Below are 57,671 nucleotides of genomic sequence, written 5' to 3' on the forward strand. Positions count from 1 at the left end.
GCATCGGCTCAAGCGGTTGGCAGGGGATCTGCTGGTGCTCGCGCACCAGCACCGCCGCGCCGCGTTGGTGCAGTTCCCAGATCCAGGCGGCGACACAGAAGTTGCGATCGGCGATCCACAGATCCCCCGCCTCGATCGCGCCCTCAAGACGCGCGAGCATGGCGCGCTCCTGGGTGTAGGCGTCGACCTCGGGGATCATCCAGGTGATCACCTCCAGCGCCGGCTCGAACACCACCAACGCCTTGCCCGGCAAGGGCGCGGCGCTCTGCCCGCGGGTCCCGGCGAGGCGATGCTCGCGTCCGCCCAGCGCATTGCCATCGAGGATCTTGACGCGATAATCGCGCAGCAACGGCGTGCGGGTGGCCGCGAGCGAGGTGATCACCCGACCCGCCTGCTCGGCGCTATAGCCCACCAGCGCGGCCGAGATCTCCGGCTCCAGTCCATTGAGCTTGTCGTACACCGCTTTGCGCGTGACGGGGATGTCCTCGCGCGCCCCTTGATAGGCCGCATGGATCGACGGTTGCTGGCGGGTGACCACCTGCATCATCAGATCGAACAGCGTCGAGAACAACAGCTGACGGGTGTACTGGCTTTGCGCCGTCTGCTCAAACCAGGCGTTGAGCTGGGCCGGATGGAAGCTGCGCTCCAACACCGCGCGCGCCATGGTGGGGATCGGAAAATGCTCGGCAAAGCGCTCAAGCAGTGGGTTCAGCAACATCATCAACCGCCAGCTGGTTACAAAAGGGCGCGATTGTACCGAAGACGCGCGACTCGCGCTGCTCGGGCGATTCAGCTGCGTCGAGGGCGTGGCGACCGGCAGGAGTCGTTGCGTTCACTTTTTGTGACCTTCACAGCCCTGGAGTCGAAGACTACTGGGAAACGCCAGGCGAATTTTTTGCGAAAGCGGGAGACTGTGAGGACTACGCCATCGTGAAATTCATGAGCCTACGCGCACTCGGGTTCGGAAACGACGACCTGCTGCTGGTAGCGGTCAAAGATCAGAATCTGGATATCGGCCACGCCATTACCTTGGTCTCCTTCGCGGGCCGAGCCCTGGTGCTGGACAATCAGGTCAAGGACGTGATCCCCGCGGAGCGCGTGAGACACTATCAGCCGGTCTTCTCGGCGAACGAGGTGTCTTGGTGGCTGTATCGGCCACGCTAACCCGGGCAGGCTGCCGCGATGGGGCCGAGCCCGTCCGCGTTCGCATTGGCGCCCGCAGGCGTCGGTTCCGCGCCTGCGACGAACTCCGAGGCTGTGAATAAATCGATTTGCCGCCCAGCCTCACGCTGGCTCTTCCAGGTGTCATGCGGTGGTCGCTTCGAGGCTTGGCTTGCGAGCTGCCCACCGGTGCTCACCAGCCCCAATGCCCCAAGCACGCGCGACGTGCTGAGCACGGCGATGCTGGCGATCCTCTGCCCTGAACCGGTTCTCGGATTACAACATCGAACGTGCCCGCTGATTCGCCAGCCAGTAGAAGTGGAACGGCGGGATGATGACCCGGTTGTTGAACACGGCCGGCGAGTCGCCGGTAATGACGTCCTGCAGCAGGCCGTAGCGGAAGACGCCCCGGTTGCTCAGCTGCTCCAGATCCAGGTATTGGGGCGTCGCATCGAAGTTGGCGACCACGAGCACGGAGCTGGTCAGCATCGTCGGATGGGTGCGCAGGAAGGCGAAGAGGTGCGGATTGCTCACGTCCACCAGCTCGCGGTTGTTGAAGTCCGCGAAGGCCGGCGTGCGCTTGCGCGCCTCGATCATGCGCTTGAGCCCATCGAAGAGGCGCTGCTCCACGCTGCCCTGCTCATGGCGGCGCTCGGCGCGGTGCCAGTCGATGCGCGGGCGATGGATCCAGCGCGCGTCGCCGGCCTTGTTGACGTCGTCCAGGAAGGAGCTGTCGTTCAGGGTGCCGATCTCATCGCCGTACCAGATGAGCGGGATGCCGCCGAAGGACATGATCATGCCGTGCAGGGTCAGGATCAGATTCACCGCATGGTCGATCGCTTCCTGATCCTGCGTCTCCAGCGCGCTCTCGAGCCCGGCGAGTGAGGCCAGGGCGCCCGCGATGCGCGCATCGCCCGTCTTGTGGTTGACGCCGAAGGGCCGGCCGCGGGCCGGCGAGCCCTCGAAGGCGCCGGTGAACCACTTGATCAGGAAGTGGCGGTGGGCATAGGGGTCATAGTCGCAGGCGTGGATGTCGGCGTCGTCGAAGCCCAGGCCGATGTCGTCGTGGCAGCGGATGTAGTTCAGCCAGGTGGCGCGGTCGAGCTTGAGCGGCAGGCTCTTGATGCCCTGATTGAGGAGCTTGGCGTTCTTGGTCGCCACCGCGTCCCAGAGCAGCGCCATGAAGGTGGCGTTGTAGGCGATCTCGCACTCCTTGGCGATGACCGCGTCCTCGCCGAAGTACTTGATGATCTCGGATGGCGCGACGATGGCCTCGGCGATGAAGAGCACGCCGGGCGCGACGACCTGACAGCAGTCCTTCATGAGCTGCAGGATGAGGTGCGCCTCGCGCTCGTTCTGCGAGGTGGTCCCGATCTTCTTCCAGAGGAAGGCGACCGCGTCCAATCGCACGATGTCCGCGCCCTGATTGGCCCAGAAGAGGATGATGTCCACCATCTCGATGAAGACCGAGGGGTTGGAGTAATTCAGGTCCCATTGATAGGTGTTGAAGACGGTCATGACCCACCGCTCCATCTGGTCGTTCCAGGTGAAGTTGCCGGGGGCGGTCTCCGGGAAGATCTCCGGGAGGGTCTCCTCGAACATGTCCGGCACGTCGCGGTTGGGAAAGACGTAGTAGAAGTCCTGGTAGGTCTTGTCGCCGGCGCAGGCCTGCTGCGCCCAGGCGTGCTCGTTGGAGGTGTGATTCACCACCACGTCCAGCGTCAGCAGCATGCCGCGCTTGTGCATGGCCTCGGTCAGCTCCGAGATGTCGTCCACCGAGCCCGCGCGCGAATCGATGTTGCGGAAGTCGCTCACCGCGTAGCCGCCGTCGCTGGCACCCTGAGGGCAGCGCAGGATCGGCATGACGTGCACCATGTTGACGCCCAGCTCCTGCAGATAGGACAGGCGTTTGGTCAGACCCTGCAGATTGCCGGCGAAGCCGTCGAGGTAGAGCGCCATGCCGGTCCACTCCTGGCTGAGGAACCAGTTGTGGTTCTCCTCGCGCTCCATGTCGATCTGCCTGAGGCTCTCGGGGCGGTCGATGTAGGCGCGGGCCAAGCGCTCGGTGAGCCGGGTGATCTGCTCCTTGAAGTCCTCCCGATGGCCGTAGAGGTGCTCGAAGAGCGAGTGGATGGCATAGAAATTGGCGCCTAGGCGGGTGTAGAAGTGGCGCAGGTCCTCGCGAACGACCTGGTGACTGAGGTCATCGAGGATGTCGTTCAGTAGGGCATGCGAAACCTGTTCGTACATGGAGACTCCAGTTCACCGGAAGGTCGCGGACGCTGGCGGCGCTCACGCGGGTCGAGGCATGGTCGACGGATGCGGGGGTGACTCGGCGCCATGCGTCAACCGCTGGGCATGCGTCCCGAGCCGTCCGCGCGGCGGATGCCGGCGCCTTGCTTGGCAGGGGCGGTGCAGCCTAGTCGATAAGTCCCCATTGGTCGACGAGGGGGGCATAGAGCTTGGGGTTGGCCTCGGTCGCGCCGCGCTGTCCGACGATGCTGGATGCGAAGGATTGCGCGCGCTCCAGCGTTTTGTCCAGCGACCAACCGTTGACGATGCCGAGAATGGTGACGGCGGCGAAGGCATCGCCCGCGCCGACCGTGTCCACGACCTGGAGCGCTGGCGGTGGGGCGATGTGAACCGGCTCACTGCCCTTCATCAGGCCGAGCGCGCCCTTGCTCCCCAAGGTGACGATGAGGCCGAGCAGATCGTGGTGTTCCAGGAAGTCCCGCGCCAGCTCTGGGATGGGCTTGGCCGTGGCGGCATCGGCGCCCGATAGCAGTGAGAGCTCGTGCGCGTTGAGCTTCACCCAGTCGGCATCCGTGACCAGGGCGACCGTCTTGTCCCGGCTCCACCAGGGCGCGCGCAGGTTGACATCGAGGAACACCAGGTCGGGCTCCGATGCCTTGATCCCGGCGAGGGTGGCCGCCGAGACGGGCTGCCGCAAGGCGAGGGTGCCGTGATAGACGAGGGCGTAGGTGGTGTCGGCCTCGTCGGGGGTCCGGATGAAGTCATAGGCGCTGTCGGCGACGATATCGTAGCTCGGCTCGCCGTCCTCCAGGTGGACCTGCACCTTGCCGGTTGGGTGGTTCGGGTCGGTTTGCAGATGGCTCGTCAACATGCCCCAGTCGGCCATGCCCGCGCGGATGTGCTCCCCGTCCGCGTCATCGCCGACGGCGCTGACGAGCCTGGGGGCCGCACCGAACGCCTGCAGATGCCAGGCGACGTTGAAGGGCGCGCCCCCCAGCACCTTGCGCCCGTCTGGGAAGCAATCGTAGAGGACCTCGCCGAAGATGCAGAGTGAGGGTTTATCCACGATTCGTTGCCTCGCTGTTTCGATGTGGCTGCTCTGGGACTGTCGGTTGGGTGTGTTTCGGGTCGCGGACAGCCCCTTCTATTCCTGGCTGGCGCGGGGCTGCTCGCCGACCGGCGCCACTACAGGGACTTGGCAGGAGCGGAAGAAGTCGTAGTGCTCCACCGCCTCCAGGATACCCTTGGCATGGGCCTGCTGGGCAAAGTAGATGTTGTCGATCTCGGCGAGCTGCGAGAGCTCCTCGTGGTGGCGGTTGGCGACCACGACGGCCAGGGTGTTGCCGCGCATCATGTCCTCGTCCGCGCCCGAGCCTCCGACCACCAGCACATGCTCCAGCGGGATGCCGAAGCGGTGCGCGACATAACGCACCGCCAGTCCCTTGCTCGCGCGCACCGGCACGATGTCGAGGAACTGCCCGAAGGCATGGATGACGTTCACCGATAGGTCGCGCGTGCGCAGCAGGGTGGCGATCTCCTCGACCGAGGGCGCGATCGCGGGGTCGTAATGATAGGAGATCTTGAAGCGGCTCTGCTCGATCTTGGTTTGTGGCACGAGCCCCGGGACGTCCGCCAGCGCGCGGCGCACGGACCTGGGCTTCCAGAGGTGGTCGACGTGCTCGTTCCAATAGTCGTCCGGGACCAGACGGCCGGTGTAGTGGATCTCCGTGCCCAGGCTGGTGATGAGCACGTCCGGGACCGGAATGCCGTGGCGTTTCAGCTCGATCAGGAGTGAGTCCAGGCGCCGCCCGGTGGCGATGCCGAAGTTCGAGCAGCGCCGGCTCCCGCGCATCATGGCGACGAACTGCTCGACGCCCTCCGGGTCTCCGAGCAGGCTCTGGTCCAGATCGGTGAAGAGAGCACGATCGCGATAGACCATGCTGCGACGCATGGGCGGCGTATCCGGGATGGGCTCGCTCTGTTGTGTCAGGGGTGCGATCTGCTCGCGATAGCTCGCCGCATGGGCCTGCCAGGAATAGTGCTTGCGCACGCCCGCCAGTCCGCGCTCGGAGAAGGTCTGCCAGGTCTGTGCGTCGCCCAGAATCTTGAGCAGGGCGTCGGCGATCTGGCGGCGGTCCAGTGGGTCGACCAGCAGGCCGTTGCCGCAGTTGCCGATGATGTCGACCGGGCCGCCGTTCTCGGTCGCAACCAGTGGGATGCCCGTGGCCGCGGCCTCCAGCAGCGTCAGTCCGAAGGGCTCGGTGAGCGCCGGGTTGACGAAGACGCCATGGGAGCGGGCGGTCAGGCGGTAGATCTCGGGCACCTCGTCGGCGCTGTGGTGCTTGGGGATGGCGACCCGGCCGTAGAGATCGTAGGCATCGACGGTGATGAGGATGTCGGTCAGCACCGATCGGGCGCCTTCGTCGAGGTCGCGGATGTCGTCCCGATTGCCGGCGACGATGAGTAGATTCGCCAGCTCCCGCAGGGGAGCGCACTCGCCGTAGGCCTCGACCAGGGCGACGATGTTCTTGCGATCGTCGGCCCGCGAGAGGGCCAGGATCAGCGGTTTGTCCGGCGCGTCGAGGAAGCGCTCGACCTCTTCCGCGAAGGCGATGGCCTCATCCCCGCTCGGCGGATGGAACTGCTTGAGGTCGGTGCCCGGCGGGATGACCCGCATGCGCTCCGGCATGTAATAGTCGTAGAGGCCGTACTGTTCCTCGATCTCGTTGTGGGTACTGGTGATGATCAGATCCGCGCTCGCGAGGACCGCCTCTTCCGCGTCGATCCGGCGCAGCATGTTGTAGCGGGCATCGATCTGATCGCTGTCCAGCCCGGCGGCCAGCAGCCGTTGGCGCTTGTCGCGGCCGAGGGAGTGTCCGGTATGGACCAGGGGCGCGGCGATCAGGTTGGAGAGCCGCACGCCGACATAGCCGGCGTCCGCATAATGGCTGTGGACGATGTCGGGCCAACGCCCCACCTCATGCAGGAGTGCGGCGAGGTTGTCCACGAAGCTGTCGAGATGGTCCCAGAGCTGCTCCTTGGGCAGATATTCCTCGGGGCCGGCGTCGATGCGCAGGATGCGCGCCTTGTCGCTCAGGGCCTCGATGCGTTCGGCGTAGTCCGGGCTCACGGCCGGGTCAATGACGCGCCGTGTGACCAGATCCACCTGAGAGACGTCGTCGCGCTCGCCGAGGGCCCGCGCGAGATCGACGACATATTTGGTTTGACCTCCGGTGTCGGCGTCGCGCCCGAGCTCCAAGTCGTGACCTCGGATGAGGCCGTGAATGCTCAACAACAGGATGTACATCGTCTGGGCCTCTCGTTCCGGCGAGTCCGCGAGCCGCGTGATTGCGCTGATACGTCCGCCCTCTAAGGTATAGGAGTCCGCGGCCGATTCCAAATTGAGGCGCAGCGCCGGATCGGCAATGACGCCCCTTGATCTCCGGGCAGCGGCCGCGAGATCGCTCGACCTCTGTGGCGCCTCTCCGGCAGCGCGTCCTCACGCGCCCTGGCCCTGGCGCTGGCGCGCGTTCGGGATTGGGTCAAGCTCAGGCGACCTGACCCGCTCGCCGCGCGCGCGGCGGTTTACACGGGATGCCAGGCTGGCATAGGCTCGCGCCACTGCGGCTCAGCGCGGGATCGCCGGCTGAGGCGCGCGAGAGCGGATGGCAGACCTTCAATCGACCCGAATCGAGGTTCTTGGACATGACCCTGAGATCACACTGCTTGACGGCACTTGCGCTGGCCGGCCTTGTGCTGGCCGGTCCGGTGCCGGCGCAAGAGGACGCGGCTGTCACGGCCCCGCCGGAGGCGGCCGTGGAGGTGGCGGTGGAGCCCGCGGCGCTCGACGCGCTCCATCGCATGGGCGCCTATCTGCGGGGCCTGGGTTCGTTCACGCTGAAGGCCGAGGACCGCATCGACGAGGTGCTCGAGAATGGACAGAAGATCCAGCTCAACAAGACGATCGACATCAAGGTCCGCAAGCCCGACCACTTGCGCGCCGACATCGTGACCGATCGCAAGGCCCGCGTGATCTATTACGACGGCAAGCAGTTCACCCTCTATGCGCCGGAAGGGCGTTACTACGCGACCGTCGACGCGCCCCCGACCATCCGTGAACTCCTGACGCTGCTCACCGAGAAATACGGGATCGAGTTTCCCCTCCAGGATCTCTTCTACTGGGGTACCGACGCGGCGGCCGACGCTGACATCCAGCAGGCGATGTGGGTTGGAGCGAGCAGGATCGGCAAGCAGCTGACCGACCACTATGCCTTCCGGCAGGCGGACGTGGACTGGCAGATCTGGATCGCGCAGGGGGATGAGCCGCTGCCGCTGCGGTACGTGATTACCACCAAGGACGAGCCGGGCGAGCCTCAGTTCATGGCTGACATGGCGTGGAATGTCAAGGCGACGCCGAACGACGGAGTCTTTACCTTCAGTCCGGCCAAGGAGGATGAACCCATCGAGATCCTCTCTCAGGAACCGAGTCAGGCGACACCCTAGGGGCACCAACCATGAAACTCTTCACGCAGCAAAGCCTCGTGCTCGTCTTGACGGGTCTCTTCATGCTGGGCTCGAGCCTGGCCTTCTTCGAGACCGCAGATGCGCGCGGGATGCGCGGTGGCGGCGGACATGCCCGATCCTCGGTGCATGGCGGCCGCCCGCCCGGCGGTGGTGGTCACGCCAGACCCAGAGGTCCGGGCGGCGCGGGGCATCCTCCGGCGGGGCATCTCCCGGCTGGTGGGGCGCGGCCTCCAGGCGGTGGTGGGCCGCGGCCTCCGGCTGGCGGTCAACGGCCGCCGCCTCCGGGCGGGGGGTATCGTCCGCCTCCGCCGCCGCCGCGCATTGGCGATCCGCGCTGGAACAACCCGGTCGGAACAGCCATGGCGGTTGCTGCCACGGCGGCGGTCATCGGCTCCATCGTCTACTCGCTGCCGCCGTCCTGCAGCAGCGTGGTCGTCGATGGCCTGACCTACCAACGGTGCGGTTCGACCTGGTACAAGCCGCGCTATTACGGCTCCAGCGTTGAGTACATCGTCGTCACTTCGCCCTACTGACGTTCTGGAAAGCGGGTCGTCGAAGCGTCGATGACCCGCTGAACGGTTAGGATCCCCACACCCGCCCCGCCTCGACGAGGTGCCGCCTCGCCGGGCGGAGCCAAGTCTCTTCCCCAACCTCCGCGCGCAGTTCGCGCCGAGGCACGCTGTAAGGAGCCCCACTTGAACCCCGCACTCGTTCGCTCGGCGTTGCTGTTGGTCTGTCTCCAGTTCTGGCTGGGGCTGGGGGCGGTTGCGGCTGGATCAGACGGCGCAACCTTCGTCGGCAGCCAGCGCTGTGCCGAATGCCATGAGGTCGAGCTCGAGCGCTGGCGCGGGTCCTATCACGATCTGGCGATGACCGAGGCAACGGCGGAGACCGTTCTCGGCGATTTCAATGACGCCGAATTCACGGCCCAGGGCGTGACCTCGCGGTTCTTCAGGCGTGACGGTGCCTTCATGGTCCGCACCCAGGGTCCCGACGGCGAGCCGCATGAGTATCCGATTGGCTACACCTTCGGCTGGTGGCCCCTTCAGCAATACCTCGTTCCCTTTCCGGGCGGGCGCCTGCAGAGCCTCGGCATCGCCTGGGACAGCCGGACCGCGGAGGAGGGTGGGCAACGCTGGTTCCATCTCTACCCGGATGCGTCCATCGATCACAACAGCCCGCTGCATTGGACCGGCCGGGATCAGAACTGGAACTACCAGTGCGCCGAGTGCCATTCCACCAATCTGAAAAAGGGCTACGACCTCGCGACCGACAGCTTCCACACCACTTGGTCGGAGATCGACGTCGCCTGCGAGGCCTGTCATGGTCCGGCTTCACGCCACCTCGAGCAGGCGAGGCCGGCGGCACCGGGCGGGGCGCCGCAGTGGGACGCGACCAAGGGCCTGGTCGTGGATCTGGCCGACCGCGACGGCGGCCACTGGCTGATCGACCCGGAGAGCCAGCTGCCGCGCCGCTCGGTCCCGCGCAAGCAGCACACCCAGATCCAGGTCTGCGCCCGCTGCCATTCGCGGCGCGGGCAGATCAGCGATCACTATGTCTACGGTCAGCCATTGGGGGACAGCCACCGGCTGGCGCTGCTCGATGAAGGGCTCTACTTCGCCGATGGTCAGATCCGGGACGAGGTCTATGTCTACGGGTCCTTCCTGCAGAGCCGCATGTTCGCCCACGGCGTCACCTGCACCGACTGCCACGACCCGCACAGTCTCAAGCTCAAGGCATCGCGCGACCAGGTCTGCGCGCAATGCCACCTGCCGTCCAGATACGCGACCCAGGCTCACCACCACCATGAGAGCGACTCGGCGGGCGCCTCCTGCACCGCCTGCCACATGCCGCAGCGGCACTACATGGTGATCGACGAGCGCGCCGATCACAGTCTGCGTATCCCCAGGCCGGACCTGAGCATCGCAACCGACAGTCCCAATGCCTGCAACGACTGTCATGCCGACAAGTCGAGCGAATGGGCGCTGGAAGCCTTCCAGTCCTGGTACGGGGAGGCGGCGACGCAGCGTCCGCGGTTCGGCGAGGCCCTGCATGCGGGGCGCACAGGTCAGCGCCAGGCGCCTCACAAGCTCATCGCCCTGGCCGCCGACGAGGCCCAACCTGGCATTGCGCGCGCAACCGCGCTCGATCTTCTTCACCGTTACCCGGATCCGACGCACATGCTGACCCTGCGTCGGCTGCTGCAGGACCGCGATTCCCTCGTCCGAGCGGCCGCCGTGCGCTATCTGGATACCACGGATGCCAAGACGCTGATGGAGCTGGGTTTCCCCTTGCTCGCCGACCCCATCCTCGCCGTGCGCACCGAGGCGGCGCGCACCCTGGCCCCGCTCGCCGCCATGCCCCTGCCGGACGGCGACCAGGCGCGTCTTCAGCGCGCCTTGACGGCCTACCGCGAGTCCCAGTTGGTGAACGCCGAGCGCCCCGAGTCGCACCTCAACATCGGCCTGGTCGAGACGGCCGCCCATCGCCCCGAGGCGGCCGAGCGGGCCTACCGCACCGCGCTTCGGCTCGACCCCAGGTTCGCGCCCGCCTATGTGAACCTGGCGGACCTCTACCGTGCGCTCGGACGCGACGCGGACGGCGAGACCGTCCTCAAGCAGGGCCTGGAAGCGGTCCCGGAGAATGCGAGCCTGCACTATGCACTCGGCCTGCTACAGATCCGCGCCAAGGCGCTACCGAAGGCGGTGATCTCCTTCGCCCGCGCCGCCGAGCTGGACCCGGCCAATGCCCGCTACCCCTATGTGCAGGCGCTGGCGGTTCAGGGCAGTGGAGATCTGGCCAAGGCCCTAGCCATCCTCGAGCAGGCCCTGGAGCGCCATCCGGACGACCGCGACATCCTGGTCGCCCTCGTCACCTTCAATCAGCAGGGCGGTCACCAAGACGCGGCGCTGGACTACGCCGCCCGTCTCAAGGCGCTGGAGTAGCCTGGTCTGGTCTCGATCATCGAGTCGGCCAGTCATCACTGATGCTCGCACCCGAGCCCGGGTGGCAGGCGGCTATGTGCTCCGTCAATCGCCTGAGTGCTCGTCGTTCGTCCCCGGGCCGAGCACCAGGGCAAGCCCGAAACGGACTTGACCGGCGGTCTTGTCGCGGATCAGCTCCCAGTCGGGGGGCAAGGGCGGAAACCCCGTCTGAATCGGCGCCTCCAGATAGACGCGGGTCTCTGCCCCGAGCCAGCCATTGGCCGTCAGGCGCTCAATGGCGGGTGCGAGCAGTCCCTCGGCGAAGGGCGGGTCCAGAAAGATCAGGTCGAAGGGCGCCGGCGCGACGCGCGTCAACCACTCCAGGGCGTCGGTCTGGTGGATGGCGATCTCGGCGGCGCCGAGGCTCTGGGCATTCGCCCGCAGCTGACGGACCACGGGTGTGGCACGCTCCAGCATCACGACCTCGGACGCGCCACGCGAAGCCGCCTCGAACCCCAGCGCCCCACTGCCGGCGAAGGCATCCAGACAGCGTGCCCCCGCGATGACGGGCGTGAGCCAGTTGAACAGGGTTTCGCGCACGCGGTCGGCCGTCGGCCTCAGCCCGGGTTGATCCGGGAAGGGCAGGCGCCGGCCGCGGAAACGCCCGCCGACGACCCTGAGCTGGTTCCTAGTCTGCGCCACGGGTCTCGACGACGGGCTCTTGGCTGCGGCCGACGGTCACGATGGCTAAGCGCTCGGGATCGACGCGGCGCGCAAAGGCGTCGCGAATCTGCTCGGCCGTCACCGCGGCGATGCGGTCGGTGAAGCGGTCCAGGTAGTCGAGCGGCAGCTTGTAGAAGCCGATGACCGCCAGGTACTGGATGATGTTGCCGTTGCTGGCGATCTTGAGCGGGAAGCCGCCCGTGATGTTCTTCTGGGCGGCGGTCAGCTCCGCCTGCGTCGGCCCCCGCTCAAGGAAGCGCTCGAGCGTTTCGAGCATCACCTGGCGCGCCTGCTCGGCCTGATCGTTGCGCGTCTTCAGCCCCATGAGGAAGGGGCCTGGCTGCGCCAGCGGCAGGAAGTAGCTGTAGGTGCTGTAGGACAGGCCGCGCTTCTCGCGGATCTCGTCCATGAGGATGGACACCAGCCCGCTACCGCCCAGGATGTGATTGCCGATATAGAGCGGGAAATAGTCCGGATCCCCGCGCTTCATGCCCGGCTGGCCGGCCAGGACCGTGGTCTGACTGGAAGGGAAGTCGATGGCCTGGAGCGACCCGGCGGCGAGCGGCGAGACCTTGGGCAGCGGTGCCGCCGCCTCGCCCTTCGGCAGCCCGGCCGTGATGCGTTCCGCCAGCGCCTGCGCGCCGGCCCGGTCGAGATCCCCGACAATGGCCACCAAGGCGTTGGCCGCGACATAGTAGCGGGCGTGAAAGGCGACCAGCGCGTCGCGCGCGATCGCCGCGATGGAGGCGGACGTCCCCGAGGGATCACCCGCGTAGGGGTGGTTTTGGAAGACCGCCCGATAGAGCGCCTTTTGGGCGACATCACCGGGCGATTCCTCGTCCTGACGCAGCGCGATGAGACGGTTCTGCCGGACCCGCTCCAGCGCCTTGGGCTCGAAGCTCGGCTTGGCCAAGACCGCCGTCAGGGTGTCGATGGCCGTCTCCAGGGCCGGTTGGCGGGTGAGGGAGCGCAGCGACACCGAGGTCATGTCCCGGTCGACGCCCGCGCTCAGCGAGGCGCCGACATTGTCGAGCCGGTCGGCCAGGGCGTCGGCGTCCCAGTCGCCGGCGCCTTCGTCGAGCATGGCGGCCGTCATGGAGGCGAGCCCCGCCTGCTCGCCGTCCCGCGCACTCCCGGCGTCGAAGACCACCTTGACGTCGATCATGGGGATCTCGGGCGCGGCGACGAAGAGCACGCGCGCGCCATTGCTCGTCTCCCAGGTCTGGATCGCCGGCGTCGCCTGGGCAACGGGTGCGCCGACCAGCAGCAGCGCCAGCCAGGGCGCGACTGCGCGAGGGATTCCGCCGCGCGCGGCCGCGGACTTGAGACCGGCGAAGATCAAATCAGCGAACATGGGTCTGTCCTCCTATCCCCAGGCTGGGGCGCACGGGCTGCTTGCCGTCGAGCGGCTGCGGATCGAGCACGGCGACCGTGAGCCGGTCCGGCGTCAGGTACTTCTTGGCGACGGTCTGAACCTGCTCGGGCGTGACGGCGGCGAGGGCATCGACATAGGTCTCCGAGAGCCGCCAGTCCAGGCCGATGCTCTCCAGTTGACCCAGCATCATCGCCTGATAGAAGAGCGAATCCTGCTCGTAGACCTTGGCGGCGACCACCTGATTGCGCACCCGCTCCAGCTCGGCGGCACTGACCGGCTCGCTGCGCACGCGCTCGATCTGCGCGCGCAAGGCCGCCTCCAGGTCCGCGACGCCGTGGCCCTTGGCCGGTACGCCATCGAAGAGGAAGAGGCCGGGCAGACGCTGGAAGACGCTGTAGCTCGCACCGGCGGAGGCGGCGATCTGATCGCCGCGCACCAGTTCGCGGGCGAAGCGTGAGCTGTCGCCCCCATCCAGCACGGAGGAGAGGATCTCCAGGGCATAGGGCTCCCAGTCCTCGGCGGCATCGGCGACGGCCGGCGTCTTGTAGCCCATCAGGAGATAGGACTCCTTCGCCGGGGCCTTCACCTCCAGCCGCTTCTCGCCGTGCTGTGCGGGCTCGCTCCGCGTCTTGGGCGGGCGGATCTCCTCGGCCGCGAGCGGTCCGAAATAGGTCTCGGCAAGGCTGAAGACCTGCTCGGGATCCACATCTCCGGCAACCACCAGCGTGGCATTGTTCGGCGCATACCAGAGCCGATACCAATCGCTCAGGTCCGCGAGTTGCAGCTGCTCCAGATCGCCCGGCCAGCCGATGACCGGATTGCCGTAGGGCGAGGCGTCGAAGGCGACGGCGTTGAAGCGTTCGTAAGTGAGGGATTGCGGGTCATCGTCCGTGCGCATGCGCCGCTCTTCCTTCACGACCTCCAGCTCCTTGGTGAATTCCTTGTCGGCCAGCGCCAGATGGCGCATGCGGTCGGATTCGAGCTTGAAGGAGATCTCCAGCCGATCCTTGGCCAGGTTCTGGTAGTAGGCGGTGAAATCGCGCCCGGTAAAGGCATTCTCCTCGCCACCGTTCTCCGCGACGATGCGGGAGAACTCGCCTGGCGGGTGGCTCTCCGTGCCCTGGAACATCATGTGCTCAAGGACGTGCGAGACCCCCGTGATGCCGCCGTATTCGTAGCTCGAACCGATGCGGTACCACAGCTGCGAGGTCAGGATGGGGGCACGATGGTCTGGCTTGACCAGGACCTTGAGGCCGTTGTCGAGCCTTCGCTCGTAGACCTTGGGCTCGGCCGCCGCAACCAGCGGCAGCAGGCAGATGAGGAAGGCGATGAATCGTCGCTGCATGAAGACTCCATATCGATGACGCGGATCGGACTGGAAACCTATGGGCAAGCCGAACCGGTCGGTAGTTCCCCGGACGCCGCTCGATCTGTCCGCGGATCGAGCACGGGTTGTCGAAGGCGCATGTCCGCGCGCCCGGCGCGGTCAGGCGAGCGAAAGGGCGATCTGGTAGCATGGCGCCATCGTCTGGCTGGCCGATCCAGGCCCGCCCTCACCCTCAAGACCGATCACACAGCGCTATGTTTGGTTTCGGAAAAAAGAACAAGACACCGGGGGATCCGGAGCAGGACGCGCAGGCGTTGGAGGCGGTGGAGCCCGCCCCGCCAGCGAGCGAGCCCGCAGCCGCGCCGGAGCTGCCCTTGTCCGCCGATCGGCCGAAGAAGCCCTGGTTCGGCAAACTCTTTGGGTCCGGCAAGTCCAAGGACTCCGATGCGGAGCCGTTGGACGCGGAGGCCGTGACACCAGCGATCGCGGACGAGCCCCTGACAGTGAGGCAGCCGCCGGCGCCGGTCAAGCCGAGTCCTGCCGTCGAGCCGCGAGAGCCTGTCGTCTCCGCCAAGCCGCCCGCCGCCAAAGCGACCAGACCAGAAACGCCAGCTCCCGCCGCACGGCCGCAAGCTCCGCCACCCAGCCCGGCCCCGGCAGTGACGGCGTCGGCCGCCGTCGACGCGGGCGGCGAGCCGGAGTCCGAGCACAAGCGCGGCGTCCTCAAGCGGCTGCGCACCCGCCTGTCACGCACGCGCAGCAACTTGGGTGATGGGCTCGGCAACCTCTTCCTGGGTCGCAAGCGCATCGACGACGAGCTCATGGAAGAGCTCGAAACCCTGCTCATCACCGCGGACGTTGGCATGGATGCGACCACGCGCATCATCCGCGACCTAGCCGAGCGCGTGAAGCGCAAGTCGCTCGCGGATCCGCAGGCCCTGCTCGGGGCGCTCAAGGGGCAGCTGCGCGACATCCTGATCGCCGCGGACGGCCCGGTGCGCCAGCCCGCCCCCGGTAAGCCGCAGGTCGTCCTCATGGTCGGCATCAATGGCGCGGGCAAGACGACGACCATCGGCAAGCTCGCCAAACGGCTCAAGGAGGAGGGCAACAGCGTCATGCTCGCGGCGGGCGATACCTTTCGCGCCGCCGCCGTCGAGCAGCTCGAGACCTGGGGTGAGCGCAACGCCATTCCGGTGATCGCGCAGCACACGGGGGCGGACTCCGCCTCCGTGGTCTTCGACGCCTTGCAGGCGGCCACCGCGCGGGGCGCGGACGTGCTCATCGCCGACACCGCCGGGCGCCTGCACACCAAGACGAATCTGATGGACGAGCTAGCCAAGGTCGCGCGGGTGCTCAAGAAGATCGACCCCGAGGCGCCGCACGAGGTCATGCTGGTCGTGGATGCCACCACGGGCCAGAACGCGCTCAATCAGGCCGAGCACTTCCACCGTGCCGTGGGCCTCACCGGCATCACGCTCACCAAGCTGGACGGCACGGCCAAGGGCGGCATCGTCTTCGCGATCGCGGAGCGGCTCAAGGTCCCCATCCGCTTCATCGGCGTGGGAGAGTCCATCGAGGATCTGCGTCCATTCGATCCGGACGAGTTCATCGATGCCTTGCTCGGCTGAGGGAGTCCGCTGTTGATTCGATTCGAGCACGTTTTCAAGCGCTATCCCGAGCGCGGCGAGGCCCTGGCCAACGTCAATCTGGAGATCCAGGCCGGGGAGATGGTCTTCCTGACCGGCCACTCGGGCGCCGGCAAGAGCACCATGCTGCGCCTGATCGGTCTGCTGGAGCGGCCCAGTCGCGGCCAGATCGTCGTCAACGGCCGCAACCTGGCGACCCTGCCGCGCCGTCACATCCCCTTCTACAGGCGGGAGGTCGGCATGATCTTTCAGGATCACCGCCTCCTGCCGGACCGCAGCATCTTCGACAACGTTGCCCTGCCACTGGTGGTCGCCGGCGTGGGCCAGAAGGAGATCGGCCGCCGCGTGCGTGCCGCGTTGGATCAAGTCGGCCTGCTCAAGCGCGAGCGCGCCACGCCCGTGGCACTCTCCGGCGGCGAACAGCAGCGGGTGGGCATCGCCCGCGCCGTCGTGGGCAGACCGCCCGTGCTGGTCGCCGACGAGCCGACGGGCAACCTGGATCCTGACCTCTCCCGCGAGATCTTCGAGCTGTTCGAACGCTTTCACTACGTCGGTGTCACGCTGCTGATCGCCACCCATGATCTGAACCTGGTGCGCAGCATGCGTCACCGGACATTGACGCTGGGCGACGGACGCCTCGTCAATGACACGGGGGATTGGTAGGTCATGGCGAAGCAACGCATACGCCGCAAGCGTGGACCACGGCTGCTCGACCTCCCCGGCATCTGGTTGAGTCAGCACCTGCAGACGTCGATCGAGACACTGCGCCGACTCAAGGCGGCACCGCTGCCCTCGGCCATGACCGTCGCCGTGATCGGCATCTCGCTCGCCTTGCCGGCGGCGCTCTACGTGATGACCGAGAACCTTCGCGCCATGGCCGGCGGCTGGGATCAGACCGCGGCCATTTCACTCTTCCTGAAGTTCGAGACCGATGACGCCCATGCCAACCAGCTGTCTCGCGACCTCACCACCTGGTCGGAGATCGCGCGCGTTCACCTCATCACGCGCGAGCAGGCGCTGGAGGAGTTTCGCGCCCTCGGCGGATTCGAAGAGGCGCTGGAGAAGATCACCAAGAATCCCCTGCCGGCCGTTCTCGCCATCTATCCGACGTCGAGCTACTCGGCACCTGGCCGGCTCGAGGCGCTGCAGAACAAGCTGCTGAAGCTCCCGGAGGCGGACTTCGCGCGGATGGATACCCTCTGGCTGCAGCGGTTCCAGGCCATTCTCGACCTGGTGCAGAATGCCTCGCTACTGCTCGGAGGGCTGTTGGGCGTCGGCGTGCTCCTGATCGTCGGCAACACCATTCGCCTTGAGATCCTGAACCGCCGTATCGAGATCGAGATCATGGAGCTGGTCGGCGCCACCGCCGCCTTCATTCGCCGCCCCTTCCTCTACACGGGAGCCTGGTATGGCCTGCTCGGCGGGACCACCGCCTGGCTGCTGGTCACCGTGGCCGTTCTGCTCCTGCAGCAGTCCGTCTCGAAGCTCGCCAGCCTCTATCGCAGCGAGTTCGAGCTCGCTGGGTTGGGTCTGACCGCGACCGGGGCCATGCTCGGAGGGAGCATCCTGCTGGGACTCATCGGCAGCTGGCTGGCGGTCAACCGCCATCTGCGCGGCGCGGAGCCGGAATGATGGGCCACGCCCGGGCGAAGGGCCCGGGCCGCTGATTCAGGGGAGCATGGAGGCGATTCGCGGCGGCTCTGGCTCCACGAAGCTCAGCCCCTCCGGCAGTTCGATCGTCATGCTGATCGGCAGATGGTCGGAGAGGGCATAGTCGATGACCCGCGCGGCAATGGTCTTCAGCGGACCGGACACCAGGATGTGGTCCAGGTTGTGGCGCGGGCGCCAGCTGGGAAAGGTCTTGAGCTCGCAATCCAGGCCGCGCATCTCGGCCTTGCGTACCATGCTGCGCAGCCCCTTGGAATCACAGCCGCAATTGAAGTCCCCCATCAAGACGCAATAGGGGTAGCTCTTCGCGAGCCTCATCAGGTAGTCCAGCTGACGGCGCCGCGCGCGCCACCCGAGCGCCAGATGCACGATGGCGACGGCGAGCACCTCATCGTTCGAGAGTGCGAGTTCCGCGAGAACGGCGCCGCGGCCGGGCAGGCCCGGCAGCTTATGCTCGGTGATCTGACGCGGGCGCAGCCGGCACAGCAGGCCATTGCTGTGCTGGGCGAAGGGGCCGAGATTGCGGTTGACCTGACAATACCAGTGGGGGAAGGCGCCATGACGGGCCAGATACTGGATCTGGTCGATATAGGAGCTGCGCATGCTGCCGGCATCGACTTCCTGGAGTCCGACGAGGTCGAAGCGACTCAGCAGTTGAGCGATGCGCGTCAGGTTGACCAAACGCTCGGGGTGAGGCAGGACATGCTTCCAGCTGTTGGTGAGATAGTCGCTGTACTGGCGGGAGTAGATACCCGCCTGCACGTTGTAGCTCAGCAGGTTGAGTTGCCGCATGGCGCGAAACGGGGGGCACGCTTGGGGACGGTGACGACGATATCCGGTGGACCCTAGCACAGGCCAGGCCAAGCACCAAGCCTCTGCGTACGCCCGCGGACCAGGGCCGGCCACCAAGAACGAAAAAGGCAGCCAATGGCTGCCTTTTTCTCGATCGAGGGCGCAGGTCGATTACTTCGACAGACCCTGCACGTACTGGGACACCGCGGCGATCTCCTGATCAGTCATGCGCGATGTCACGCCACGCATCATCGCGTTGGGATCATTGGCGCGTTCCCCCTTGCGGAAATACTCCAGGGTCTGCTTCACGTAGTCGGCATGCTGGCCGGCGATGCGGGGGAACTTCGCAAGCCCGGTCCCCATTCCCGCCGGACCATGACAGCCATTGCAAGCCGGAACGCCGCTGGTCGAATTGCCGGCGCGATAGAGCTGCTCGCCGAGCTTGGCCAGCTCGGGATCAGCCACGCCGCCGCTCTGGGTCTGCGTTGAGAAGTAGGCGGCCAGGTCGATGACTTCCTGATCGGTCAGCGGCATCGCCATGGGGGTCATCTGGACGTTGGCGCGGTCGCCACTCTTGAAGTTCATCAGCTGCTTCTTGATGTACTCCGGGTGCTGACCGGCCAGCTTGGGCCAGAGCGGAACGACGCTGTTGCCCTGAGGCCCGTGGCACGCCATGCAGATGGTATTGGCCTTCTGCGCGCCCGCCTCCGGATCCGCCGGCTTGAGTTCGTCGGCAGCCTGAACCGCACCGCCGGCCAATACCGCCACCACTGAAACCGTTCTCAGCCAAGTCTTCATCATCGCAATTGCCTAATCTGTTCGTGTTCACGGCCGTGTCGCGTCCATGGACGGACAGCCCTTGGGTTTATGAGGGTGAAGAAAATCCGGCGATATATATCAGATAGTTGGCATATAGGTCAAACCTGGCGCCGTCCTCCAAGCCAAGCGGACCATCCGAATTCTCGCTCAGATAGACAGGCCAGGGGGCGAAAAAATCCCGGCGTCAGCGGCATGGCCCTGGCGCAAACCGCCCGCCGGAAACATCCTCGGATCAGTGGGGCTTCACCTGGCTCATGTCGATCATGCGGACAGGGGCCGTGACGGACACCTCGTCACCATTGTCGAAGGAGAGCGTTAGAGCGACCTGATCGCCCGGGGTCAGCTGCGTCTTGAGGCCGATCAGCATGATGTGCAGTCCGCCGGGCTGCAGGTTGACCGTCTCGCCCGCCGGAAGCGCGATCCTCTCGACACGCCGCATACGCATCATGTCGCCTTCCTTCACATGGGTGTGCAGTTCCACCACGTCAGCCGCGTCGCTCTCGGCACCGACCAGCGCGCGCGCCTCCTGGGTGGTATTGGTCAGCGACATGAAGGCGGCGCTATTGGGTTGGCCGGGCGGCACCGCCCTCGCGTAGGGCTCCGACACACGGATGTCGGCGGCGTTCGCCGCCAGGGCGCCGAGCGTGAGCAGGGCGGCAGTCAGCAGGGTTGCGGGTCGAGTCATGGAATCATCCTTTACTTGATTGGCTGATGAGAGGGTGTGGTTCGGGTGCGGTGCTGACATCCTGTCGGCCGGTCTTCAGCCGGAGGTGTCCTGGCCCGCGGGCGCGAGCAGTGCCTGGATGGCCGCGCGGATCGCATCGGGCGGGGTCGCATGGTCGAGCGACTGCACCAGCTTGCCGGAGCGGTCGACGACATAGGTGTAGGCGGAGTGATCGACGAGGTAACCCATGGCGGTATCCCCGAGTGGCGTCCGGCGATAGGCGGCGCCATAGCGACCCGCGACCTCGGCGACCTGCGCCGGCGTGCCGGTGATCCCGAGGATCTTGGGGTGGAAGTAGGCCGCGTAGTTCGCGAGTCGCGCGAGATCGTCGCGCTCTGGATCCACGCTGACGAAGAGGACCCGCACCTGCGCCAGCTCATCCGCGGGCAGTGCCTTGAGGGCGCTGGCGATGAAGGCGAGGTTCGTCGGACAGATGTCCGGGCAGGCGGTGTAGCCGAAGTAGATGAGCACGACCTTGCCGCGCAGGTCTGCGAGGCGCACCGGGCCGCTCGCCGACTGCAACTCGAAGTCGCCGCCCGTTGGCCTGGACGCCAGCTCGAGCGACTGATGCCCTGGGGTGGCCGGAGTCATTTGGCCGCCCGGCGTCATTCGGTCGCCCGGCGTCCAGTAGAAGAGCATCCAGAGAATGATGCCGATGAGCACCAGAATGGCGACGATCAGTGCGTTGCGCGTCATGGCGGGAGCGAGTCGGTCGGAGAATCCGAACACCATAGGCGAGGGCCGCGGTCAACGGATTGATATCGGTCAAGCCGATGGGGCGGCGTCCCTGCCATCCGGACAAATCGCGTCAAATCACGGACGCGCTGTGGCTAGACACCCAGATTGCGTCGCCAGGGCCTGCCTAGAAACGCGGGTCAGGTGCCGCGCCGTTCAGCTGCCGCCGGGTGCTCCATCGAAGAAGTCGACCATGCCGGACTCCAGCGAGTACTCCGCGCCGATGACCACAAGACCGTCATCCTGGATCAGGGACTCGATGATCGCGGAGCCGTGGCGCAGATGATCGACCGAGGCGCGCACATTGGCGCGCACGGAGGCCCTGAGCAGCGCCGGGCGATCATGGCGCAGCTCGGTGTCCAGGAGCCCCCTGACCGCGGGCATGACGCGGTTGACGATGGCGGCGACATTGCGCGATTCCGTCCCCTCGCCGTCCAAGAGCGTCTCCAGTGTCGCGGTGACGGCGCCGCAGCGCGAATGCCCGAGCACGATGACCAGGCGGGTGTGGTAGCGGGAAACCGCGAACTCCACGCTGCCCACCTGCGAGGGCGCAACGATGTTTCCCGCGACGCGAATCACGAAGAGATCCCCGAGGCCTTGATCGAAGATGATCTCGGCCGGAACGCGCGAGTCCGAGCAGCCCAGAATGATCGCGAACGGCTCCTGACCGGACATCAGCTCCTCGCGGCGCTGGTGGCTCAGCGGTTTGTCCGGGTTGGAGAGGTTATTGGCGAAGCGAAGGTTGCCTTCGCGCAGGCGCTCGAGCGCCTCCAGGGCTGACAATTTGGTCGGCATGCAATGGTCTCGGGGGCAAGGGTTGACCCGCCAGTGTATCCAGGCCGCAAGGGCGCCGCCAGGGTGCGTGATCAAACCGAAACGCGCCGGATCCATCCCCGGGCACCCTCAGTCTTCCACCACCGGGTGCCGGGCCGCGGCGGCCGCCTTGAGGATCAGGGTGGCAACACCCGCATAGTCCTCGTCGAAGTGGTGATCGCCCGCGACCTTGTCGACCTCGATCCCGCGCTCGGAGAGCTGTGGGCAGAGGCTGTCATCCTCTTCCGCTCCATAGATGCACAGGCCGCGCGTCCACGCGAGCTGGCGCAGTTGCGGCAACACCGGCAGGGCGTCCTCGCCCCGCGCGGTGTCGAGCCAGTCGTTCAGATGGAATTCGAACATGGCCGTCGGCCCCAGCCCGAGCAGGGCGACGAGATCCACGCGTGCGCGCAGATCCGGCGGCAGGCCATTGGCCATGAACGGCAGCACCTCGGCGCCGAAGGAGTAGCCGATCAGGATCACCCGCTCCTTGTGCCAGGCCGCGAGATAATGGCGCAGCACCCGGATGAGATCCTGGGTCGCCTCGGCCGGCGAGCGCGCGCTCCAGTAGTAGCTCAGCGAATCCCAGCCCACCGTGCTGACCCCCTTGGCGGCCAGGGTCGCGCTCACCCCGCGGTCGAGCGCCGCCCAGCCGCCGTCTCCCGAGAGCAGGATGGCGAAGGTCGCGGGATCTTCGGCGGGGGCGCGAACCTCGTTCAGGGGCAGTCCGGCGGTATCCGCCTGCGCGGAGACCATCCCGACCTGATGGGGGATGCGCGGGTCGAGCCATTGGAGCAGGGATGCCAGCGGGGCCGGCTCGTCGCCGCCGGCAGCGGGCGCGCCCGGACGTGGGGCGTCGGTCACCAGCCTGGCATTGCCGATCGGATGGATGAAGGCGCTGACCTCATCCGCCGTGCAGGAGGGCTCCGGCAGTCGCAGCGCCGGGTCCGCTTGGCCGTCGAACAGGAACCAGGCGCTGGGGACCTGGCCAGCTGGCGGGAGACGGTCGCCCTGGACCAGGGATGCGCTCAGCTCTCGGCGTTGGCAGGCCGGCACGGATGACGGCCAGCGCGGACAGAACCCCAGGCTCGCCGCGGCGTGAAAGCTGTTCGGCGCCGATTGCAGCAAGGCCGCATAGACGAGTGCGGCGCCGTCGGCCGCTCCCACGAGGATCGGCAGGCTGTCGCGGGGGAGGCGCTCACGAGACGCCGTCCACGTCGCCAGATCCGCCAGCTCGGCGGCGAGATCCCAACACCCGGCGGCGGGCTCCGGGGTCGCCTGCCCGGACCAGAGCCCCTGCAGCCAGCGCGGCAAACGCGACAGGGTCGCGCCGAGATTCCACCAGGGCGCCGGTGGCGCCGTCACCGGTCCCTCGGACCAGTCGATCCCGACCACCAGGTACCCCTGATCGGCGACCTCGTCGGCGGTGGCGATGGCCATGCCGTCCCAGCCCTGGGAGCCGGGGAAGAAGAGCGCCAGCCCCTTGGGCGCGTCTTGCGGATGGACGAGGTGCAGGAGCCGCCCATTGCGCGTCGCCGTCTCCTCGGTCATTGCGGCCGCGGGCGCGGTTGTCTCGGGTCTACCGCGCGCGTCCGGGTCGCTCGCCGCCGAGGCGGCGAGCGGGATCCATGGCGCCTGAGCGCAGAGGAGCGCGACGCAGAGCCAGGACAGGGAGAGCGGGCGTCCCTTGATGCGAGGGACGGCGATGACAGTGATTGACATGGATGCGAATCTCGAAAAAGGCGCCGCTGCACCGGCCGAGTATCCGCGCTCAGGGGGAGCGCGGTGGCCTGGGGCGCTTCGTCTCAGGGTCGAAGCAGGATGCGTCGGTAACCGCCCGCGACCAAGGCGGCCAGATCGATCAGCAGCGTCGGCAGTGGGCGATAGAGTGGGTAGGCAATGTAGCGGCTCTGCCACACCGGATGGAATTTCTCCTTGAAGCTGCGCAAGCCCTTGTAGTTGTAAAGACGGCTGCCGTAGTCGTAGGCCAGGCCGGCGAGACGTTCGTCCGGACGCGCGTAGCGGATGTTCCCGACGCCGCTCAGGGGGGCCATGCCCAGATTGAACCAGCCATAGCCCTCGGCGCTCGCCCACTCGATGATTCGGGTGAAGAGGAAGTCCATGGTCCCGGGGGGCGCGTCCGGGAGCTGCCGCATCAGATCCAAGCCCAGTTCGCGCTGCCCCGTATAGGTGGGTGTCAGGCTCGCGAAGGCGACGACGCGCTGCGCCTGGCGCACCACGAAGAGGGGCGCCCACGCGAGGTAATCGCGATCGAAGGCGCCCAGGGAGAAGCTCTTTTCGCCGCCGCCCCGTTCCCGCAGCCAGGCGTTGGAGATGGCCTCGAGGGTCGGCCAGAGGGCGTCGTCCAGCGGCGGCTCCAGCAATTCGACGCTCAGGCCCTCGCGCAGGGCGCGGTTGACCGCGGTGCGCAGGGATTGGTTGCGTCGGCCCGTGAGGGTGAAATCGGCCAGCGGCACTTGGGCCATCTCGCCGGCCTTGAACAGCGCGAAGCCGCAGTCGTGGTAGAGATGCAGGTGCTCGTTGCCGATCTCGTAGAACACGGGGTCTAGGTCGTGGCGGTCGGCCAGGTCGCGAAACTCCAGGAGGGCTTGCCCAAAGCCCCGCGCGTCGCCGATCGGATCGCCCAAGGCCACCAGGCGGCTGCGGACGCGTTTGTACTGGATCAGGCAGTGCCCCTCGGCGGCGTACAGGAGGTGCTTGTCGCCCATGAAGAGCAGATGGGCGAAGCTGCCGCCGCCATTGACCTCCAGCCAGTCGCGCGCCTGGGTGAGCGCGCCCAGGTCCGTCGGCGGGAATTCCGGCTTGGGCATGCGGAAGATGCCCCAGGCGAGCCAGCCCGCCAGCGCCAGGATCGCCAGCGGCAGGGAGCGCAGGTAACGGGCGATGTGAAGATGCGGCTCGGACTGGAGCCACAATCCGCTCTCCCCCAGCCCCTCGCGATGCAGCCAGATGCCGAGCAGGATGTAGCCGGCGACGCTGGCCAGCAGCGCGAGCATCCACAGCAGGCCGCGCTTGCAGAACAGCGGGTAGGAGACGCGGTAGAAGGCGTTACGCCGCGACCAGAGGAGACCCGCGACGGCCAGCAGAAAGAGGACTTGCCCGGCCGAGGCCCCCTTGAGCAGGCTGAGGAGCGCGCCGGCCAGAAGCAGCGGCACGGAGACCTGATAGGCCGAGCGCACCTGCTGACCAATCCCGCGCGACAGCGCGATGAGCACCACGCCCACGCCCACGGAGAGGAAGTGCGACAACTCGATCGCCCCCAGCGGCAGCACCAGCAGCAGGCGCTCCACGCGCTCCTCCAGGGCCGGCAGCGCGGCCGAGACCAACAGCAGCAGACCGGTCGCGAAGGTCAGCAGGCCAAGCAGGCGCATCCCCAGCCCAGTGATGACGAGCAGGGGCAGCCGCAGCAGGCCGATCAGCGGATTGTCCTGCCAATGCCGCGCGATCCGGCCCAGGATCGGCGATTCGGCGCGGCTCAGCAGGCCGCTGCCCAGATAGAGCCCGATCAGCCAGGGCACCAGGTAGTAGACCAGGCGGAAGACCAGCAGTCCCGCCGCGGCGCTCTCGGCCGGCGCCCCGGCGCCTGTCAGCATGATCAGCAGGGAGGTATCGAAGACCCCGATCCCGCCCGGAATCAGGCTCATCACGCCCAGGGTGGCCGCGAAGGTGAAGGCGCTCAGGAAGACGAGTGGCGGGAGCTGGACGCCCAAGGCGGCCATGCAGCTCCAAGCCACCACCACCGCCAGCACCCAGTCGATGACCGAGATCCCGACCAGGGTCAGGCCACGCCCCCAGCCGAGTCGGGCCTCGCCGCTGAGCACACGGTGCATCAGCACCCGACTGGCCGCGAGCGCGAGAAAGACTGGCAGATAGGCGCCATAGGCGATCAGGATGGCGTGAACGGCCCACCTGGGGATGACCTCGGGCACCAGGTCGGCGTGACCTTGCGTCAGGGCGAGCAGCACCAGCACCGACAGCCCCACGGGCACCGACAGCATGACCACGCCCGCATAGAAGGCAGCGGTGCGCGTCGCCACGCCGTCGCGCGTGAGCAGCAGGATGCGGATGCCAGAGCCCGCCAACCCCGATAGGCCAACCAGATTGTTCATGGTGTTGGCCACCCAGCTGTAGCGGATCAGCCGGGCGGGCGGCAGCTCCAGCTTAAGCCAGCGGCTGAGCCACCAGTCGTAGAGGACCATCGAAAAGACCGCTCCCAGCGCCAGGAGCTGCAGCCCCAGGAGCAGCGCGAGGGGGAGCTGGCGCACGCTCTCGTGCAGGGCATGAACATCGAAGCCGCGCAGCTCGAGCCAGGCGGCGATCCCGGTGACGGCCACCAGCACGGGCGGGACGGCCCGCCGCAGCCAGCCGAGGAGCGAGACGGCGCGGCGGTTCGGATCCGGCGCCGCACTCGCCCGCGCGCCGACCGCATCCCTGGGCGGGGTCGTGTGGGACTGGGCCATGGTGACCTCGGGCGATACTGCCTTGGCGAGACGTTGAAGAACGACGGCGCCCGATCATAGTCCCATGCCGGAATCGATACCATGAAGACAGGCGATTGCTCGAATCCGAATTGCCTTCCCCATGTCAAATAGCTACAATACTCTGTTAATCTCGCGGCATTATACCTGGCTGGCCTTCTGGCCTTCTCCCGGCCGCGACCTTTCTTTCGAGAGGCCCCACCATGGACACCCCCGACACGAGCATCGGCTTCGACGCGCTCGGTCTATCTCCCGTGATTGCCGACGCCGTTCAGGCGCTTGGCTATGAGTCCCCCACGGCGATCCAAAGCCAATGCATCCCGCATCTGCTCGAAGGTCGTGATCTTCTCGGCCAGGCGCAGACCGGCACGGGCAAGACCGCGGCCTTCGCGCTGCCCCTGCTCAGCCGCATCGATCCGGACCTCAAGCGCCCGCAGGTGCTGGTGCTGACGCCGACGCGCGAGCTGGCGCTGCAGGTGGCCGAGGCCTTCCAACGCTACGCACGCAACCTCCCGGGCTTCAATGTGCTGCCGATCTATGGCGGGCAGGCCTACGGATTGCAGCTCAGCCAGCTCAAGCGCAATCCGCAGGTGATCGTCGGAACCCCTGGCCGGGTGATGGATCACATCCGCCGCGGCACGCTGCAGCTCGACGGTATCCGGGTTCTGGTCCTGGATGAGGCCGACGAGATGCTCAACATGGGCTTCGCGGAGGACATCGACTGGATCTTCGAGCAGGCCCCCGCCGAGCGTCAGGTCGCGCTCTTCTCCGCCACCATGCCGGCGGCCATCCGCAAGGTCGCTCAGGACCGCCTGAGGGATCCGGTCGAGGTGCGCATCACGGCGAGCTCCGAGACCGTCGACACCATCGATCAGCATCACTGCATCGTCACGCGGTTCCATAAGATGGACGTGCTCACGCGCATCCTGGAGCTGGAGCCCTTCGATGGCATGCTCATCTTCGTGCGCACCAAGAATGCGACCACCGAGCTGACCGACAAGCTCAAGGCGCATGGCTTCGCGGCCGAGCCGCTGAACGGTGACATGAATCAGGAGATGCGCGAGCGCACCGTCGAGCGTCTCAAGCAGGGGCAGCTCGACATCCTGGTCGCGACCGATGTGGCCGCGCGCGGTCTGGATGTCGAGCGCATCAGCCACGTGGTCAACTACGACATCCCCACGGACCCGTCCGCCTATGTCCACCGCATCGGTCGCACCGGGCGCGCGGGCCGCGCCGGGCGCGCCATCCTGTTGGTGGAGCCGCGCGAGCGCGGTCTGCTGCGTGCCATCGAGCGCGTCATCCGACGCCAGGTGCCGGCCATGGATCCGCCGTCCGCCGCGGCGCTGAGCGAGTCGCGCATCGACCGCTTCACCAAGGATGTCCTCAAGACGCTTGGCGAGCAGGATCTCGATTTCTTCTACCGGTTGCTCGCGCGCATCACCCAGGAGCAGGAGGTCGAGATGATGGACGTTGCCGCCGCGCTGGCCTATCTGGGGCAGCGCGAGCGCCCGCTCGACGTCAAGGAGGATCTGGCCCGCCCGCCGCGCCGCGACGCCGCCGAGGGTCGTCCGGAGCGTGGTCAGCGCCCCGCCGGGCGCGGCCGCGAGCAGGAGGACAGGGGCGAGCGCCGGCCGCGGCAAGATCGCGAGGATGCGGATCTCGTCAGCTACCGGATCGAGGTCGGTCATCAGCACGGCGTGACGCCGCGCGAGATCGTCGGCGCGATCGCCAACGAGTCCGGTCTCGAAGGGCGCTATATCGGCCGCATCGACATCCAGAACGACCACTCCGTCGTCGATCTGCCCAAGGGGATGCCGCGTGAGATCTTTCAGCACCTCCAGCGCGTCTATGTCTGTGGGCAGGCGTTGCGCATCACCTTGGCCTCCGAGGGCCCCGGCCGCGGCTGGTCCGGGCGGAGCGAGTCGGGCGCGGGCGGATCCGATGCCGCGGAGCCTCGCGCCAGGGCGCAGCGGCCGAGCGGTGGCTTCCGTCGCCCGGGCGGCGAAGGGGGCGCATCCAGGCGCCCGACTTTCGCCAAGGAGGTGAAAACCTTCAAGCGTGAGCCGCGCGCGACCCGCAAGCCGCGGGATTGACCTTGGCCCAAGCCCGCAGTCGTGGGCTTTGTTGCCTTTCAGACAAAATCCTCGGTCTTAGCGCACAATTGTGCGCGCCCCGCGTCGAGTGCGCCGCGCGTTGCAGGTTCGCCTGACCGCGAGGCGCAAGCCCCTCCCGCCCCTCGATCTGTTTTGCTCCTGATTGGCAGGTTATTTGCTTTTCATTGGGATCAACTCGACTGCTCAGGGGTGTTTGCAATGACGGTCACGCTCGAAACACTTGCCGCCGACCTCGCTCGGGGCGCCCTCGTGCCCTACCTCGGGCCTGGCGCCCTCGCGGGATCCAGTGATCCGGCGACCGGGGAGCCGATCCCGGCCGATAGCGACAGCCTCATTCTGGCCATGAACAATGGCAAGCCCATGTCGCCTCGACTCATGTGGGAGTTTCCGCGTGCCGCGATGGACGTCGAACTCAAGCGCGGCCGAGGCGCGGTGCACCGCTTCCTCAATACGACCTACGCGCAGCGCAGCTGGACGCGCTCGGCGCTGCACGATTGGCTCGGCGAGATCCATCCGCCCTACGTCATCGACATCAATCGGGATTTACAGCTGCAGGATTCCTACGCGGATCGGCCGCACACCCTCATTCGCGGCATTGCCCGCACGGGTGGAACCGACTACCGCTTTCGCCTCCATGCCTATGACGGCGAGACCTACCGAGAGGTCGATCAAACCGAGGTCGATCCCAGCTTGCCCATCCTCTTCAAGCCCATGGGGAGCCCGCGGCCCGACGAGACCTACATCGCCTCGGATGCCGACTATGTCGACTATCTGACCGAGCTCATGGGTGGCTTCGGCATTCCGGCCTTCGTGAAGTCCTACCGGGCCGGTAAGCAGTACCTCTTCCTCGGCTTGCGTTTTCTCCGCGATACCGAGCGCATGGTCATGTCCGACATCATCTACGCCGCCGGCTCGCCAGGCGGTTGGGCCCTGATCCCCGACCCGACGGAGAAGGAGCGGCGCTTCCTGGAGACGAAGGATATCGAGATCGTCCAGGCCGATATTCCGGACTTGCTGGCCGCGGCTGGTCTCGGAGACTCGGTTGCCGCGCTGATCCCCGAGGGCAGCGAGGTCGGTTGCTAGGCACCCGCGGGAAGGCCGCTTCCGAGCGATTTGCGATTTCCGATTTCCCCAATTTTCTTAGGCTTGCTATCGTTGGGCCAGGCGGCGCGCCAATGCGCCGGGATGTCGCTGAGGATCTGACTCCATCCTTCCCGCGGGAGGGACGTGCCGGTTCGGCCTGGGCGCTCAGCGGCGGCGAGAGAACAGGCGATGGGTGGTTGCGTTGACGTTCATGCGGGCGTGCAGCGAGACCCACGGAGGCGTCATGGCCCTGATTGAGGATTTCGAGGAGCGCTATCTCCTGGGTGTGCCCGCCATGGACCGCAATCACAGGGAATTCGTCGACCTGGTCAATGACATGGCGGCGTCGGGCAATGCGGTTTTCGCCTACCTCTTCAACGAGATGGTGCAGCACACGCATGCCCATTTCGCGGCGGAAGAGATGTTGATGCGGGAGACCGGCTTCAGCGCGGCCGCCGAGCACCGCGACGAGCACCGCCGGGTGCTTGGCGAGATGGAGTGGTTCGGCGATCGGCTCCAACTGGGCTATGTGTCGATGGCCCGGGCTTACGTCGTCGAGCGGCTGCCCGCCTGGTTCAAGGAGCACGCGGTGACCATGGACAGTGCCCTGGCAGCCTACGTCAGGCGACAGCATCGCGCCTAGCGCGGGTGCGCGCGCCGGCTTGCGTCGGATCGCGCGCCCGTCTCGACGTCGTCCGATTTAGGCGATTTCCGGGCAACAAAATACCCGCAGTTCCGATCCCGTAGGATGGGCAAAGCCCTGGCGATGCGCTGCTTTCGGAGTGCCGAGGGTCGCGGGGCGTGCCCATCATCCCAGCTCGGCGTCTTGCAAGATGGGCACGTCCGTCTGGCGTCGAGGTTGGGCTCGAGCCCAGAGCGCGGACGTTGCCCATCCTACCGATCCGGGTCTATTTGGGTAAGATCGTTTCCGGAAATCGCCTTAGGCCCTTGTGGTCATGTCGCCTCATGAGGGGCTGCATCGACTCTGGGTCGGAATCCATCCAAGCACCTCCGGCGAGCGCTCGCCTCATGCCCTTTGCCGCTTGCCAAGCAGCGAAAGAATGCGATAGCGGATGCTCAGCCGTTCGTCGTTGGTCACCTCTTGCTGACGCTGGATGTGGCGCAATGCCTCCTGAATCTGGCCGAGCCCCTCCTTGATCTCCAGTTCGTCGAGGCGTGAGATCCGCGCCGGGCTGGGGAGTGGGCGCCCGAGCACGGTGCCGGGCCGTCTGGCCAGTGAGATCTGGCGGGAGACTTGGGCGACCGGGCCGATGTCGGGATCGTGGATCGCGATCCAGTCCGCGTGGTGGGGGAGGAATTTATTGAATCCCAGCGCTGCGAGTTCTTTCTCGCTCCACTGGCTGCGGTAGGTCGCGAAGGGACCGCTGGCCGCGGCGCCGAGGTCGATGGCCTTGGGGGTCGAGAGGATCACGCGGTGACCGATTCGTTTGAGCTGATGCACCAGCTGGACGCCGCTCTCGGGGTCCAGGTGTTCCAGTACGCCGAGCGCCAGCACCAGGTCATAGCTGCGGTCGGTCAGCTCGGGAAGCCGCGTCATGGCATCGGCCTGGCGCAGGTCGTCGTAGACCCAGTCCGGGATATAGGGCAGGAGCGCGGGATTGGGCTCGAAGCCGTCGATGAGGACGCCTCGCCTTGCCCGCTGCTCGCTCTGGCCGTTCGCTGAAGGCGGCGTCTGGGCGTGCAGGTCGAGGAAGATGCGGCAGAGGATTCCGTAGAGTCCAATGCCGCAGCCCACGTCCAGGATCGACCTGGGATTCAGGCCCCGGATCTCGCCGAGGATGGGGGAGATGTGCTCGCTTGTCGTGAATGGCATCATGTCGATGAAAGAGAGAGGCTGGGTTGGAGGTGCGCCGACGCACCAGCCTGGCGGCCCTGGTGGTCGAGGTCCGGGGTGGATGTGTCGCCGCTGGCGCACGCCGGGGCGAAGAGCGCCCTGACCTGCTCGACGTTCGAGTAGCTCGGATCGAGATCGCAGTCGTAACAGAGCGCCGGAACGCGATCGCGCTCATGAAAGCCCTGGCGCACGGCCGCAAAGGCGGGGCCCGCCCAGATCTCCCGCACGCTTTGCGTGGCGAGATCGCCCATGGGATGCGAGCACTGATCGTCCGTGCAGCAGAGCGCGACGCGCCCGGTCACGGTGATGTAGAGCTGCCTGAAGGGTCGCGGGCAGAGTGTGTCCGGGTAGGGGCGGGGCCGTTTCGGCGTCGTCGTGACCACGCCTCCGCGGCTCGACCAGTCGGTGATCTTGGTCGCGTCCGAATGCAGGATCTTGTGGCGCTCGTCCCGTGGCAGCTGCCCCTTGAGATGCTCCAGCCGTTCGACGGCCTTCCCCGTATAGGAGTTCACCTTCATGGCGTCGAGACCGGCGGCGAAGAGGCTTGCGGCCCGCTCGGGCGTGAGCAGGTCACCGTTGGTGTTGATGAAATGCAGGGCTTTCGGGCACCGCGTCTTGGCGATGCGCAGCCAGCGCTCCAGACGCGTGTCGAGCAGCGGCTCGCCATTCAGATAGAAGGCAAGCCGCCCGGCGAAATCCATCTCCCCGAGATCCGCGATGATCTTGAGAAAGAGGCTCTCGTGCATGAAGTGGGGCGGGATGTCGATGTAGGCGTGCGTGCAGAAGTCGCAGCGTCTGGTACAGGCGGTGGTCGTTTCGATGAAGACGCAATCGAGGACGGGTTGCATGGCTCACTCGGCTGATCCCGGCGGCGGCGGGGGCTGGCCGGGAATGGGAGGCCCGACACCGAAGCGGCGTCGGGTGGTCAAAGGGTGCCCGACAGACGCGGCCCACTCGCGCGGGCGCCGACGAGCGGAGGCCGCTGCGAAAACACCGCGGCAGTCTAGGCGATTGGGTCCGCGCTTGGGGTTACCGAAGGTTCATCTTGGATCAGAAGGGCGATCTTGGGCGCGGGCATGCGCCGCGCCGCTGCGCGACACCGGCGACTGGCCGCCCCCGCGACTGGACTCGGGCGCGCGCCCTTGGCCGGAAAGGTTCGTCGCGAAACTGTCCCGTTAGCCTATCAGGCGAGGTGGCAAGAACTGTGGCGACGGCCTCACGTCCCCGATGAAAGGAGGGGAGACTTGAGGATGAGGCTGGTCGCCTGCTGCCGACAGGTCCGGGAGGTCGCGCCGTCCAGCGTCTTCAGCCAGCGTTTGGGGACGCTCGCCAACCCGTAGAGCGGCCCCGCGATCATGCCGAGGATGGCGCCCGTGGTATCCGCGTCGCCGCCGCGATTGACGACATCGATCATGGCCGACTCGAGCCCTTCTGTTCCGAACAAGGCTTGGAAGACGGCCCGCAGCGTCTCGACGATGTAGCCGCCTGGGTTCTCCTCACGCTTGCGATCGAAGCGGTAGCTCGGGTGGTTGGCGACGAGTTCCTCGGCCAGCGCGCGCAGTGACGCGGGTGTTCCACCGAGCACGGCCGTCTGCACCATGCGGATGACCGTGAGGGTGCCGGCGTCGGCGAGGGCGTTGTGATGGGTGACGTGGGCCTGGGTGCGGTTGGCGGCGGCGATCTGCGCCACGTCCGCGCCCAAGGTGAAGAGGGCGATGGGCAGTGTGCGCATGCAGGCGCCGTTGCCGGCGTCGTAGTCGTTCTCGGGGACTTGGGTCTCACCGCCGCGGCGATAGAGACTGATGCCGCGGCGCACGGTGTGGCCGATATCGACCGGCTTGGTGCGCATCCATTCGCTGAAGGCCTCGGCGATGGCGCCCGCATCGACCCCGCCCTTGTCGAGCAACGACTGGCCGAGCGCCAGGCTCATCTCGGTGTCGTCGGTGACGCGGCCCTTGCGCAGTCGCAGCCAGCCGCCGCCGATGATGTCGCGGTGCTCGCCGTACTGATCGCGGATCTCCCGCGGGGTCAGGAACTCGACCGTGGCGCCCAGCGCATCGCCGATCGCGAGGCCGAGATAGGCCGCGACGGCGCGCTCGACGAGGATCTCTCGGGTGACGCCTGCGCGACGCTGATCAATCCTCGGGTCCGAAGCAGACATTGTAGTCGGCGCAGACGTCGCAGGAGGGTGCGCGACAGACATAGATCCCCTCGGACTCGCACAGCTGTTTATAGAGGAAGCGCTTCCATTTCATGTCCTTGTCGTTGCGCGCGGCCAGCTCCGGGAAGTTGCGGCGCATCAGCTCCGTCAGCTCGGCGCGGTTCCACAGCCCGAGGTCGTACCAGAGGTGGTCGCTCGCCATGCAGCCGGCGGCGACCGTGTGGGCCATCCAGACCTCGGAGGGCGTCTGGTTGGCGCGGTGCGCGAGCAGCAGTTGGAGCAGCTCTTCGCGCTCATCCAGTCGGCTCGCCGTGACGGGGGATTTCCCGTCCATCGCCGTGAGTACGTCCGGGGAGATGCCGGGGAAGTGATGGGCCATCAGACGGTGGAAGTCGGTGACCTCCAGGCCGAGCCAGGCCGGAAGCGCGCCGCCACCGGCGGCGCGCGAGGCGATCATGCTCGCGAAGGCGCGATCATTGCCATCCCCGGCCGCGCGGACCATCAAGCGGGCGTAGACGCGATCGGCGTCCCGTGTCAAGTCGCAGGCCAGGGTGGACATGATCAGTACTCCACGAGGATGTCTTCGTCGCGAACGATCATCTGGCAAGCCAGGCGCCATTCGCTCGGCATGTCGTCGACCATCATCTGATCGATCTGGTCCTTGGTGAGCTTGCCGAGGTGGCGGAGCACGGTCTGCTCCTTCTCGGTCAGGTGATAGCCCATGCGCTGCTGCTTGCTGTCGACGCTGGTCACACGCACGATGCAGTTGCCGCACTCGCCGTCCTGGCAGTCGTGGTGCACGGGAATCTTGTGCTCCTTGGCCAGCTTCAGCAGGGACTCGGTATGACTACCGGCCACGGCATAGACGGTCTTGTCCTTGTACTCGGGGTTCGAAAAGGTTACGAGAGCCACGTTAATTCTCCAATGATCAAGCGGGTTTGACTCGGCAGTCGCCGAGAATTTGGGCCTGGCAGGCGAGCCGGTCATGACGGCTAGCCATGTTCTCGCGCAGCACCTTCTCTTCGAGCACGGACGGCTCGGTCAGATTGTTCCAGCCCTCTTCGACATGCATCATGCAGGTGCCGCAGTCGCCCTCGCGGCAGCCGTAGATGATGCCCGCGCCGATCTTTTCGGAGACTTCGATGACACGCGTGCCGGCCGGCACGTTGACGGTCTGATCGATGTCCGTAAAGGTTATCTTGGCCTTGGCCATGGTTGCAGACTCCTAAGTTTCGAGAGTTGATCCGTTGGGATCGTTGAGGTTAAGCGTTCGAGCTTGGTCGATCTGTCGTTAACCCAGTTCGGCAAAGTCGATGACCCTGCCTTTCTCCCCGCTCGCGATGGCGCCCGCGATGGCCCGCCCAAAGGCGCGGCACTCTTCGAGCTCCTCATCGGTCGGGATGAGTTTGATGCGCAGTCCTGCGACCGGAACCCGCATCTTGAGACCGCGCATGCGGTCCTCAATCATGCGCACGGCTTCTCCGGTCCAGCCGTAGGAGCCGAAGGAGGCCCCTAGCTTGCCTTTGAGATCGATGACCGCGAGCGACGAGAGCAGATCCCAGATCGGTTTGACGGCATCCCCATTGATGGTCGGAGAGCCGAGCGCCAGCGCGTCCGCCGATTCGATCAGGTCGACGAAGGGTTGGGTCTCGCCGCCCTCCAGGTCGTAGAGCGAAACCCGCAGACCGGACTGCTCTTCCGCGCCGGCGCAGATGGCTTCCGCCATGCGCGCCGTGTTCCCGTAGGAACTCATGTAGAAGATGATCAGCGAGCGCTCCTCGTTGCCGATCTCATCCGCGAAGGTCGAGGCCGAGAGCTCGCGATAGCGCTTGATGTAGCGGCGCGGGCGGTCGCGCAGAATGGGGCCGTGCGTCGGCGCGATCGTCTTGAGCGGCAAGGGCTCGATCAACTTGAGCGCGTTCATGACGTGGGTCTTGAACGGCCGCATGATGTGCGCGTAGTAGTAGTCGAAGGCAAAGCGGAAATCGCCGGAGCGGTCGTTGAACAGCCTGCCGTCGCAGAAATGGCAACCGAAGACGTCTCCGGAGAAGAGCACGCCGTCCTCGACCAGATAGGTGCACTGGGTATCCGGCCAATGCAGGAAGGGCGTGTGTAGAAAGCGCAGCGTGCGGTCGCCGAGCGAGACCTCGTCACCCGTGCCGACCGTCTCGAACGAGAGCGGTCGATCCTCGTCCTTCGGCTTCAGCAGCGCCTTCAGCATGGAGGTCGCGCGGGTCGAGATGTACAGCTTGGCATTGGGTGCGCGGCGCATCAGCTCCGGCAGGGCGCCCGTGTGATCGGGCTCAAGATGATTGAGGACGATGATGCGGATCTCGTCATAGTCGGCGACGGACTCGATGCGGGCGAAGAACTCGTCCCCGAAGCCAGCCTTGACGGTGTCGATGACGGCAACGCCGTCACTGCCCCGCACCAGATAGGCGTTGTAGGTCGTCCCGTTGGCCGTGCGCAGGATGATGTCGAAGGTGCGCAGGCTCGGATCCAGCGCGCCGATCCAGTGCACGCCTGGGGTGATCTCGACGGCCTCGCCCGGCTTGGCGATGGCCCGCGCAGCCGTTGCCGTTGCCGTTTCCGTCTGGAGACTCGTCATCGCGCGTCCGCCTCCGCGCTCGGCAAGTCGCAATGCGGATCCGGCCCGGTTTGCGAGCACGACTGCAGATCCTGATCGGCGGCCAGGTCGACGCCGAGCGCGCTCAGCAGAGGGCCAGGCTCGAAGCCGCAGCCACAGCCGCAGTCGGCCTCGATCAAGGGACGCCGGATCAAGAGTGGATCCTCGACCATGAGCGCGAGCGCCGTTGCCTCGTCCAACGCCTCCGGCTTCACCTCTCCTTGCTTGATGCGCGGTGCCGTCGGGTTGAGCCAGTCACGCACCGGCCGCGTGCCGAAAAAGGGGCGCAACCGTTCGGCCGTCCAGGGCTCCGCGAGCAAGCTCTTCACCCTCAGCTCGATCCCCTGCGCCCGCAGCAAGGCATTCTGCTTGGCGTTCGAGATGCAGCCGGGCTTTTCGTAGAAGACGACCGAGGTTGTCACGCTGATGGGCTCCTGGGTGCGAATGTTTGAGCATGTCGGATGGGCAAAGCCCGCGAAATATGGTTTGACCCTTGCGTTGACGCGGCCCGTGCGTGCCCATCTGCTGGCTTGCAGCGGGCAGGATGGGCACGCCGGTCATGCGTCGATGAATCCTGCCGCGCCTTGGGCGCCGGCTTTGCCCATCCTACGAGCTGAGGGTGCAATCGCCGCCCCACGATAGGTTGATCAGGGTTTGCTCAGCGGGCCTGGATTTCAGCCCGCGCGGCGGCGAGGCGCTCCGGCGGAATGCCGGTCAGCGAGCCTGGCGGATTCACCGGCACGCCCATGCCATTTAAAATGACCCCTTCGATGGGGCAGATGCTCGCGCACTGCGCATCCGCGTAGTCGCCCTCGCATTCGGTGCACTTCTTTGCATCGATCAAGAAGTGAGGCTTGGCCTCGAAGATGGCCTTGCTGGGGCAGAGCGGCTCGCAGGCCCAGCAGTTGACGCAGCCTTCGATGATCTTGAATGCCATTGAATCAGTCCCCTTGGGTCGTCGCGATCGGTGGTTTCGGCTCAGGCCGACATGCGCTGTGGCTCGGCCTTGGGTCGATCCAGCTGGCCGGATTCGGCCATCTCGCGGTAGATGGCGGCGACGGCCTCTTCGATCGGCTCCATCGCGTGCTCGCCGTTCGGCGCGATGCCGGCGGCCTCCAGCTGACCCCAGGGCTCGTAGCCGATCTTGGCGCAGAGCACGACCTCACAGCCTTCCAGGGTGCGGATGGTCTTCTGCAGCGCCGTCTCGGCGTCGCCGCAGGTCGTGTCGCCGGAGCAATAGAGATCGACCTTGCGGGCGCCGATGAAGCGGACATCCATCGCGGAGGCCTCATAGACCAGGAATTCGCGGGCGTGACCGAAGTGTTGATTGATCACGCCGCTGCCGGTGGTCGCAACGGCCATGAGCACCGGGCGCGGTTCGCTCTTGGGCTTGAGGTTGCGCTTGAGCGAGGACAGGGACACGAAGGTCTCGCCCGTCTGCTCGCGCTGAGCCGCGCGATTGGCCTCGATCTCCGCATGGACCTCGGCCCGGCGCGCCATGGCCGACGCGTAGTCGATCTCCATGGTCTCGATCTTGTCGAGCGTGAACTCGTGTCCGCGGTCCTCGCCCAGCATGCCGACCGCGTCCGCACGGCACTGGCGGCAGTGGCGCATCATGGCCATGTCGCCGGCGCAGGCGTCCTGCAGGGTCTGCAGCTCCGCGTTGGTCGGGCCGCGCTGACCCATGAGTCCGAAGAAGGTGCCGTGCTCCTCCTCGGCGATCAGGGGCATGACGTTGTGCAGGAAGGCGCCCTTGGCCTTGACGACGCGGCTGACTTCCTTGAGGTGCTCGTCGTTGACACCGGGGATGAGCACCGAGTTGACCTTCACCAGCACGCCGCGCTCGACCAGCATCTCCAGCCCTTTCTGCTGCTGCTCGATGAGGATCTCGGCGGCCTTGCGGCCCTTGATGCGGCGGTTGTTCCAGAAGATCCAGGGATAGATCTTGGCGCCGACGTCGGGATCCACGCAGTTGATGGTGATGGTGACGTGCTCGATGTTGTGCTTGCACAGCTCCTCGGCGACGGCGGGCAGTGCCAGGCCGTTGGTGGAGACGCAGAGGCGGATGTCCGGCGCCTTCTCGGAGAGCTGGCGGAAGGTTTCGAGCGTGCGTTCGGGGTTGGCCAGCGGATCGCCGGGGCCGGCGATGCCGAGCACCGTCATCTGCGGGATGTTGGCCGCGACCGCCAGCACCTTCTTGACCGCCTGATCCGGCGTCAGCAGCTCGGAGACCACGCCGGGGCGCGACTCATTGGAACAGTCGTATTTGCGGTTACAGTAGTGACACTGAATATTGCAGGCGGGCGCCACCGCGACGTGCATCCGCGCATAGTGATGATGCGCATCCTCGGAGAAGCAAGGGTGATTGTTGACCTTTGCGCGGATCGCCTCCGGCAGATGGGTGAGACGATCGGTGCTGCTCCCGCAACCGCTCGATGCGCAGCCTCCGCTTTGGCTCAGTACCTTCAAATCCATCACGCCGCCTCCGGAAAAGTAGGGCGCCTGCCCCAGGTGAATCGAGATCTGCTGGGTACTAAGCAAAGCGCGTGCCCAGTGGATCTCTTGGCCTATGTGGCTGATTCTAAAAAGCGGAGTCTGCGTGTATGGGCGTGTTTGTTAGGATCGCGACAGAGCCGTGCGAGCCTGCTTGTGGGAATCTGGACAGCTGAAGCCCGGCCGTCTCGCGCAGCGCCGCGGATCGACGGGCGCACCCGGCGCCCAGGTTGAACCTGGGCCTTGGTCGTCAGCTGGACGGGTAGGGCGGCCGAGCACGCGCGGAGTCCACCGAATCCCGTGCCGTGGCATGTGGAGCGATGTTCATGCCCGGTTGTCTCCATTGACGTTGCCTGATAGCGCGCAGGCTCCGGTGCCGAAGGCTCGCTTGGGTCGCGCCGACGCCGCTCCTAGAGGCTCGATACCGCCGCCTCAGTGCTCAGTGCTCTGCGCCGCACCCGCGAAGGCCAGAAACGCCTCCTCGGGCATCGGCTTGGCGAGCAGGAACCCCTGCAGCCAGACGCCGGGGAATCGGGCCAGATAATCCTGCTGAGCCTCGCTTTCGACACCCTCGAAGACGGTCTCCGGGGCGATTGCCATGGCAAGCCCCGCGAGCGCGTCCAGGATGGCTGCCTTGGTGTCAGCCGCGCTGATCGTATGCACGAAGCTCGGGTCGATCTTGATGACGTCGACCGGGTGCTGCCGCAGATAGGAGAGATCGGAGGCGCCGGCGCCGAAGTCATCGATGCTGACCCGCCCGCCCAGGCGCCGGATCAATTGCAGCAGTGACGAGGTTGTCTCGTCGCTCTGCAGGTAGGTCTGCTCGGTGAGCTCGAACACCAGCTTCGGCATCAGTTCGCGATACCCCCGCACCAGTGCGTTCATGCTCGGCGATTGCAGCGTCCGCGCGGATACATTGATGTTGAGCGAGGTCAGGCCCTGGAGATGCTCGCCTTGGCGCTGCATGAAGCCTGCAACCCGCTTGAAGATCCATTGTTCGATCTCCTCGATCAGTTCACAGCCCTCGGCGGCCTGCAGGAAGTCCCCCGGCGCGAGCAGGCCGCGCGTGGAGTGCTGCCAGCGCAGCAAGACCTCCGCCTTGTCGAAGCGATGCGCCGCGACATTGAAGATGGGCTGGAAATACAGCCGCAGCTCGCTGCGCTCCACCGCACCGTGGAGCGCTTCCTTGATCTGGATTCGCGCCTGCACGAGCGCGTTCATCTTCTCCGAGAACAGCGAGAAACCGCGCCCGCCGGTGCGCTTGATCGCGTACATGGCGGTGTCGGCCTTCTGGATCAGTTCGTCGGGGTCGGAGCTGTCGGTCGGAGCGGTCGCGATGCCGACGCTGGCGCCGAGTGACAGATCGCCCTCGATCGGCACCTCTCGGCCGATATTGGTGACGATATCGGCACAGATCCGCTCGACGGCGCCAAAATGATTGGCATCGCTCACCAGAATGATGAATTCGTCTCCGCCAATGCGCGCCACGGTATCGGACGCGCGCACGCAGCGCTGGAGAAATTGCGCCGCCTGACGCAGCACCTCGTCGCCAACCTTGTGCCCGAGCGAATCGTTGACCTGCTTGAAACCGTCGAGGTCGATGAAGAGCAGATAGATCTCAGTGCCGTGCCGCTGCACGCTCTTGATGTGCTCGACGAGCCGATCACGCAGCAGGTTGCGATTGGGCAGCTTGGTGAGCGGGTCGAAATTGGCCTGCTCGAAGACATCGCGCTCGACCCGCTTCTCTTCCGAGATGTCCTGGATGACCGCGATGGCGACGCCTTCGCTCTGCTCGCTGGCGGGGATATAGCTGAGATTGAGACGACCCCACGCGATGCCCTGGTTGCGCGTGAGATAGCGCTTGTCGGCCTGGTAGTGCGCCCGCCTGCCCTGAATCACATCCTCGTAGAGATCGCGGTCCCGGTTGATGTCCTCCGGGTGGACGAGATCCTGAAAGAACATGGTCTTGAGATGCGCATTGCTGTACCCGAGCCAATCGCACAGGAAGCGGTTCGCGTCGAGCAGGTGGCCATCCGGTTGTGCCAGCGCCATGCCGACCGACGCATGGGCGAAGATCGAGCGGAAGCGCTGCTCGCTCACGGCGAGTTCCGCGGACATCTTGACTTGGCCGCTGATATCGACAGCGCTGCCGATCAGATACTCGGGCTTGCCCTGGGCGTCACGCACACAGATCCCGAGGTCGGCCAGGGTGCGTGTGGAGCCATCCTCGCGCTGGACCCGGTACTGAAGACTCCAGGGCGTCTTCTGGCGCCGCGCCGCATCCAGATGCTTGAGCAGCATCGGGCGGTCCTCGGGATGGATGCCGGCGAAGAATGACGCGGCATCCTCCTTGGCGTCGGTGCTCGGACGTTGCCAGACGTCCTCATACATGGGGCTGAGGTAGAGCATTCGCTTGAGGTCCGGCGTCGCCATCCAGATCACCGCGCGTAGCGATTCGGCGATCAGGCGGAAGCGCTGCTCGGCGTCCTGCAACTGGCGTTTGGATTGCGCCAGTTCGGTGATGTCGGAAAAGGTCAGGATGGCGCCGGCGATGGTGCCGTAATCGGTGCGGAAGGGATTGACGGTCAGCAGATAGCTGCCCTCGTCATGCAGGAGCTCGCGGTGCGCCGGGGTGCCCGAGTCGATCACCCCGCGCAGCAGTTGCTCGAAGTCGGGCAGGGCAACCCGGCACGGCAACCGCACGAGGCGCTGACCGATGTCGTCGTCGAGGATGCCGAACAGCCTCACCACCTGGGGCGTGTAGCGCACCAGACGCAGATCCTGGTCGATCACGATCAGCCCCAGATTGATCGACTTCTGGATGTTGCTCAGCGTCTGGTTGGCTTCGGTCAGCTCCTGCGACTTGAGCTGCAGCTCGTCGTTGACGGTCGTCAGCTCCTCGTTGGTGGCCTGCAGCTCTTCGTTGGTGGTCTCCAGCTCCTCGTTGGAGGCTTGCAGCTCCTCGGTCGAGGCCTGCAGCTCCTCGTTCAGGGACTGCAATTCCTCGTTGGAGGTCTCCAGCTCCTCGATGACCGCCTGCAGATGCTCGCGGGTGCCCGCCAGCTCGTCCTCCAGCTCGGCCAGACGGAGGTTGGCATCCTCGTCCTGATCCGCCATCACCACGGCTTCGCTGTCGCTAGCGCCGTCCTTGATGGCCATGGTCTCGAACGACAGCAGGATGGCGTTTTCGCCCGTGCTCTCCAGCCACAGCGTCAAGGCCGTCAGGCGCAACTGCAGGGGCTGCCCCTTGAGCGTCAGGCGCAGGATATGGGTGATGCGCTGCCCCGGCTCCTTGCCGAGCCGGTGCAGGAAGGCGCGCAGCTCGGTGCGCAGCTCGGTGAGCGCCATCGACAGCATGTTGAAGTCCGCCGCGCCATCGGGCAGCTTCAGATAGGGCGAGACCTCGCCAAAGAACTGCAGCGGCTCGTAGGCCCCGTTCAAGAGGACGCTCGGCGGTGCGTAGGCGTCGAGCAGGGCATGGTTCATGGCGTCGGCGCGCATCTCCTTGACGGAGCGGGTGCGTTTGCGTGCCTGCGGCAGATCCTTCGCGATCTTTGCGAGGTCGCCGATCAGCAGCGAGCGGGCGGAGACGCCTGCCTGGCGCTTGTAGATCCGCTGTTTGCCGTCCACCGCGGCGAACAGCTTGGCGCCATTGGTGCCCACCGACTCGGAGTTGCCCAGCAGGAGATAGCCGCCTGGCTTGAGGGAGTAGTGGAAGTTGTTGATCAACTGGTCTTGCAGATTGCTCTCCAGATAGATCATCAGATTGCGGCAACTGATCAGATCCATCTTCAGGAAGGGCGGATCGCGCACCAGATCCTGACGCGCAAAGACGCACAGATCGCGGATCATTTTGGTGACCTTGTAGGTGCGCGATTCCTGCACGAAATAGCGCTGCAGCAACGCCGGATTCATGGCTTCGAGCGCGGGCTCGGGGTAGATGCCGCGGCGTGCGATCTCGGCGGCCGCCATGTCGATATCGGTGCCGAAGATCTTGATGTCGTGCTGGTGGAGACTGCGGCCCAGTTTTTCGGCCAGCATGATGGCCAGGGTATAGGGCTCCTCGCCGGTCGCGCAGCCGGGCACCCAGACCCGCACCGCGTCGCCGGGCTTCTTGTGGCTGAGGATCTCCTCGATCACCCCCTCCAGCGCGGCAAAGGTGTCCGGATCGCGAAAGAAACTGGTGACCGACACCAGAAAGCTGCGTTGCAACACCTCCAGCTCTTTCGGGTTGGCGTCGATGTGCTGGAAATAGCTTTCGAGCGAATTCATGCGCAAGGCCGCCAGCCGGCGCTGGAGCTGGCGGCTCAGGGTGGCTTCCTTGTAATTGTTGAAATCGACCTGCGTGGCCTTGTAGACGCGATCGAGCAAGGCCGGCATCGAGACCTCCGCGGGGCTGTCGCCGTTGCCGTCCGTGGCGATCTTGGGCGGCGGGGCATTGACGATGCCGGGCAACTGAAGCGCGATCTCCTTGGGCGCGAGCACCAGATCCACCGTCTCCGAGCGGATCGCGGCATTGGGCATCCCGTCATACTTGGCGGTCTTGGGGTCCTGCGCGATGGTGATGCCCCCGGCCGCGCGGACCGCGCGACAGCCGTGGGCGCCGTCGGAGCCGGTGCCCGAGAGGATCACGCCCACGCTGTGTTCGCCCACGTCTTGGGCGAGCGAGCTCAGTAGGGCATCGACGGAGGGCTTGGGGCCGACCCCGCTCTGTGGCTTGGTCAGTCGCAAGAAGCCCTCGCTGACCCGGATGTCTCGGTCCGGCGGGCAGACATAGACGGTATCGGGCCTGATCGTCATGTTCTGCGTCGCCTCGACCACCTGCAGCGGGCACTCCTTCGCCAGCAGCTCGACCAGCAGACTGCGGTGCTGGGGCGACATGTGCTGCGCCACGATCAGGGCAATATGGCCCGTCGGCTGCATCGCGTTGAGCATGGGGCGCAGCGCCTCCAGTCCGCCAGCCGAGGCGCCGACCCCGACCACGAACAAGGGCGGCGTGGGCTCGAGCGTCGGGTGGAATTCAGCACTGGGCTTCGACGGCTGTTTGGCTCGTTTCATCGCGAAAACCTGACGAGATCTCTATTCAAACGGTGGAAATGGCGGTTAGGCGCCGCTGGCGCTTGGGAGCCGGGTGACTCTGGACCTGGGTCAAGCGGGGGCGTCTGTGTCGAACTGGATCTGATTGCCCCCTTGCGCCCGCGCCGCCGCGAGGGCGAGATCGAGGTTGCGGAGCAGTCCGGACGCATGGCTGCGTTTGTCCACTGCCGGGACAACGGTCGCGCCGATGCGGACCGTCACCGAGAGCGACAAGCCGTCCAGCACCACCGGGTCGCTGGCGACAGCCGCGCGGATCTGCTCGAACTCAAGCATGGCCGCGTCCCGGTCCCGCTCGATTCCGATGAGCACGGCGTTGTCCGCGTAGCGGCCCAGGACCTCCGCGGGATCGCGCATCTGCGCGATGCGCGTCGCCACCGCCTGGATGACGGCGTCGCCCGCTCTCGTTCCGTGCCTGACATTGATCTCCGTCAGCCGATCGATGTCGCAGATCGCGAGGGCGAAGGGCTGCTCGCGCTGGCGCGTGTCCGCCACGGCCTTGCGCACCTCGCGGATGGCGGCGGCGCGTGCCCTCAAGCCCGTGAGGGGGTCGTGCTCCACCTGATGCGCGAGCGAGGCCACGGCCGTCAGCAGCCGTGCCTGCAGGTCCAGAACACGTCGGGCCGCGATCATGCGCGCCTGCAGCTCCGTGGCATCGAAGGGTTTGGTGAGATAGTCGTTCGCGCCGTTTTCCAGCGCCTCGACGACGTCAGCGGTCGCCTGGCGGATGGTCAGCATGATGATGTAGGGCGGATCCGCGGTCTCACGCGCGCGGATCCGCCGGCAGAGGTCGACGCCATCCAGGGTGGGCATCTCCCAGTCGAGCAGCAGCAGGCGCGGCGGGTCGTCGTCGTGATCCTCCAGCAACTCCCAGGCCGCCATGCCATCGTCGAGCAGCACTGGCTCATAGCCCCACGTCCGGGTCACCTCGGCCAGCATGGTGCGCGAGGTCAGGTCGTCATCCGCGATCAGCAGTTTCACGTCGGGATACCTCAATCGATCGTTTCGGGTCGCGAATGCTCCAGGGTCGCGCGAAATCGTCGCGCTCGAGTATGCGCCGTCGCTGGTCTCGCGTCGCCTGCGAGCGCCTGATCCTGGCAACCGAGCAGGCCCATTGGCACCGAGGAGTGGGCGTCCCGTGGCGCCACCGGCTTGGCGGCTCGGCGGCCCTCAATTCCCCGCCGTCAGCTTGTCCGCGAGCGGCTGTTTCTGGTCGAGCAAGGCGCCGAAGTCGGCCGCTGGAAGCGGGTGAGAAAAATAGTAGCCTTGTCCGATATGACAGCCGATGGACACGACCCGCAGGAGCTGGTCGCGGGTCTCGATGCCTTCCGCCGTGACCGATAGGCAGAGTTTCTCCGCCAGACCGACGATGCCGGCGGTGATGCCGCTCACCGTTCCGCTCTCGTTCAATGCCTGCACGAAGGATTGGTCGATCTTGAGGGCGTCGATCGGCAAGCGATGGAGATAGGAGAGCGATGAATATCCGGTACCGAAGTCGTCCAATGCGATCAGCAGCCCGAGCGTCTTGAGTCGGCGCAACAAGAGATCGGCGCTATATCCGTCGTCGATAAACGACTCCTCGGTCAGCTCCAGGCAGATGCGATCCGTGGTCGTTCCCTTGTGCTCGAGGGTCTGGCGCACGATCTGCTCGAAGGTTGCGGACTTGAGGAAATCCGGCGAGACATTGATGTTCATCCTGAAGGTGTCGCAGAGCGGGTATTGCGTCGCCCACAGACGCCTTTGACGGGTCGCCTCCTGGAGGATCCAGGTTTCGAGTCGGGCCATCAGATGCGTTGCGCGCGCCACTGGCAGGAACTCCATCGGGGCGAGCAGGCCACGCCGTGGGTGTCGCCAGCGCACCAGGGCCTCGCAGCCGACCAAGGCGCCATTGCGAAGATCGACCAGGGGTTGGTAATAGAGCACGAACTGCGACTGCTCGATGCCGTTCAGCAGATCGCCCTTGATCTCCACCCGCTGGATGCTGTCGTCGCGCATCGAGGGCTCGAACAGCTCGCTATGGCCCGGCCCTCGGCGCTTGGCGCGATACATGGCGATGTCTGCATTCTCCAAGACCGCGGTCTCGCTGTCCCAGGGATCGTCGGGGCGATAGAAGGCGATGCCGATGCTGGCGCTGACCGACAACGGTGCCCCGCCGATGGTGAGCGGGGCGTTGAGCACGCCCTGGATGCGGCGGGCGATCTCCAGGGCCTCCTGCGCGCTGCAGAGCTGATCGGCGAGCAACGCGAATTCGTCGCCGCCCATGCGGGCGATCACATCGCCCGGCCGGAGCGTGGCGCGAAGCCGCGCACCGGTCTCCAGCAGCAATTGATCGCCGGCGGCGTGCCCCAGGCTGTCGTTGACCTCCTTGAAGCCGTCGAGGTCGAGATAGAAGACCGTGAACAATGGGTCTGGACTGCGAAGTCCGCGGGCGATCGCAAGCTTGAGATGCTGGAGAAAGAAGCTGCGGTTGGGCAGGTCGGTCAGCCCGTCGAAGAAGGCGCGATGCTGGATGTCTTTGAGGTCGAGCATCCGCTCGGTGATGTCCGTCACCGTCCCATAGAACGTGGTCGCCCTGCCGGCCTCGTCGCGCACGGACCCAGAGGTGAGCTGCAAGTGGCGTGGGTCTTCGCCTTGCGGCGTGCGCAAGGAGAGCTCGATGCTGGCTGGAGGCTGGCTCGTCTGCAGCTGTTCGGCCATCTCCAGGAGCGTGGCCTGCTCCTCGCCGCGCACCATCGACAGGATCTCCGCCGGGTTGGGCGCGCCGCTGGCGGGGTCGCGTTGGACCAGGCGGAACAGCTCGGGTGACCAGGTGACGCGACCGGTCTGCGGGAGGTACTCCCAATCGCCGACATGGGCGAGGTGCTGGGCTCGTTCCAGGCGTCCAACGACGTCCGTCAGGCGCGCCTCGGTTGCCTTGGCTTCGCTGATGTCGATGCCGATGCCGGTCAAGCCGACGCGCTCGCCGCTGCTCGCCAGCTGCACTGCCAGGATCAGCTCGAACTGGCGCGGCGGTCCGTCGCCAGCGAGTTCGAAGGTCAGGTTCGCGGTCTTGCCCTGGTCCAGCACCTGCTGTTTGATCCGGGTCAGGCGCTCGGCGTTTTCGGCCGGGAGGATGTCGCGGTCGTGACGGCCGAGCATGTCTTCGATGCGAAAGCCCGGCGGCGGGTTGTGGATCCAGGTGTAGCGCAACGCCGTGTCTTGGGTGAAGAGGGTGATGGGCGTATGGCTCAGCGTGGTGCGCAGCAGATGTTCGCTGCGTTGCAGGGTTTCCTGCGTCTCGACGGACTCGGTCGCGTCGGTGGCAACGCCGAGATATTGAACCGTCTGCTGACCGGGACCACCCCGCTTGAACCTGGAGCTGCGCTGGCTGAGCCACCGCCAGCGGCCGCTGTTCGCACGCACGCGAAAGGTGCATTCCAGCACGGCGCCATCCCGCGCCAAGCCAAGGGCCGCGAGGTGCTCGCGCAAGCGGCGCCGATCCTCCGGATGGCACAGCCGCCAGAGCTGACCTTCGCTCATGGCGATGAGCGCGTCCTGCCGATAGCCCAGAATGGTTTCGACGCTCTGGTTGACATAGCTGATGCCGCCCCGCGGCAGCCCGAAGCGGAACAGGATGGCCGGGCTGGCGTCGGCGATCTGCTGGACCAGACCCTGGCTGTCCAGCAAGCGCGCGTAGAGGGCCTTCTGCTCCGTGATCTCGGTCACGATCGCGCCGACGCCTGTGGTGTCGTCTTGCAGGGTGACGGGATAGTAGGAGGCGAGCCACGTGCGCTCGACCTCGGGCTGATCGGGGGTGACGCTGGAGACCTCGAGTCCGAGGATCGCCTCGCCTGTCTCCAGCACCTGCCTCAGGAGTGGCTCGATCCGCTCGCCGAGCTTTGGTAGAAGCTCGCGGACGGTCCGCCCGAGGTGCGCCTCGATGCTCAGTCCGTTGATGTTCGCGAGGGTTTCATTCAACTGCAGGAAGCGCAGCGCCTGGTCGAACAGGCAGAGCCCGACGGGGCTGCGGCGATAGAGCTCTTCGAACTGCGCATTGGCGCGTTCCAGCTCCCGTTGCACCTTTTTCAGGTCCTTGACCTTGATCAGGGTCAGCACCAGGCCGTCGACCGATCCGTCCTCGCGCCGATAGGGTAAAACGCGCAGCAGCAGCGGATCCCCGTTGGTCAGATTGCAGGTCTCGATCTCCACGGGTCGGTCGTCGGCGCACACCTGCTCCAGCCGAAGCATCAGATCCGCCACGTCGAGATGGTGCGTCAGCTCTTTCAGCGGCCGGCCGAGATCGCTGGGGCGAAAGTCGAAGACCGCCGCGGCGTTCGGCGTGAACTTGCGGATACAGAACCGGCTGTCGAGAAACACGACGCCGATATCCAGGTTCGCCAGCAGATTGTCCATGTCCGAGGTGAGCTCGGTCAGTTGTCCGATCCGCGCCTCGTTCTCGCTATTGACGGTGTAGAGCTCTTCGTTGACCGATTGCAGCTCTTCGTTGGTGCTCTGAAGCTCCTCGTTGGAGGCCTGCATCTCCTCGTTGGAGGCTTGCATCTCCTCATTGAGGGTCTCCAGATCCTGAACCGTGGTCAGCAGGTTCTCGCGGGTCTGCTGCAGCTCGAATTCCAGCTCGCGCACATGCTGGCTGACCTCGGCGCCGGCCTCGAATGGGTGCGCGGCCGACAGGTCCTGACGCGGCTCCAGCACGCTGAGATCCATGAGCACGACGAGCGGCGCATCCACGTCATGGCGATCATCGCTCGGCCCGACCCAGATGCTCGCGCTGGGCGTGCCGTTCAGCTCAGCCACGGCGACCTCGCCATAGAGCACTGGCTCGTTCACCCGGCGGGCGCGGTGCAAGGCGGTGAGCAGCGGCAGCCGCAGCGAGGGTAAGACGATATCGGTCAGGTTGAAGTCGACCGCGCCCAAGGGAAATTCCAACAGGCGCGCCGTATTGAGGAAGACGTGCTGGATCTGGTTGTGGGCATCCACCAGCAGACAGGTGGTGGGCTGCTGGCCAAAGCGCAATTTCAGCACCGCGGCCAGCAGGTGATCGAGGTGTGCTCGGGAAGGCTGCTGGATCGGGCGCGTCAGCGGGCGCAGCGGGGACATCGTCCGGTGTCCCAGATGGTCGATCGGCAGCGTGACATCGCGGCGTTTGGAGAACACCTTCCAGGTCTGATCGAGGCACTGAAAGGCATGTGCCAGCCCGCCCATGTGCTCGGACTGCCCCAGCACCAGCACGCCGCTCGCGACCAACGAAAAATGCAGCAGTTTGAGCACCTGCTCCTGCAACGGTGCCTGAATGTAGATCAGCATGTTGCGGCAGGTGATCAGGTGAATCTGTGAAAAGCCCGGATTCTGGATCAGGTCGTGGGAGGTGAAGATGATCTGAGTGCGGATGTGTTTCTTGATGCGGTAGGCATTGCCCTCGGCGACGAAATAACGCGCCAGCCGCTCGGCGCCGATGTCATGGACGATGCTGGGGGGATAGAGTCCCTGGGCGGCGAAGGCGAGGGCCTCGTTGTCGATATCCGTGGCGAACAGCTTGACCGGGTGATGGCGTCCGAGCTTGCGCATCACCTCGTCCACGGCGATGGCGAGCGAATAGGCCTCTTCCCCCGTGGAGCAGGCGGCGACCCACAGCCGCAGCGGCTGCTCCGCCTGCAGTCCCTCGATGCGCGCGGGCAGTACATCCCGCTGCAACAGCGACCAGAGCTCCGGGTCGCGGAAGAACCGCGTGGAGCCGATGAGCAGATCCTGGCGCAGGTGCCTGACCTCTTCGGCGGACGTCAGCAGAAACTGGACATAGCTCTCCACACTGTCCGTCTTGGACAACAGCAGGCGGTGGGCGATGCGCCGCTGCAGCGTGCCCGGCTTGTACTGGGAGAAATCGATCTTTTCCTGCTGCTGCACGATATCGAGGATGCGTGCCAGGTCGTTTGCCGGCAGCAGCGGATCGCTGCCCTTGGGGAGCGTCAGTCTGGCCGAGGCATAGCGGATGATGTCGCAGACCGCCGTCGCCAGCTCGGCGGGTGAGAGGATCTCATCGACCAGACCGGAGCTGATGGGACTGCTGGGCATGGCCCCGAACTGCGCCGTTTCGCTCGACTGGACCAGGGCGACGCCTCCGGCGCGGCTGATCGCCTTGAGTCCCTCGGTGCCGTCGTGCCCGGTCCCGGAGAGCAGGATGCCGATTGTGCGCTCGGTCCGCTCGCACGCCAGGCTGAGAAAGAAGGCGTCGATCGGATAATCATTGCCGCTGCCGGCGCGCGCCTCCAGGAGGAGCTGCTGCCCGACGATCCTGACCAGGTAGCCGGGCGGCAGCACGTAGACGTGGTTGAGCGCGATCATCATCTCGTGCTCGACGACGGCGACCGTCAAGCGGGTACGGCGTTGCAGCAGCTCGACCATGAGGCTGCGGAAATCCGGCGACAGATGCTGCACGACCACGAAGGCGGCGCCCGGTTCCGATGGCAGATTGCTGAAGAACGCTTCCATGGCCTGAAGCCCGCCGGCGGAAGCGCCGATCCCGACCAAGATGTCGCTGCTGGTGATCTTCGTCATGCTCGATACAGCTCCTTGGACGACGGACGCGCAGTTCCTCTGGCCGTGGCGGATACGTGGCCCGTTCGGCAATCCGCGGCGGCAACCTCCGGATGCCGAGCGACATGGCGCGAAACGATCATTCGATTCCGTGGGGGCTCAGAAGCGCTGGACGGGAAGAAGACAAAGCCGGGGACGGTAGCACAAAGCGCCGTTGCTCGGTGCGCGCAACGAACGCCGCCGTTCGAGATCCGTCGCCGCTGCCGTCGCGATACGACCGGCGATCGATGCGCCCGACAGTCCGCTTGAAAGGGTGTCGTTGGTTCTCCCCTGTGTTTCCGGCGCGGGCAGCGGTTCATCAGGACGCGCTTCTCAGTCGAATGTTGCTTCGATCGCCGCACGCAGCCGTGCGAGTTCGCTCGCCAATCGCGGTGTCAAGGCCGCCAGTAGGTCAGGCTCCTCGCGCCGGGCGGCTTGCTCGACGGCAAGCGCCAGGTCGCCGAAGGGTGTCGCGCCAATATTGACCGCGGCACCCGCGATACGATGGGCCTGGGCCGCCACTGTCGCGAGGTCGTCTGCCGCGAGGGCCTGTTCGAGCCGCGCGAGCTGCCCCGGCAGGTCGCCGAGAAAGGCGTGGAGGATCGTCTGGACGATGGCCCGGTCGCCCATGACGCGGCGGCTCAACGCGGCCGGGTCGAACAAGGCTTCGACCGGCTCGGATGCAGGCGGCTCTGCCTTGGACGCAGGGAGCGCGCTTGGCGTCGGCGGAGCTGTCGCGACCAGCGTCCGCCGACCCTCGGGCAGCCAGCGCTCAAGCGTGGTCAGCAGCGCCTCGGCCTCGACCGGTTTGGCGAGGTAGTCGTCCATGCCGGCGGCGAAGCAGCGCTCGCGCTCGCCCTCCAGGACATTGGCGGTCATGGCGATGACGGGCAGGGCGCGTCCGCTCGCTTGCAGGTTGTCGGCGCGGATCCGCCGCGTCGTCTCGTAACCGTCGAGGATGGGCATTTGACAGTCCATCAGCACCAGATCGAAGGGGTTCTGCGCCAGGGCGCGCAGCGCTGCCTCGCCGTCCCCGGCCAGCACCGGCTCGATGCCGAGCTTGTGCAGCATGGCGCGGATCACGACCTGATTGGTGGGGGTGTCCTCGGCGACCAGCACGCGCGCGTCGAGGCCCGGCAGCGACTCGGCCATGGGCTCGATCCGCGTCGCGTCGGCCGCGCCGGTCAGGCTGAGCAGGAGATTGTAGAGCCTTGACTGACAGACCGGCTTGGCGATGAAGGTGGCGTAGTCGCTGCCATACTCCTCGCGCGCGGCGGGGTAGCTCCGCTGCGAGGTCATGAGGACCAGGCGCGTCGCGGCGAGCGTTGGCGCGTCCGCGCGGGCGGCGCCTAAACGGCCGCGCTCGTCGTCTTCCAGACTTTGGTCGATGAGCGCGACGCCGAAGGGGCGGCCCGCCGCCGCAGCGGTACTGAGCGCCTCCAGCGCGGTGGTGATGCTGGTCGCCCAGGCCTGCTCGATGCGCCACATCCCCAATGCGCGGAGCAGAAAGTCGGCGCTCTCGGCGTGCGATTGCACGACCAGCACGCGCGTTGCGACGCTTGCGGTTGCGGGCCAGACCGGCGCGGGCCGGTCGACCGCGTCCAGGGTCAGCCTGAGCCAGAACCGGCTGCCCTCTCCGGGCGTGCTCTCGACGCCGATGGTGCCGCCCATTCGCATGACGAGCTGTTTGCTGATCGCCAGCCCCAAGCCGGTGCCGCCATGGCGGCGTGAGGTGGAGTCGTCGGCCTGGACGAAACGCTCGAACAGCCGCGCGCACTGCTCGGGCGCGATCCCGATGCCGGTGTCCGCGACCGTGAAATCCAGGCGCGTGGCGCCGCTGGTCTCGTCCCGCTCGCTCAGGCAGCGCACCGTGATTTCGCCGTGCTCGGTGAACTTGATGGCGTTGGCGGTGAGGTTGGCGAGGATCTGCCGCAGCCGCAAGGGATCGCCCAGGAACCACTGATGCGCCACGGGGTTGGCGGGGCAGACCAGCGCGAGCCCCTTGTCCTCGGCGGCAATCGCAAAGGTGGCCCCGATCCCCTCGAGCAGATCCAGCAGATCGAACTCGATGCGTTCGAGGCGCAGCTCGCCGGCCTCGATCCGGGAGATGTCCAGAATATCGTTGACGATGCCGAGCAGGAGCTTGGCGTCGCTCGCGATGGTCCGGGTGAGCTGGTGCTGCTCCTGCGTGAGGCGCGTTCCCAGAAGCAGATCGGCCAGGCCGATGACGCCGCCGATCGGGGTGCGAATCTCGTGGCTCATATTGGCCAGGAAGCGCGACTTGTGCCGGTCCGCGACGCGGACCCGCTCGATCTGATGTTGTAGCGCGAGGTTGGCGTCGGCGAGCTTGCGGTCGCTGCGATACAGCAGCCCAATGGCGCCCAGGCCGGCGAGATAGGCACAGGCCAGGACCGCCAGCAGGGCGGCCAGTTTCGCTCGGGCGTGTGCGGCCAGGGTTGCCTCGGTGGCGTGGGTCACCAGGGTGAGATGCGGCGCGTCGGCCTTGTCGATCCGCAACGAGATCCGCTGACAATCGGCAAGCGCCATTTGGCTGCAGTCACTGATCGCATCGATGGCCGCATAGCGGGCGGGGTCGAGCAGGCGCAGGTTGTTCGCGGGGCGGCCGAGATCCCGGCCCCATTCGAGCTCCGGGTGCCTTGAATGGATCAGCCAACCGCCGCGGTCGTCGACGAGCTCCAGATCGACACCCTGCGTGGCCAGGCTGCGGATGCGCTGGAACAAGGGGCGCAGATTGTAGTTGAGTACCAACACCCCTGGGCGCATGCCTTCCGCCCGCGTGGTCGGGCTGGCCGCGCGGATGGTTGGCTCGAAGGGCCGGACGACGACGCCAAACTCGACGTTGAGATCGAGCGCGGAGATGTCGATGTCATAGCCACGCCGCTTGATGGCTCGGCTGAAGTAGTAGCGCGAGGACTTGTCCTGCAGCTGGTCCGCGGAGCTGACCTTCCAGTCCCCGTCCGCCTGCAAGACGCGATTCACCCGCGCCTGCTCGACCCCCTTGTCGTCGAGCCAGCGCAGCTGCGACAGCAGGCTGGCTTGCGGGATGTGCTCCCGAAGCAGATCCTCCAGCGCGGTTTGCGACGGCAGGGGCGCGGCCGGGTCCAGCAGGCCGCTCGCCAGCAACGCCCACTTGGCGCGGAAGATGTCCCGGCTCAGCGCAAGCGCCTGTAAGTCGAGCAGGTGGGAGACCTCGTCGCTCACGAAATGGATGCGTGCGCGCAGGACGCCTTCCTCCTGCAAGCGCAAATAGCCATCGGCGCTGTAGACCAGGACAGACATCAAGAGCGTCAAGCCCACAGCGAGGATCAGGGCCTTGAGTCGGGGTGTCATCAGTGCGGGCTCGCTCGGGCGCCGCCGCTGTCGCTGTCGCTGTCGCTGTCGCTGTCGCTGTCGCTCAGGTTCACCGCCCCAGGCGCCTGGCCGCAAGGTAGGCGAGCCAGCCGAGGCCGACGGTCAGGGCGCCGACGGCGACGATGACGGGGCGCTGATGGACGGCGTGGAAGGTCATCCAGGCCATGAGCGCGATGAAGCCGAGCGTGGTGTAGGGGTGGCCCCAGGTTCGATAGGGGCGCGGTAGGTCTGGCTCGCGCGCGCGCAGAACGAAGACGCCGCCGACGGTGAGCGCGGCGAAGACGGAGAGGGTGAAGCCGACGTAGCTCACCAGCGTCTCGAAGCTGGAGGTCAGCATCATGACGATGGCCAGCAGCGACTGGAGCGCGATGGCGATGACGGGGCCGCTCGCGGCCTGGCGCCTGGAAAGCGCGCGGATGGCCGGGTAATCCCGTCCCATGGCCTCGTAGATTCGGGGGCCGGTCATCACCAGGGCGCCGACCGTGGAGATCAGCCCCAGTGCGATCAGGCCGCTGAGGATGCGTCCGCCCAGCTCGCCGAAGGCGTGGACGGCGGCCACCGCGCCGACGCGCTCCTGCGCGTTGGCGATCTCCTCGGCGGGCGCGGCGCCCAGGAACACGGTGTTCACGCCCAGGTACAGGAAGGTCACCAACAGGGTGCCGGTGCCCAGCGCGATGGGCATGTAGCGTCCGGGGTCACGGACCTCGCCGGCGATATAGGCGGCGGCGTTCCAGCCGCTGTAGGCGTAGGACACGTAGATGAGCCCGACGGCGAAGGCCGGCGAGAGCACGGCATCCATGACCGCAGGCTCTCCGCTGCCCGTGAGTCGATCCATGTCCACGGCCGCCAGTCCGCCGATGATGAAGAGCAGGATCAGGAGCGCCTTGCCGATGGTGAAGAGGTCCTGAATCCGGCTGCCGGTCGAGAGGTGGATGGAGTGGAGCACGGACGCGGCGACGACCAGCACCAGACCTGAGGCCAGCGGGGGCAAGGCGTCCGTGCCGAGCGCCAGGTTCAGATATTCCCCAAAGGCGATGGCGCTGGCCGCGACCGGCGCGGCGAAGCCCACGACCAGTGACACGAAGCCGGCGATGAAGCCAAGCGCGGGGTGATAGATCCGTGAGAGCAGCTGGTACTCGCCGCCGTTGTGCGGCAGGGCGGCGACCAGCTCGGCGTAGGCCAGCGAGCCGAAGGCCGCCGCGAGGCCGCCGAGCAGCCAGGCGACGAGCACGGCGGGCTGCGAGCCGATGTCTCGCAGGAGAAAGCCGGTGGTGGTGAAGACGCCTGTCCCAATCATGGTCGCGACCACGAGCAGGATGGCGGTGAGAGGGCCGAAGCGGCGCTCCTGCGAGGCATTGTGCGACATGTGTGGCGGTGTCTTGAATCAGAGGATCGGCAAGCGTAGCAGAATCGCCGCGGACTCAGCTCGTCGCGGAGGGGGCTCAATCCCCGCCACAGCCGCCACCGCAGCTGCTGTCGCCTCCATCACTGCCGCCGTCGCCGAACCAGGACTCGCCGAAGCCGTCGGAGGAGCCGTCGAAGTCCGTGCTGGACATGTCCCCGGCACAGTAGACCGGCGAGCTGGAGCCGTCCTGGCCGCGGCGTTTCGGACCGCGACAATCCAGCGCGTAGCTGAAGCCGCCCGCGATCTTGAGCTGTTGGTCGAGCGCGAACAGGAGGGGCAGCCGGCTGGGCTTGCGGGGATTGATCCGCTCCTCACGGCAGCTGTGCCACCAGACGCGGCGCAGGCCGGTGTTGCTCTGCCGGTTGGGTCCGAGCACGGCGGCCGGTGTGTGGTGGAAGAAGCGCCCGAAGGCCTTGCGGCAAAAGTCCTGGTAGTGGCGTGTGTAGAGGATGAACTCGTGCCAGAGATCATCGGCCGCCCGCGACGGCATGGAGACGAATCTGCGTCTGCCGCGCAGATAGGCGATGAAGAACTGGCGCAGGCCACGCGCGACCAGGTGCCGGTCGCGTCCGTCGAGATGCGGATGGCGCGAGGCGAGCCGTTCGAGCAGGCCGTCCGGAAAGCTGTAGGTGCGGATGAAGCGGACGCGCTTGGCCGTCCTCCAGGCGCTCCAGCCCTTGGTCAGCACGATCAGGATGACCGCCAAAATGATGGCGTCGACCAGGTTGCTCATCCGTTCGAGACCCTCAAGGGCGAGGACGTGGGAGCGGCGCCCCGCCGCGACCGGTTGCTCATCCTGCCGGTGGCGGCTCGCGCCGCCGTGCTCAGAATTGCCGCATCTTGATGTTCAGCGTCTGGATGCGGTAGGCGATCTGACGCGGAGTCATGTTCAGCAGACGCGCGGCCTTGGCCTGGACCCAGCCGGCCTCCTCCAGCGCGGCGATGACCCGCTCGCGCTCGTCGAGGTTGGGGTCGTTGAAGTCCACCTGGCTCGCCGGCGGGGCCGACGACTGGACGAAGTCCGGCCCGCTGCTGTTGGGGCTGAACCCGGTCAGGTCGATGACCTCGCGGTCGATGTTGCCGTCTTCGCTCATGACCGCCGCGCGCTCGATGCAGTTCTCCAGCTCCCGCACGTTACCCGGCCAGTCGTAGCGCATGAGCATGCGCACCGCGCTGTCGGTGATCTCCAGATCGCGGCCCTGCATGCGCGAGACCTTCCCCACCAGGAATCGGGCCAGGTCCGGGATGTCCTCCATGCGCTCGCGCAGCGCGGGCGTGCGGATGGGCATGACGTTGAGGCGGTAATAGAGGTCTTCGCGGAACTCGCCCGCCCTCACGCCTGCCTCCAGGTCGCGGTTGGTCGCGGCGATGACGCGCACGTCCACCTTGAGGGTGCGCCCGCCGCCGATACGCTCGAACTCGCCCTCCTGCAGGACGCGCAGCAGTTTGGCCTGAAAGGCTGGCGTGATCTCGCCGATCTCGTCCAGAAAAAGAGTGCCGCCGTCGGCCTGCTCGAAACGTCCCTTGCGCTGACTCACGGCCCCGGTGAAGGCGCCTTTCTCATGGCCGAAGAGCTCGGACTCCAGCAGGTTGTCCGGCAGGGCCGCACAGTTGAGCTTGACGAAGGGCGCGCGCGCGCGCGGCGAGTTGTAGTGGATGGCGTTGGCGATCAGCTCCTTGCCGGTGCCCGACTCACCGCGGATCAGCACCGTGGTGTTCCACTTGGCGACCTGGCGGACCTGCTCGAAGACCAGGCGCATGGGCTGCGCCCGGCCGATGATACTGTCGAAGCCGTGGGTGCCCTTGACCTCGCGTCGCAGCTTGTCGCGCTCTTCGCGCAGCGCCTGCTGCTCGGCCTCGACGGTACGCGCGAGCCGCACGGCCTGGCCGATGAGGTTTGCGACCATTTCGAGAAAGCGCGAGCGGTAGCCGAGCAGGGCGTCGCCGGGCGGCGGTTGGGCGGCGAAGACGCCGATGGCGTGCTCCTCGCCGACGCGGATGGGGACGCCGATGAAGGGCAGCTCCGGATCGTAGAGGTTCAGCCGGTCGAGAAACCGTGGTTCGTCGGCGACGCGGGGCAGTATCCAGGGCTCGTTGGCCGAGAGGATCTGGCCGATGACGCCCTCGCCGGGCTGGTAGGTCACCGTCTCGAAGGGCTCGGCGTCCTTGCCGTGCAGCGCGCTGATGAGCAGCTCGCCGCGCTCCTCGTTGAGTAGGCAGACCAGGCCGTGGCTCATGCGGCCACGCTCGTGCAGCACGCTCAGCACCTCGCGCAGGGTCTGGCGCAGGTTGAGCGAGCGGCTGAGCACGCTGCTCACCTCGAAGAGCGCGGCGAGCTGGGATTCGGCCAGGGCGAGGCGATGGGCCTCTTCGGCGGCCCCGAAGTCGTTTGGGGTAGAGGTCATGGATCGGTCGGGCAAGTCAGTCGTCCGGAAAGACGGCGTTCAGAGAGAGGCGGATGAGGCAGCCATCCTGGAAGTCGGGATCGACTTCGATCGACCCCCCATGGGCATTGACGATCTCCTGCGAGAACGCCAGACCCATGCCGGCGCGTCCGCGGCGGTGCTTCCAGCCGATGTAGAAGGGCTCGAAGACGCGGTAGCGGTCGTCGGAGGGGATGCCGGGGCCATTGTCCTGGATCTCGACCTCCACGCCGTTGTCGAGGCTGCGGGTGGTGAGGCACAGCTCGCGATGGCCTTGGTTGGACTCGCGCAGCGCCTGGATGGCGTTGTCGATGAGGTGTTTGAACATGGCGCGCAGCTGGTTCTTGTGCGCCGGCAGCTCGGGGAGCACATGCGCGGGCCGCCAGTCCACGACGATGCCGTCCGCGAGCAGCCGGTTGGTCTCCAGTTCCAGCACCTGGCGCAGCAGGGCATTCACATTGGCCATGACCCCGGCCTCGCGCGGCTCCTCCG

At 66.4% G+C, this 57,671-nt stretch carries 41 protein-coding genes and 1 pseudogene (1 of these 42 running past the window's edge); 10 read left to right on the top strand and 32 right to left on the bottom strand.

Features of this window, described 5'->3' with window-relative positions; all coding sequences use genetic code 11:
* Positions 1-718 (bottom strand): annotated as a pseudogene (locus tag CKO23_RS05640) (IS4 family transposase); the annotation flags it as partial.
* Here CKO23_RS05640 and CKO23_RS25465 point away from each other — a divergent pair.
* Positions 703-1,164, top strand: coding sequence for a transglutaminase-like cysteine peptidase (locus CKO23_RS25465; RefSeq protein ID WP_200328940.1), 462 nt, complete (start codon positions 703-705; stop codon positions 1,162-1,164). The pseudogene CKO23_RS05640 and the gene CKO23_RS25465 sit on opposite strands and share 16 nt — an antisense overlap.
* 273 nt (positions 1,165-1,437) lie before the next feature.
* On the opposite strand, the gene CKO23_RS05650 is transcribed toward CKO23_RS25465, so the two are convergent.
* The 3 genes from CKO23_RS05650 to CKO23_RS05660 form a co-directional block, all read right to left on the bottom strand.
* The gene (locus CKO23_RS05650) at positions 1,438-3,411 is read right to left on the bottom strand and encodes an alpha-amylase family glycosyl hydrolase (protein ID WP_200328942.1); all 1,974 of its coding nucleotides are present in this window, start codon (positions 3,409-3,411) and stop codon (positions 1,438-1,440) included.
* A 169-nt stretch (positions 3,412-3,580) separates the two neighbouring features.
* Positions 3,581-4,480 carry a PfkB family carbohydrate kinase gene (locus CKO23_RS05655; protein ID WP_200328944.1) on the bottom strand — a complete coding sequence of 300 codons (900 nt, stop codon included), beginning with the start codon at positions 4,478-4,480 and terminating at the stop codon, positions 3,581-3,583.
* A gap of 78 nt (positions 4,481-4,558) precedes the next feature.
* Positions 4,559-6,721, bottom strand: coding sequence for an HAD-IIB family hydrolase (locus tag CKO23_RS05660; protein ID WP_200328946.1), 2,163 nt, complete (start codon positions 6,719-6,721; stop codon positions 4,559-4,561).
* A 398-nt stretch (positions 6,722-7,119) separates the two neighbouring features.
* Here CKO23_RS05660 and CKO23_RS05665 point away from each other — a divergent pair, with 398 nt between their 5' ends.
* The 3 genes from CKO23_RS05665 (at position 7,120) to CKO23_RS05675 (ending at position 10,883) form a co-directional block, all read left to right on the top strand.
* The gene (locus tag CKO23_RS05665) at positions 7,120-7,917 is read left to right on the top strand and encodes a DUF2092 domain-containing protein (protein WP_200328948.1); all 798 of its coding nucleotides are present in this window, start codon (positions 7,120-7,122) and stop codon (positions 7,915-7,917) included.
* A gap of 11 nt (positions 7,918-7,928) precedes the next feature.
* The gene (locus CKO23_RS05670; RefSeq protein ID WP_200328950.1) at positions 7,929-8,471 is read left to right on the top strand and encodes a hypothetical protein; all 543 of its coding nucleotides are present in this window, start codon (positions 7,929-7,931) and stop codon (positions 8,469-8,471) included.
* Positions 8,472-8,633: 162 nt separating this feature from the next.
* Positions 8,634-10,883 (top strand): tetratricopeptide repeat protein, encoded by a 2,250-nt coding sequence (locus CKO23_RS05675; RefSeq protein WP_200328952.1) that lies wholly within the window; start codon positions 8,634-8,636, stop codon positions 10,881-10,883.
* A gap of 84 nt (positions 10,884-10,967) precedes the next feature.
* On the opposite strand, the gene rsmD is transcribed toward CKO23_RS05675, so the two are convergent.
* The 3 genes from rsmD to CKO23_RS05690 are packed head-to-tail and all read right to left on the bottom strand — an operon-like array spanning position 10,968 to position 14,305.
* On the bottom strand, positions 10,968-11,564 hold the full coding sequence (rsmD, locus tag CKO23_RS05680) for a 16S rRNA (guanine(966)-N(2))-methyltransferase RsmD (RefSeq protein ID WP_200328954.1): 597 nt from the start codon (positions 11,562-11,564) through the stop codon (positions 10,968-10,970).
* Entirely contained in the window at positions 11,551-12,939 is a 1,389-nt protein-coding gene (locus CKO23_RS05685) for a M16 family metallopeptidase (protein ID WP_200328955.1), read from the bottom strand. The genes rsmD and CKO23_RS05685 overlap by 14 nt, the downstream gene beginning before the upstream one ends.
* Positions 12,929-14,305: a M16 family metallopeptidase gene (locus CKO23_RS05690; protein WP_200328957.1), complete on the bottom strand. Its 1,377-nt coding sequence runs from the start codon at positions 14,303-14,305 to the stop codon at positions 12,929-12,931. The genes CKO23_RS05685 and CKO23_RS05690 overlap by 11 nt, the downstream gene beginning before the upstream one ends.
* Positions 14,306-14,541: 236 nt before the next feature.
* Here CKO23_RS05690 and ftsY point away from each other — a divergent pair, with 236 nt between their 5' ends.
* The 3 genes from ftsY to ftsX are packed head-to-tail and all read left to right on the top strand — an operon-like array spanning position 14,542 to position 17,565.
* Positions 14,542-15,915, top strand: coding sequence for a signal recognition particle-docking protein FtsY (gene ftsY / locus CKO23_RS05695; protein WP_200328959.1), 1,374 nt, complete (start codon positions 14,542-14,544; stop codon positions 15,913-15,915).
* Positions 15,916-15,927: 12 nt separating this feature from the next.
* Positions 15,928-16,596 carry a cell division ATP-binding protein FtsE gene (gene ftsE / locus CKO23_RS05700; protein WP_200328961.1) on the top strand — a complete coding sequence of 223 codons (669 nt, stop codon included), beginning with the start codon at positions 15,928-15,930 and terminating at the stop codon, positions 16,594-16,596.
* Positions 16,597-16,599: 3 nt separating this feature from the next.
* A complete protein-coding gene (gene ftsX / locus CKO23_RS05705; protein WP_200328963.1) occupies positions 16,600-17,565 on the top strand; it encodes a permease-like cell division protein FtsX in 966 nt (321 codons plus the stop codon).
* A 36-nt stretch (positions 17,566-17,601) separates the two neighbouring features.
* On the opposite strand, the gene CKO23_RS05710 is transcribed toward ftsX, so the two are convergent.
* From CKO23_RS05710 to mprF, 7 genes are all read right to left on the bottom strand, one after another.
* Positions 17,602-18,393 (bottom strand): endonuclease/exonuclease/phosphatase family protein, encoded by a 792-nt coding sequence (locus CKO23_RS05710; protein ID WP_200328965.1) that lies wholly within the window; start codon positions 18,391-18,393, stop codon positions 17,602-17,604.
* A gap of 171 nt (positions 18,394-18,564) precedes the next feature.
* On the bottom strand, positions 18,565-19,194 hold the full coding sequence (locus CKO23_RS05715) for a c-type cytochrome (RefSeq protein WP_200328966.1): 630 nt from the start codon (positions 19,192-19,194) through the stop codon (positions 18,565-18,567).
* A gap of 250 nt (positions 19,195-19,444) precedes the next feature.
* Positions 19,445-19,897, bottom strand: coding sequence for a copper chaperone PCu(A)C (locus tag CKO23_RS05720; RefSeq protein WP_200328968.1), 453 nt, complete (start codon positions 19,895-19,897; stop codon positions 19,445-19,447).
* A gap of 75 nt (positions 19,898-19,972) precedes the next feature.
* A complete protein-coding gene (locus tag CKO23_RS05725) occupies positions 19,973-20,632 on the bottom strand; it encodes an SCO family protein (protein ID WP_200328970.1) in 660 nt (219 codons plus the stop codon).
* Positions 20,633-20,827: 195 nt separating this feature from the next.
* On the bottom strand, positions 20,828-21,466 hold the full coding sequence (locus tag CKO23_RS05730; protein WP_200328972.1) for a carbonic anhydrase: 639 nt from the start codon (positions 21,464-21,466) through the stop codon (positions 20,828-20,830).
* Between the two features lie 108 nt (positions 21,467-21,574).
* Positions 21,575-23,206 (bottom strand): virulence factor family protein, encoded by a 1,632-nt coding sequence (locus tag CKO23_RS05735; protein ID WP_200328973.1) that lies wholly within the window; start codon positions 23,204-23,206, stop codon positions 21,575-21,577.
* An 83-nt stretch (positions 23,207-23,289) separates the two neighbouring features.
* Entirely contained in the window at positions 23,290-25,965 is a 2,676-nt protein-coding gene (gene mprF / locus CKO23_RS05740; protein ID WP_200328975.1) for a bifunctional lysylphosphatidylglycerol flippase/synthetase MprF, read from the bottom strand.
* Between the two features lie 221 nt (positions 25,966-26,186).
* On the opposite strand from mprF, the gene CKO23_RS05745 reads away from it, so the two are divergent.
* From CKO23_RS05745 to CKO23_RS05755, 3 genes are all read left to right on the top strand, one after another.
* Positions 26,187-28,076 carry a DEAD/DEAH box helicase gene (locus CKO23_RS05745; protein WP_200328977.1) on the top strand — a complete coding sequence of 630 codons (1,890 nt, stop codon included), beginning with the start codon at positions 26,187-26,189 and terminating at the stop codon, positions 28,074-28,076.
* A 219-nt stretch (positions 28,077-28,295) separates the two neighbouring features.
* Complete coding sequence (locus CKO23_RS05750; protein ID WP_200328979.1) at positions 28,296-29,180, top strand: SIR2 family protein; 885 nt, start codon at positions 28,296-28,298, stop codon at positions 29,178-29,180.
* A 244-nt stretch (positions 29,181-29,424) separates the two neighbouring features.
* Positions 29,425-29,823, top strand: a complete 399-nt coding sequence (locus tag CKO23_RS05755) for a bacteriohemerythrin (RefSeq protein WP_200328981.1) — start codon at positions 29,425-29,427, stop codon at positions 29,821-29,823.
* Positions 29,824-30,207: 384 nt separating this feature from the next.
* Here the strand turns inward: CKO23_RS05755 and CKO23_RS05760 are convergent, their stop codons facing one another.
* The 18 genes from CKO23_RS05760 to nifL all read right to left on the bottom strand — a co-directional run.
* Positions 30,208-31,014: a class I SAM-dependent methyltransferase gene (locus CKO23_RS05760; protein WP_200328983.1), complete on the bottom strand. Its 807-nt coding sequence runs from the start codon at positions 31,012-31,014 to the stop codon at positions 30,208-30,210.
* Entirely contained in the window at positions 31,014-31,883 is an 870-nt protein-coding gene (locus CKO23_RS05765; protein ID WP_200328985.1) for a radical SAM/SPASM domain-containing protein, read from the bottom strand. The genes CKO23_RS05760 and CKO23_RS05765 overlap by 1 nt, the downstream gene beginning before the upstream one ends.
* A 368-nt stretch (positions 31,884-32,251) precedes the next feature.
* Positions 32,252-33,196 carry an ADP-ribosyl-[dinitrogen reductase] hydrolase gene (gene draG, locus CKO23_RS05770; protein ID WP_200328987.1) on the bottom strand — a complete coding sequence of 315 codons (945 nt, stop codon included), beginning with the start codon at positions 33,194-33,196 and terminating at the stop codon, positions 32,252-32,254.
* Positions 33,171-33,755, bottom strand: coding sequence for a nitrogen fixation protein NifQ (locus CKO23_RS05775; RefSeq protein ID WP_200328988.1), 585 nt, complete (start codon positions 33,753-33,755; stop codon positions 33,171-33,173). The genes draG and CKO23_RS05775 overlap by 26 nt, the downstream gene beginning before the upstream one ends.
* 2 nt (positions 33,756-33,757) lie before the next feature.
* Positions 33,758-34,108: a 2Fe-2S iron-sulfur cluster-binding protein gene (locus CKO23_RS05780; protein WP_200328990.1), complete on the bottom strand. Its 351-nt coding sequence runs from the start codon at positions 34,106-34,108 to the stop codon at positions 33,758-33,760.
* Positions 34,109-34,124: 16 nt separating this feature from the next.
* Entirely contained in the window at positions 34,125-34,409 is a 285-nt protein-coding gene (locus CKO23_RS05785) for a 2Fe-2S iron-sulfur cluster-binding protein (protein ID WP_014778533.1), read from the bottom strand.
* A 78-nt stretch (positions 34,410-34,487) separates the two neighbouring features.
* On the bottom strand, positions 34,488-35,804 hold the full coding sequence (locus tag CKO23_RS05790; protein ID WP_200328992.1) for an FprA family A-type flavoprotein: 1,317 nt from the start codon (positions 35,802-35,804) through the stop codon (positions 34,488-34,490).
* On the bottom strand, positions 35,801-36,244 hold the full coding sequence (locus CKO23_RS05795) for an ArsC/Spx/MgsR family protein (RefSeq protein WP_200328993.1): 444 nt from the start codon (positions 36,242-36,244) through the stop codon (positions 35,801-35,803). Before CKO23_RS05795 ends, CKO23_RS05790 begins: the two co-directional genes overlap by 4 nt.
* Positions 36,245-36,480: 236 nt before the next feature.
* On the bottom strand, positions 36,481-36,759 hold the full coding sequence (locus CKO23_RS05800; protein WP_200328995.1) for a ferredoxin: 279 nt from the start codon (positions 36,757-36,759) through the stop codon (positions 36,481-36,483).
* Positions 36,760-36,800: 41 nt separating this feature from the next.
* Complete coding sequence (gene nifB / locus CKO23_RS05805) at positions 36,801-38,297, bottom strand: nitrogenase cofactor biosynthesis protein NifB (protein WP_200328997.1); 1,497 nt, start codon at positions 38,295-38,297, stop codon at positions 36,801-36,803.
* A gap of 450 nt (positions 38,298-38,747) precedes the next feature.
* Positions 38,748-43,373, bottom strand: a complete 4,626-nt coding sequence (locus tag CKO23_RS05810) for a chemotaxis protein CheB (protein ID WP_200328998.1) — start codon at positions 43,371-43,373, stop codon at positions 38,748-38,750.
* Positions 43,374-43,463: 90 nt separating this feature from the next.
* Complete coding sequence (locus CKO23_RS05815; RefSeq protein WP_200329000.1) at positions 43,464-44,390, bottom strand: response regulator; 927 nt, start codon at positions 44,388-44,390, stop codon at positions 43,464-43,466.
* Between the two features lie 189 nt (positions 44,391-44,579).
* Positions 44,580-49,961 (bottom strand): EAL domain-containing protein, encoded by a 5,382-nt coding sequence (locus tag CKO23_RS05820; protein ID WP_200329002.1) that lies wholly within the window; start codon positions 49,959-49,961, stop codon positions 44,580-44,582.
* A gap of 351 nt (positions 49,962-50,312) precedes the next feature.
* Complete coding sequence (locus CKO23_RS05825) at positions 50,313-53,330, bottom strand: hybrid sensor histidine kinase/response regulator (protein ID WP_200329004.1); 3,018 nt, start codon at positions 53,328-53,330, stop codon at positions 50,313-50,315.
* Positions 53,331-53,400: 70 nt separating this feature from the next.
* Positions 53,401-54,717 (bottom strand): APC family permease, encoded by a 1,317-nt coding sequence (locus CKO23_RS05830; RefSeq protein ID WP_200329006.1) that lies wholly within the window; start codon positions 54,715-54,717, stop codon positions 53,401-53,403.
* 76 nt (positions 54,718-54,793) lie between these two features.
* The gene (locus tag CKO23_RS05835; RefSeq protein WP_200329008.1) at positions 54,794-55,489 is read right to left on the bottom strand and encodes a glycine-rich domain-containing protein; all 696 of its coding nucleotides are present in this window, start codon (positions 55,487-55,489) and stop codon (positions 54,794-54,796) included.
* A gap of 91 nt (positions 55,490-55,580) precedes the next feature.
* A complete protein-coding gene (gene nifA / locus CKO23_RS05840) occupies positions 55,581-57,161 on the bottom strand; it encodes a nif-specific transcriptional activator NifA (protein ID WP_200329010.1) in 1,581 nt (526 codons plus the stop codon).
* 16 nt (positions 57,162-57,177) lie between these two features.
* Positions 57,178-57,671: the 3' end of a nitrogen fixation negative regulator NifL gene (gene nifL / locus CKO23_RS05845; protein WP_200329012.1), read on the bottom strand. It continues 1,147 nt past the right edge of the window; 494 of the gene's 1,641 nt are visible here — the last part of the coding sequence; its start codon lies off the right edge, out of view; its stop codon occupies positions 57,178-57,180.

Source organism: Thiocystis violacea (assembly GCF_016583565.1).
GTDB classification, from domain to species: domain Bacteria; phylum Pseudomonadota; class Gammaproteobacteria; order Chromatiales; family Chromatiaceae; genus Thiorhodococcus; species Thiorhodococcus violaceus_A.

What these genes read in the sequence shown, in the direction of transcription:
- CKO23_RS05650 (WP_200328942.1), bottom strand. Translation starts at nt 3,411, where the DNA reads ATGTACGAACAGGTTTCGCATGCCCTACTGAACGACATCCTCGATGAC.
- CKO23_RS05660 (WP_200328946.1), bottom strand. Translation starts at nt 6,721, where the DNA reads ATGTACATCCTGTTGTTGAGCATTCACGGCCTCATCCGAGGTCACGAC.
- CKO23_RS05665 (WP_200328948.1), top strand. Translation starts at nt 7,120, where the DNA reads ATGACCCTGAGATCACACTGCTTGACGGCACTTGCGCTGGCCGGCCTT.
- CKO23_RS05670 (WP_200328950.1), top strand. Translation starts at nt 7,929, where the DNA reads ATGAAACTCTTCACGCAGCAAAGCCTCGTGCTCGTCTTGACGGGTCTC.
- CKO23_RS05685 (WP_200328955.1), bottom strand. Translation starts at nt 12,939, where the DNA reads ATGTTCGCTGATTTGATCTTCGCCGGTCTCAAGTCCGCGGCCGCGCGC.
- CKO23_RS05690 (WP_200328957.1), bottom strand. Translation starts at nt 14,305, where the DNA reads ATGCAGCGACGATTCATCGCCTTCCTCATCTGCCTGCTGCCGCTGGTT.
- ftsY (WP_200328959.1), top strand. Translation starts at nt 14,542, where the DNA reads ATGTTTGGTTTCGGAAAAAAGAACAAGACACCGGGGGATCCGGAGCAG.
- ftsX (WP_200328963.1), top strand. Translation starts at nt 16,600, where the DNA reads ATGGCGAAGCAACGCATACGCCGCAAGCGTGGACCACGGCTGCTCGAC.
- CKO23_RS05710 (WP_200328965.1), bottom strand. Translation starts at nt 18,393, where the DNA reads ATGCGGCAACTCAACCTGCTGAGCTACAACGTGCAGGCGGGTATCTAC.
- CKO23_RS05715 (WP_200328966.1), bottom strand. Translation starts at nt 19,194, where the DNA reads ATGATGAAGACTTGGCTGAGAACGGTTTCAGTGGTGGCGGTATTGGCC.
- CKO23_RS05720 (WP_200328968.1), bottom strand. Translation starts at nt 19,897, where the DNA reads ATGACTCGACCCGCAACCCTGCTGACTGCCGCCCTGCTCACGCTCGGC.
- CKO23_RS05725 (WP_200328970.1), bottom strand. Translation starts at nt 20,632, where the DNA reads ATGACGCGCAACGCACTGATCGTCGCCATTCTGGTGCTCATCGGCATC.
- CKO23_RS05730 (WP_200328972.1), bottom strand. Translation starts at nt 21,466, where the DNA reads ATGCCGACCAAATTGTCAGCCCTGGAGGCGCTCGAGCGCCTGCGCGAA.
- CKO23_RS05735 (WP_200328973.1), bottom strand. Translation starts at nt 23,206, where the DNA reads ATGTCAATCACTGTCATCGCCGTCCCTCGCATCAAGGGACGCCCGCTC.
- mprF (WP_200328975.1), bottom strand. Translation starts at nt 25,965, where the DNA reads ATGGCCCAGTCCCACACGACCCCGCCCAGGGATGCGGTCGGCGCGCGG.
- CKO23_RS05745 (WP_200328977.1), top strand. Translation starts at nt 26,187, where the DNA reads ATGGACACCCCCGACACGAGCATCGGCTTCGACGCGCTCGGTCTATCT.
- CKO23_RS05750 (WP_200328979.1), top strand. Translation starts at nt 28,296, where the DNA reads ATGACGGTCACGCTCGAAACACTTGCCGCCGACCTCGCTCGGGGCGCC.
- CKO23_RS05755 (WP_200328981.1), top strand. Translation starts at nt 29,425, where the DNA reads ATGGCCCTGATTGAGGATTTCGAGGAGCGCTATCTCCTGGGTGTGCCC.
- CKO23_RS05760 (WP_200328983.1), bottom strand. Translation starts at nt 31,014, where the DNA reads ATGCCATTCACGACAAGCGAGCACATCTCCCCCATCCTCGGCGAGATC.
- CKO23_RS05765 (WP_200328985.1), bottom strand. Translation starts at nt 31,883, where the DNA reads ATGCAACCCGTCCTCGATTGCGTCTTCATCGAAACGACCACCGCCTGT.
- draG (WP_200328987.1), bottom strand. Translation starts at nt 33,196, where the DNA reads ATGTCTGCTTCGGACCCGAGGATTGATCAGCGTCGCGCAGGCGTCACC.
- CKO23_RS05775 (WP_200328988.1), bottom strand. Translation starts at nt 33,755, where the DNA reads ATGTCCACCCTGGCCTGCGACTTGACACGGGACGCCGATCGCGTCTAC.
- CKO23_RS05785 (WP_014778533.1), bottom strand. Translation starts at nt 34,409, where the DNA reads ATGGCCAAGGCCAAGATAACCTTTACGGACATCGATCAGACCGTCAAC.
- CKO23_RS05790 (WP_200328992.1), bottom strand. Translation starts at nt 35,804, where the DNA reads ATGACGAGTCTCCAGACGGAAACGGCAACGGCAACGGCTGCGCGGGCC.
- CKO23_RS05800 (WP_200328995.1), bottom strand. Translation starts at nt 36,759, where the DNA reads ATGGCATTCAAGATCATCGAAGGCTGCGTCAACTGCTGGGCCTGCGAG.
- nifB (WP_200328997.1), bottom strand. Translation starts at nt 38,297, where the DNA reads ATGGATTTGAAGGTACTGAGCCAAAGCGGAGGCTGCGCATCGAGCGGT.
- CKO23_RS05810 (WP_200328998.1), bottom strand. Translation starts at nt 43,373, where the DNA reads ATGAAACGAGCCAAACAGCCGTCGAAGCCCAGTGCTGAATTCCACCCG.
- CKO23_RS05820 (WP_200329002.1), bottom strand. Translation starts at nt 49,961, where the DNA reads ATGACGAAGATCACCAGCAGCGACATCTTGGTCGGGATCGGCGCTTCC.
- CKO23_RS05825 (WP_200329004.1), bottom strand. Translation starts at nt 53,330, where the DNA reads ATGACACCCCGACTCAAGGCCCTGATCCTCGCTGTGGGCTTGACGCTC.
- CKO23_RS05830 (WP_200329006.1), bottom strand. Translation starts at nt 54,717, where the DNA reads ATGTCGCACAATGCCTCGCAGGAGCGCCGCTTCGGCCCTCTCACCGCC.
- CKO23_RS05835 (WP_200329008.1), bottom strand. Translation starts at nt 55,489, where the DNA reads ATGAGCAACCTGGTCGACGCCATCATTTTGGCGGTCATCCTGATCGTG.
- nifA (WP_200329010.1), bottom strand. Translation starts at nt 57,161, where the DNA reads ATGACCTCTACCCCAAACGACTTCGGGGCCGCCGAAGAGGCCCATCGC.